The sequence below is a fragment of the Mesorhizobium sp. M1A.T.Ca.IN.004.03.1.1 genome (genome assembly GCF_003997555.1).
Lineage (GTDB): Bacteria > Pseudomonadota > Alphaproteobacteria > Rhizobiales > Rhizobiaceae > Mesorhizobium.
Window position 1 is genome coordinate 56,999 of sequence record NZ_RZTV01000006.1, and the last position, 56,853, is coordinate 113,851.

The 56,853-nt window shown below is 64.3% G+C and carries 52 protein-coding genes and 2 pseudogenes (2 of these 54 only partly in view); 21 read left to right on the forward strand and 33 right to left on the reverse strand.

All coding sequences use genetic code 11. The annotated features are described in order from the left end of the window. The 6 genes from EOD29_RS20055 to EOD29_RS20080 all read left to right on the forward strand — a co-directional run. Positions 1-255 carry the 3' end of an ABC transporter substrate-binding protein gene (locus EOD29_RS20055; RefSeq protein ID WP_095777615.1) on the forward strand. The gene continues 900 nt to the left of window position 1, outside the view, so 255 of the gene's 1,155 nt are visible here — the last part of the coding sequence; the start codon falls outside the window, past its left edge; its stop codon occupies positions 253-255. 188 nt (positions 256-443) lie between these two features. Continuing rightward, positions 444-1,442, forward strand: a complete 999-nt coding sequence (locus tag EOD29_RS20060; protein ID WP_127247570.1) for an ABC transporter ATP-binding protein — start codon at positions 444-446, stop codon at positions 1,440-1,442. Positions 1,443-1,504: 62 nt separating this feature from the next. Further along, a complete protein-coding gene (locus tag EOD29_RS20065) occupies positions 1,505-1,666 on the forward strand; it encodes a hypothetical protein (RefSeq protein ID WP_245475373.1) in 162 nt (53 codons plus the stop codon). Between the two features lie 56 nt (positions 1,667-1,722). Next, a complete protein-coding gene (locus EOD29_RS20070; RefSeq protein WP_206516972.1) occupies positions 1,723-2,628 on the forward strand; it encodes an ABC transporter permease in 906 nt (301 codons plus the stop codon). After that, complete coding sequence (locus EOD29_RS20075; protein WP_067003601.1) at positions 2,618-3,433, forward strand: ABC transporter permease; 816 nt, start codon at positions 2,618-2,620, stop codon at positions 3,431-3,433. The genes EOD29_RS20070 and EOD29_RS20075 overlap by 11 nt, the downstream gene beginning before the upstream one ends. A gap of 118 nt (positions 3,434-3,551) precedes the next feature. Beyond that, positions 3,552-4,979, forward strand: coding sequence for a gamma-aminobutyraldehyde dehydrogenase (locus EOD29_RS20080; protein ID WP_127247573.1), 1,428 nt, complete (start codon positions 3,552-3,554; stop codon positions 4,977-4,979). A gap of 45 nt (positions 4,980-5,024) precedes the next feature. Here the strand turns inward: EOD29_RS20080 and EOD29_RS20085 are convergent, their stop codons facing one another. The 9 genes from EOD29_RS20085 to EOD29_RS20125 form a co-directional block, all read right to left on the reverse strand. Beyond that, complete coding sequence (locus EOD29_RS20085) at positions 5,025-5,339, reverse strand: hypothetical protein (protein WP_067003605.1); 315 nt, start codon at positions 5,337-5,339, stop codon at positions 5,025-5,027. A gap of 42 nt (positions 5,340-5,381) precedes the next feature. Continuing rightward, positions 5,382-5,738: a nuclear transport factor 2 family protein gene (locus tag EOD29_RS20090; protein WP_127247574.1), complete on the reverse strand. Its 357-nt coding sequence runs from the start codon at positions 5,736-5,738 to the stop codon at positions 5,382-5,384. Positions 5,739-5,963: 225 nt separating this feature from the next. Continuing rightward, positions 5,964-7,517: an alpha/beta fold hydrolase gene (locus tag EOD29_RS20095; RefSeq protein ID WP_127247575.1), complete on the reverse strand. Its 1,554-nt coding sequence runs from the start codon at positions 7,515-7,517 to the stop codon at positions 5,964-5,966. Between the two features lie 125 nt (positions 7,518-7,642). Continuing rightward, positions 7,643-7,957, reverse strand: a complete 315-nt coding sequence (locus EOD29_RS20100; RefSeq protein WP_127247576.1) for a formate dehydrogenase subunit delta — start codon at positions 7,955-7,957, stop codon at positions 7,643-7,645. Then, positions 7,947-8,777, reverse strand: a complete 831-nt coding sequence (fdhD, locus tag EOD29_RS20105; protein WP_127247577.1) for a formate dehydrogenase accessory sulfurtransferase FdhD — start codon at positions 8,775-8,777, stop codon at positions 7,947-7,949. Before fdhD ends, EOD29_RS20100 begins: the two co-directional genes overlap by 11 nt. A gap of 2 nt (positions 8,778-8,779) precedes the next feature. After that, the gene (fdhF, locus tag EOD29_RS20110) at positions 8,780-11,692 is read right to left on the reverse strand and encodes a formate dehydrogenase subunit alpha (RefSeq protein ID WP_127247578.1); all 2,913 of its coding nucleotides are present in this window, start codon (positions 11,690-11,692) and stop codon (positions 8,780-8,782) included. Between the two features lie 10 nt (positions 11,693-11,702). Then, positions 11,703-13,259: an NADH-quinone oxidoreductase subunit NuoF gene (locus EOD29_RS20115; protein ID WP_127247579.1), complete on the reverse strand. Its 1,557-nt coding sequence runs from the start codon at positions 13,257-13,259 to the stop codon at positions 11,703-11,705. Then, positions 13,256-13,735, reverse strand: coding sequence for a formate dehydrogenase subunit gamma (locus tag EOD29_RS20120; RefSeq protein WP_127247580.1), 480 nt, complete (start codon positions 13,733-13,735; stop codon positions 13,256-13,258). The genes EOD29_RS20115 and EOD29_RS20120 overlap by 4 nt, the downstream gene beginning before the upstream one ends. A gap of 194 nt (positions 13,736-13,929) precedes the next feature. Continuing rightward, on the reverse strand, positions 13,930-14,829 hold the full coding sequence (locus EOD29_RS20125; RefSeq protein ID WP_127247581.1) for a LysR family transcriptional regulator: 900 nt from the start codon (positions 14,827-14,829) through the stop codon (positions 13,930-13,932). A gap of 156 nt (positions 14,830-14,985) precedes the next feature. Here EOD29_RS20125 and EOD29_RS20130 point away from each other — a divergent pair, with 156 nt between their 5' ends. Both EOD29_RS20130 and EOD29_RS20135 read left to right on the forward strand, forming a co-directional pair. Beyond that, on the forward strand, positions 14,986-15,627 hold the full coding sequence (locus tag EOD29_RS20130) for a DUF47 domain-containing protein (RefSeq protein WP_127247582.1): 642 nt from the start codon (positions 14,986-14,988) through the stop codon (positions 15,625-15,627). Between the two features lie 3 nt (positions 15,628-15,630). Then, positions 15,631-16,635: an inorganic phosphate transporter gene (locus EOD29_RS20135; RefSeq protein ID WP_067324384.1), complete on the forward strand. Its 1,005-nt coding sequence runs from the start codon at positions 15,631-15,633 to the stop codon at positions 16,633-16,635. 20 nt (positions 16,636-16,655) lie between these two features. On the opposite strand, the gene EOD29_RS20140 is transcribed toward EOD29_RS20135, so the two are convergent. Next, complete coding sequence (locus EOD29_RS20140) at positions 16,656-17,033, reverse strand: VOC family protein (RefSeq protein ID WP_095799271.1); 378 nt, start codon at positions 17,031-17,033, stop codon at positions 16,656-16,658. 210 nt (positions 17,034-17,243) lie between these two features. Here EOD29_RS20140 and EOD29_RS20145 point away from each other — a divergent pair, with 210 nt between their 5' ends. Beyond that, positions 17,244-18,422: an Mrp/NBP35 family ATP-binding protein gene (locus tag EOD29_RS20145; RefSeq protein WP_127247583.1), complete on the forward strand. Its 1,179-nt coding sequence runs from the start codon at positions 17,244-17,246 to the stop codon at positions 18,420-18,422. A gap of 32 nt (positions 18,423-18,454) precedes the next feature. Here the strand turns inward: EOD29_RS20145 and EOD29_RS37885 are convergent. Then, positions 18,455-18,586, reverse strand: a pseudogene (locus tag EOD29_RS37885) (SRPBCC domain-containing protein); the annotation flags it as partial. 126 nt (positions 18,587-18,712) lie between these two features. Between EOD29_RS37885 and EOD29_RS20155 the strand changes: the two are divergent. Further along, positions 18,713-20,518, forward strand: coding sequence for an IlvD/Edd family dehydratase (locus EOD29_RS20155; protein ID WP_095782337.1), 1,806 nt, complete (start codon positions 18,713-18,715; stop codon positions 20,516-20,518). A gap of 131 nt (positions 20,519-20,649) precedes the next feature. Next, positions 20,650-21,048, forward strand: coding sequence for a hypothetical protein (locus EOD29_RS20160; RefSeq protein WP_127247584.1), 399 nt, complete (start codon positions 20,650-20,652; stop codon positions 21,046-21,048). Positions 21,049-21,066: 18 nt separating this feature from the next. Here EOD29_RS20160 and EOD29_RS20165 read toward each other — a convergent pair whose 3' ends face one another. Together EOD29_RS20165 and EOD29_RS20170 are read right to left on the reverse strand one after the other, a co-directional pair. Beyond that, positions 21,067-22,656, reverse strand: coding sequence for a trimethylamine methyltransferase family protein (locus tag EOD29_RS20165; RefSeq protein WP_127247585.1), 1,590 nt, complete (start codon positions 22,654-22,656; stop codon positions 21,067-21,069). A gap of 221 nt (positions 22,657-22,877) precedes the next feature. Then, positions 22,878-24,371, reverse strand: coding sequence for a PLP-dependent aminotransferase family protein (locus EOD29_RS20170; protein WP_040974759.1), 1,494 nt, complete (start codon positions 24,369-24,371; stop codon positions 22,878-22,880). A 304-nt stretch (positions 24,372-24,675) separates the two neighbouring features. On the opposite strand from EOD29_RS20170, the gene pgi reads away from it, so the two are divergent. Together pgi and EOD29_RS20180 are read left to right on the forward strand one after the other, a co-directional pair. Further along, positions 24,676-26,319 carry a glucose-6-phosphate isomerase gene (pgi, locus tag EOD29_RS20175; RefSeq protein ID WP_127247586.1) on the forward strand — a complete coding sequence of 548 codons (1,644 nt, stop codon included), beginning with the start codon at positions 24,676-24,678 and terminating at the stop codon, positions 26,317-26,319. Between the two features lie 5 nt (positions 26,320-26,324). Continuing rightward, on the forward strand, positions 26,325-27,050 hold the full coding sequence (locus tag EOD29_RS20180; RefSeq protein ID WP_067003634.1) for an HAD family hydrolase: 726 nt from the start codon (positions 26,325-26,327) through the stop codon (positions 27,048-27,050). On the opposite strand, the gene EOD29_RS20185 is transcribed toward EOD29_RS20180, so the two are convergent. Both EOD29_RS20185 and EOD29_RS20190 read right to left on the reverse strand, forming a co-directional pair. Then, the gene (locus EOD29_RS20185) at positions 27,051-27,686 is read right to left on the reverse strand and encodes a 50S ribosomal protein L11 methyltransferase (protein ID WP_095824410.1); all 636 of its coding nucleotides are present in this window, start codon (positions 27,684-27,686) and stop codon (positions 27,051-27,053) included. A 71-nt stretch (positions 27,687-27,757) separates the two neighbouring features. Next, positions 27,758-29,467, reverse strand: a complete 1,710-nt coding sequence (locus EOD29_RS20190; protein WP_281059221.1) for a long-chain fatty acid--CoA ligase — start codon at positions 29,465-29,467, stop codon at positions 27,758-27,760. Between EOD29_RS20190 and EOD29_RS37180 the strand changes: the two genes are divergently transcribed. From EOD29_RS37180 to EOD29_RS20215, 6 genes are all read left to right on the forward strand, one after another. After that, the gene (locus EOD29_RS37180; protein WP_245475374.1) at positions 29,451-30,044 is read left to right on the forward strand and encodes a hypothetical protein; all 594 of its coding nucleotides are present in this window, start codon (positions 29,451-29,453) and stop codon (positions 30,042-30,044) included. The two genes, EOD29_RS20190 and EOD29_RS37180, sit on opposite strands and share 17 nt — an antisense overlap. 167 nt (positions 30,045-30,211) lie before the next feature. Beyond that, positions 30,212-31,810: an ABC transporter substrate-binding protein gene (locus EOD29_RS20195; protein WP_067003638.1), complete on the forward strand. Its 1,599-nt coding sequence runs from the start codon at positions 30,212-30,214 to the stop codon at positions 31,808-31,810. A gap of 50 nt (positions 31,811-31,860) precedes the next feature. Next, positions 31,861-32,868: an ABC transporter permease subunit gene (locus EOD29_RS20200; protein WP_067003640.1), complete on the forward strand. Its 1,008-nt coding sequence runs from the start codon at positions 31,861-31,863 to the stop codon at positions 32,866-32,868. Between the two features lie 26 nt (positions 32,869-32,894). Beyond that, on the forward strand, positions 32,895-33,779 hold the full coding sequence (locus EOD29_RS20205; protein ID WP_067003755.1) for an ABC transporter permease subunit: 885 nt from the start codon (positions 32,895-32,897) through the stop codon (positions 33,777-33,779). Further along, complete coding sequence (locus tag EOD29_RS20210) at positions 33,779-34,630, forward strand: ABC transporter ATP-binding protein (RefSeq protein WP_127247588.1); 852 nt, start codon at positions 33,779-33,781, stop codon at positions 34,628-34,630. Before EOD29_RS20205 ends, EOD29_RS20210 begins: the two co-directional genes overlap by 1 nt. Positions 34,631-34,643: 13 nt before the next feature. After that, positions 34,644-35,468, forward strand: a complete 825-nt coding sequence (locus EOD29_RS20215; protein ID WP_067003757.1) for a dipeptide ABC transporter ATP-binding protein — start codon at positions 34,644-34,646, stop codon at positions 35,466-35,468. A 23-nt stretch (positions 35,469-35,491) separates the two neighbouring features. Here the strand turns inward: EOD29_RS20215 and EOD29_RS20220 are convergent, their stop codons facing one another. The 18 genes and pseudogenes from EOD29_RS20220 to EOD29_RS20310 all read right to left on the reverse strand — a co-directional run bounded on the left by EOD29_RS20220 (position 35,492) and on the right by EOD29_RS20310 (position 54,765). Further along, on the reverse strand, positions 35,492-36,772 hold the full coding sequence (locus tag EOD29_RS20220; RefSeq protein WP_095799280.1) for a cysteine desulfurase-like protein: 1,281 nt from the start codon (positions 36,770-36,772) through the stop codon (positions 35,492-35,494). A 39-nt stretch (positions 36,773-36,811) separates the two neighbouring features. After that, positions 36,812-37,486, reverse strand: a complete 675-nt coding sequence (locus EOD29_RS20225; protein WP_067324409.1) for an amino acid ABC transporter permease — start codon at positions 37,484-37,486, stop codon at positions 36,812-36,814. A gap of 108 nt (positions 37,487-37,594) precedes the next feature. Continuing rightward, the gene (locus EOD29_RS20230) at positions 37,595-38,380 is read right to left on the reverse strand and encodes an ABC transporter substrate-binding protein (RefSeq protein ID WP_127247589.1); all 786 of its coding nucleotides are present in this window, start codon (positions 38,378-38,380) and stop codon (positions 37,595-37,597) included. An 84-nt stretch (positions 38,381-38,464) separates the two neighbouring features. Then, positions 38,465-39,604, reverse strand: a complete 1,140-nt coding sequence (locus tag EOD29_RS20235; protein WP_067324411.1) for an aminotransferase class V-fold PLP-dependent enzyme — start codon at positions 39,602-39,604, stop codon at positions 38,465-38,467. A 159-nt stretch (positions 39,605-39,763) separates the two neighbouring features. After that, positions 39,764-40,492: a GntR family transcriptional regulator gene (locus EOD29_RS20240; RefSeq protein WP_127247590.1), complete on the reverse strand. Its 729-nt coding sequence runs from the start codon at positions 40,490-40,492 to the stop codon at positions 39,764-39,766. Between the two features lie 229 nt (positions 40,493-40,721). Next, entirely contained in the window at positions 40,722-41,117 is a 396-nt protein-coding gene (locus EOD29_RS20245) for a RidA family protein (RefSeq protein ID WP_127247591.1), read from the reverse strand. 42 nt (positions 41,118-41,159) lie between these two features. Continuing rightward, positions 41,160-42,308 carry an acyl-CoA dehydrogenase family protein gene (locus tag EOD29_RS20250; protein ID WP_127247592.1) on the reverse strand — a complete coding sequence of 383 codons (1,149 nt, stop codon included), beginning with the start codon at positions 42,306-42,308 and terminating at the stop codon, positions 41,160-41,162. Between the two features lie 231 nt (positions 42,309-42,539). Beyond that, positions 42,540-43,352, reverse strand: coding sequence for an enoyl-CoA hydratase family protein (locus EOD29_RS20255; RefSeq protein WP_067324417.1), 813 nt, complete (start codon positions 43,350-43,352; stop codon positions 42,540-42,542). Continuing rightward, positions 43,349-43,813: a MarR family transcriptional regulator gene (locus EOD29_RS20260; RefSeq protein WP_067324419.1), complete on the reverse strand. Its 465-nt coding sequence runs from the start codon at positions 43,811-43,813 to the stop codon at positions 43,349-43,351. The genes EOD29_RS20255 and EOD29_RS20260 overlap by 4 nt, the downstream gene beginning before the upstream one ends. Then, positions 43,807-44,565 carry an SDR family NAD(P)-dependent oxidoreductase gene (locus EOD29_RS20265; RefSeq protein ID WP_127247593.1) on the reverse strand — a complete coding sequence of 253 codons (759 nt, stop codon included), beginning with the start codon at positions 44,563-44,565 and terminating at the stop codon, positions 43,807-43,809. Before EOD29_RS20265 ends, EOD29_RS20260 begins: the two co-directional genes overlap by 7 nt. Before the next feature lie 169 nt (positions 44,566-44,734). Next, positions 44,735-47,029, reverse strand: a complete 2,295-nt coding sequence (locus tag EOD29_RS20275) for a bifunctional salicylyl-CoA 5-hydroxylase/oxidoreductase (protein ID WP_127247595.1) — start codon at positions 47,027-47,029, stop codon at positions 44,735-44,737. Positions 47,030-47,215: 186 nt separating this feature from the next. Beyond that, positions 47,216-47,814 (reverse strand): annotated as a pseudogene (locus tag EOD29_RS20280) (VOC family protein). A gap of 82 nt (positions 47,815-47,896) precedes the next feature. Beyond that, on the reverse strand, positions 47,897-48,727 hold the full coding sequence (locus tag EOD29_RS20285; protein ID WP_127247596.1) for an ATP-binding cassette domain-containing protein: 831 nt from the start codon (positions 48,725-48,727) through the stop codon (positions 47,897-47,899). After that, positions 48,720-49,598 carry an ABC transporter ATP-binding protein gene (locus tag EOD29_RS20290; protein WP_067324747.1) on the reverse strand — a complete coding sequence of 293 codons (879 nt, stop codon included), beginning with the start codon at positions 49,596-49,598 and terminating at the stop codon, positions 48,720-48,722. Before EOD29_RS20290 ends, EOD29_RS20285 begins: the two co-directional genes overlap by 8 nt. A gap of 8 nt (positions 49,599-49,606) precedes the next feature. After that, the gene (locus EOD29_RS20295; RefSeq protein ID WP_067324429.1) at positions 49,607-50,455 is read right to left on the reverse strand and encodes an ABC transporter permease; all 849 of its coding nucleotides are present in this window, start codon (positions 50,453-50,455) and stop codon (positions 49,607-49,609) included. Beyond that, the gene (locus tag EOD29_RS20300) at positions 50,448-51,455 is read right to left on the reverse strand and encodes an ABC transporter permease (RefSeq protein ID WP_067324431.1); all 1,008 of its coding nucleotides are present in this window, start codon (positions 51,453-51,455) and stop codon (positions 50,448-50,450) included. Before EOD29_RS20300 ends, EOD29_RS20295 begins: the two co-directional genes overlap by 8 nt. Before the next feature lie 99 nt (positions 51,456-51,554). After that, entirely contained in the window at positions 51,555-53,081 is a 1,527-nt protein-coding gene (locus EOD29_RS20305; RefSeq protein ID WP_067324433.1) for an ABC transporter substrate-binding protein, read from the reverse strand. Between the two features lie 109 nt (positions 53,082-53,190). Next, the gene (locus EOD29_RS20310; RefSeq protein WP_127247597.1) at positions 53,191-54,765 is read right to left on the reverse strand and encodes an NAD(P)/FAD-dependent oxidoreductase; all 1,575 of its coding nucleotides are present in this window, start codon (positions 54,763-54,765) and stop codon (positions 53,191-53,193) included. Between the two features lie 118 nt (positions 54,766-54,883). On the opposite strand from EOD29_RS20310, the gene EOD29_RS20315 reads away from it, so the two are divergent. Then, on the forward strand, positions 54,884-55,675 hold the full coding sequence (locus tag EOD29_RS20315) for a cyclase family protein (protein WP_127247598.1): 792 nt from the start codon (positions 54,884-54,886) through the stop codon (positions 55,673-55,675). Positions 55,676-55,975: 300 nt separating this feature from the next. Beyond that, positions 55,976-56,853, forward strand: partial view of an NAD(P)/FAD-dependent oxidoreductase gene (locus EOD29_RS20325; RefSeq protein ID WP_127247599.1) — the 5' portion only. 694 nt of this gene lie beyond the right edge of the window; only the first 878 of its 1,572 coding nucleotides appear in the window; its start codon is at positions 55,976-55,978; the stop codon falls past the right edge of the window.

The window sequence follows — 56,853 nt, forward strand, 5'->3', positions numbered from 1 at the left end:
TGGCTCGAGCACTCGCTCTCGCCCAAGGTCCAGGGCGATGTGTCGTCCTGGTTCGGCTCGCTGCCGGTCGTGCCCGCCGCCTGCAAGGGCAATGAACTGCTCGGCGACGAGGGCTGCAAGACCAACGGTTACGACAATTTCGAGAAGATCAAGTTCTGGAAGACGCCGATATCGAAATGCGCCAGCCAGAATGACAAATGCGTGCCCTATTACCGCTGGGTGTCGGACTATATCGGCGTCATCGGCGGGCGGTGAGTTCGCCTAGCTTTTAGAAGTTGGCGCTGCCCCTCACCCTTACCCTCTCCCCATGAAGAACGGGGAGAGGGGGTCGCCAGCGCTGGAGTTTGTCCCTTCTCCCCGTCTCACGCGGAGAAGGTGCCGGCAGGCGGACGAGGGGCAGCACAGACGCCCGAATTCGAGAGCCTGAACCTTCAGGACAGATCATGACCTCCGCCGTTTCCTTCAAACAAGTCTCGCGCCATTTCGGCAGCGTGCGCGCCGTCGATGCGGTCGATCTCGACATCGCGCCGGGCGAGTTCTTCGCCATGCTCGGGCCGTCCGGCTCCGGCAAGACGACCTGCCTCAGGCTGATCGCCGGCTTCGAGCAGCCGACGGCCGGCTCGATCTTCATCTTCGGCGAGCGGGCCGAAGGCGTTCCGCCCTATCGCCGCAACGTCAACACCGTATTCCAGGACTATGCGCTGTTCCCGCATCTGAACGTGCTCGACAACGTCGCTTACGGGCTGATGGTCAAGGGCGTCGGCAAGGTCGAACGGCTGAAGGCGGCGGAAGAGGCGCTCTCGCTGGTGCGCCTGCCGGGCTATGGGGCCCGGCGCCCGGGCCAACTCTCCGGCGGCCAACGCCAGCGCGTCGCGCTTGCCCGGGCGCTCGTCAACCAGCCCAAAGTGCTGCTGCTCGACGAGCCGCTCGGCGCGCTTGACCTCAAGCTGCGCGAGAACATGCAGGAGGAACTGAAGTCGCTGCAGAAGGTGCTCGGCATCACCTTCGTCTTCGTCACTCACGACCAAGGCGAAGCGCTTTCCATGGCCGACCATGTTGCCGTCTTCAACGACGGCAGAATCATGCAGGTCGGCACGCCGGAGGACATTTACCAGCGGCCGAGGACGCGCTTCGTCGCCGATTTCGTCGGCTCGTCCAACGTGCTGCCGCCGGATTTCGTGCAGCGCTATTCCGGCCAGCATCGCTGGGGCAGCCTCAGGCCTGAATCCATCCGCGTATCGGGCGCCACGAGCGGCGATGGCGTTGCCGCGCGTCTGGTCGGGACCAACTATCTCGGCGCCACCACAAGGCTGGCGCTCGATGCCGATGGGCTGAGGCTGCATGCCATGGTGCCGGCGGGGATCGCGCTCCCTGCCGAAGGCGAGGCGGTGATGCTCACCTTCAATCGCGAGCACCTGCATCTGATGGATGAGTCGGCATGATTGAGGTTTGTGCAAAGCACCCTCCTCTGTCCTGCCGGACATCTCCCGCGCAAGGGGGGAGATTGGCTGTCGCCACTCGCTTCGCCAATCTTCGGCGCTGCAGAGTTGGCGGGGCAGACGACCTGCTGATCTCCCTCCTCGCGGGGGAGATGGCCGGGTCAGAGCTGGGTGTGAAGGATCTCGGCTTTGCCGCCGTCGATCTGATCGTCGGTGCGGCTCGATGACAATCGCCGCTCTTCAATCCAAGCCCGTGCCCGCCATCCTGCCCGGCAACGGCGGCATGCGCGGGGCGCTCTCCGACCTCTTATGGCGCCGGCCGATACTTCTCTTGCTGCTCATGCTGCTGCCGCCGCTTCTGTGGCTGGGCATCGTCTATATAGGCTCGCTTTTCGCGCTGCTTTTGCAGAGCTTTTTCTCGATCGACGAGTTCTCCGGCCTGATCAACCGCGAGTTCACGCTGAAGACCTATGGCGACCTGTTCCAGGCCGCCAATCTCGACATCATCCTGCGCACGGTGACGATGGCGGCGCTCGTGACGCTCGCCTCCGCGGTCATCGCGTTCCCCATCGCCTATTACGCGGCGCGCTATGCGCGCGGCCGCTGGAAGGCGCTGTTCTATCTCGGCGTCATGCTGCCGCTCTGGTCGAGCTATCTGGTCAAGATCTACGCCTGGAAGCTGATCCTCGCCAAGGAAGGCATTCTCACTTGGCTGTTAGGCAAGCTCGGCCTGCTGTGGCTGCTCGAGGCCTGGCTGTCGTTGCCGATCGTCGGCGGCAACTCGCTGTCGGTCTCCTTCACCGGCACCTTCATCGTCTTCGTCTATGTCTGGCTGCCGTTCATGATCCTGCCTGTGCAGGCGGCGCTGGAGCGCGTCCCCGGCAATCTCGTCGAGGCCTCGTCCGATCTCGGCGCCTCGCCCGGCCAGACCTTCCGTAACGTGCTCTTCCCGCTGGCGCTGCCGGGCATCGTCGCCGGCTCGATCTTCACCTTCTCGCTGACATTGGGCGACTACATCATCCCGCAGATCATCGGCACCTCGCGCCTGTTCATCGGCCAGGCCGTCTATTCGCAGCAAGGCACCGCCGGCAACATTCCTTTAGCCGCCGCCTTCACCGTGGTGCCCATCGTCATCATGGGCTTCTATCTGTGGGGCGCCAAGCGCATGGGAGCTTTCGATGCGCTCTGATCGCGGCCAATCCGCTCCGCTCGGGCTGAAGATCGCCGCCGCCTGCGGCCTGCTCTTCCTGCACCTGCCGATCCTTTTGATCTTCGTCTATGCCTTCACCACCGAAGAGAAGAGTTTTGTGTGGCCGCCACCGGGTTTGACCACGCAATGGTTCGCCGTCACCTGGAACAGGCCGGATGTCTGGGAGGCGCTGTCGCTGTCGATCCGCGTCGCTGCCATTTCGACCGCGATCGCGCTGGTTCTTGGCACGCTCTGCGCCGCTGCGGTTTCGCGCACGCGCTTCTTCGGCCGCGAGGCGATTTCATTGCTCGTCATCCTGCCGATCGCGCTGCCCGGCATCATCACCGGCATCGCGCTGCGCTCGGCTTTTGCGCTCGCCGACATCCCGTTCTCGTTCTGGACGATCGTGCTCGGCCACGCCACTTTCTGCGTGGTCGTCGTCTACAACAATGCCGTCGCCCGTTTCCGCCGCACCTCAGGCTCGATGATCGAGGCCTCGATGGATCTCGGCGCCGACGGTTTTCAGACGTTTAGGCATGTCGTGCTGCCCAACATTGCAACCGCGCTGCTTGCCGGCGGCATGTTGGCCTTCGCGCTGTCCTTCGACGAGGTCATCGTCACCACCTTCACCGCCGGCCAGCAGCAGACCGTGCCGATCTGGATGCTGGAGGAGCTGATCAGACCGCGGCAGCGTCCGGTCACCAATGTCGTCGCCATGGTCGTCGTGCTGGTGACGCTGCTGCCGATCCTCTTTGCCTATTACCTGACCCGCGACGGCGACCAGATCGCCGGCTCGGGCAAATGAAAACAGCGAATAGGGATTAGCCAATAGCGAATAGGGAAAATCGATCGCGAACCCTGCCCGCCATTCGCAACTCGCTGCACGCAACTCGCTACTCGCTACTGCGAAGGGAGAAACCCCCATGGACACCCAGATGCTGATCGGCTCGAAATTCGACAAGGGCACCGAAATCGAGGAGCCGATCCTCAATCCGAAGACCGGCGCGACCATCCTCAACCTGCCGGAAGCAAGTCCGGCGCAGATCGAGGCGGCTGTCAGTGCCGCCGAACGAGCGTTCGTCAGTTGGTCGCGCACCACGCCGGCGCAGCGCTCCGGCTATCTGTTGAAAATCGCCGACCGCATCGAGGCCGAAGCGAAGGAGTTCGCCGCGCTCGAGGCGCTGAATTGCGGCAAGCCGATCAACGCCGTGCTCAATGACGAGATCCCGGCGATCGTCGATTGCTACCGCTTCTTCGCCGGCGCGGTGCGCTCGATGCCCGGCCAGGTCGCGGGCGAGTATCTGCCCGGCCACACCTCGATGGTGCGGCGCGATCCGATCGGCATTGTCGCCTCCATCGCGCCCTGGAACTATCCGCTGATGATGATGGCCTGGAAGCTGGCGCCGGCGATCGGCGGCGGCAACACCGTCGTCTTCAAGCCATCGGAGCAGACGCCGCTGACGGCGCTGAAGCTGGCGAGGATCCTGTCGGAAATCCTGCCCGAGGGCGTCGTCAATGTCGTCCTCGGCCGCGGCGACAGCGTCGGCAACACGCTGATCAATCATCCCAAGGTCAACATGATCTCGATCACCGGCGACGTCGCCACCGGCAAGAAAGTGCTGCAGGCGGCCGCCAAGTCGGTCAAGCGAACCCATCTCGAGCTCGGCGGCAAGGCGCCGGTCGTCGTCTTCGACGATGCCGATCTCGGCGCGGTGGTCAACGGTCTGCGCGCCTTCGGCTACTACAATGCCGGCCAGGACTGCACCGCCGCCTGCCGCATCTATGCCGGCAAGAAGATCTACGACAAGCTCGTCGCCGACCTCTCCTCGGCGGCGTCGACCATCAAATACAATCTGCCCGACGACACCGAGAACGAGATCGGGCCGCTGATCTCGCGCCGCCAGCGCGACCGCGTGTCGAGCTTCGTCGAGCGCGCTTCGGAATTGAAGCACATCGAGATCACCACCGGCGGCAAGCCGGGCGCGGGCTCCGGCTTCTACTACCAGCCGACGGTCGTCGCCGGAGCGTTGCAGGAAGACGAGATCGTGCGCCGCGAGGTGTTCGGCCCGGTCGTCTCGGTCACCCGGTTCTCCGAGGTCGACGAGGCGGTGAACTGGGCGAATGACAGCGACTACGGCCTCGCATCGTCGGTGTGGACCAGGGACGTCTCGCGCGCCATGACGACCGCGGCCCGGCTGCAATATGGCTGCACCTGGATCAACACCCACTTCATGCTCACCAACGAGATGCCGCATGGCGGCCTGAAGCAGTCCGGTTACGGCAAGGACATGTCGCTCTACGCGCTGGAGGACTACACCGCCGTCCGCCATGTGATGGTGGCGCACGGGTAAGCCCTCTACCTCTCCCACAACGGGCGAGGTCGGCCACGCAGGCCGCTACTCGACGATGCGGTAGATGTTCCACAGGCTGGTGCCCGACACCACATAGGGCTCCAGCTCCTTGCCCCATTTGGCGTGCGCCTCGATCTTGGCGATCTTGGCGAAGAACTCCTCCAACTGGGCCAGGCTCTCGACCTGGTGGTGGGTCTCGATCGTCGCTTCGCGTGCGCCGACTGAACCGGTCATGAGCTGGAATTTCAGGTCGGCGAGCCCGACCTGCGAGCCGATCTCGCGCTCCCATTTCCGCATCAGCTCGAGCGCGGTCTGCTTGTGACCGAACTTGGCGTCGATCTGCCATCTGGCGCTGAACATCTTGGTTCTCCTCCCTGTCTTGCAGATGAATCCGTTCTTGAGCTACTCGTCCCAGGCCTGCACGACCGTCTGCCGCGCGATGCGGCCGTTCTTCAATTCGAGCATCGCGGCGCAGAACACCTTGGTGCCGTCGGGATAGGCGCAGGCCTGGGTGAAGGCGAGTTTGTCGCCCTCGGCGATCGTGGCGTCGACCTTGTGGGTCATCGCTCGGCTGCAGATGTCGTCCCAGAAGGTGCTGATCGCCGCGCGGCCGCGGATTTCGCGCGGCTTGCTCGGCGGGTTGTTGCGGTCGATCACCCGCACCAGCGCATCGTCATTGTAGAAGCTCGCCAGCATCTTGCCGTCACGGGCCTCGATCGCTTTCTTGATCGCCGCGCCGTCCACTGTCTTGGTCAGCATTTTATCCTCCATGTGCCCATCGTCTTGGGCGGTAGATGTGCGAAGCGCTCCCCGACAATTACTGCCGGGCCGGGAATTTCTCATTGCGAATTGGCCGTGGCGGCCGCGAACAGGTCGTCGGTCTGCTTCTTGAAGGTGACGAGTCCTCCCGGCGCTTGGCCTGCATGGGACGAATTCATAGTCCTAGAGACACCCCTTTCGCTTCGCCCGAAAGCGCCATGGCACTCATGGCCCGTCCGGGCCAGTGTGCCTTGCCGAGAAGGCCGCCGCAGCAGCGCGCGACGGCAGGTCCAGCTTGAGCAATATGTTGGCGACGTGCCGCTTGACCGTATGCTCGCTGAGCCTCAGCTCGGCGGCGATCGCCGCATTGCTCATGCCGTCGGCAATCAGGTTCACCACCTCGCTTTCCCGCGCCGTCAGTGTAGCTGGCTGCAGGGCCCTGGGCCTGGGGCGGCAGGCCGGTTCCAAATGTTGTTCAGACGTGGCCTGGACCACCGGCAGCGGCTCGCTCAGCTCGTCGAGACTGACACGTCCGGCGTCGATGAAACGCAGGCCGGAGCCTATCGCCAGTTCGGCGACCAACCGCGAAGCGAGGATGTCGCCGGGTCCGGCATGGGTGGCGAGCTGCATGGTCACCCGCGCCGTGAGGCCGACCGGCTGGCCGCGCATTTCGATCTCGCCGACATGCACGCCTTGCCCGCTTGCCACGCCGATCTGCTGCGCCGCATCGCGCAGCGCCGCTGCGCAGCGTATGGCGCGCGCCGGCCCGTCGAAACGAGAGATCATCAATTCGCCATGCGTGCCGGCAATCCGCCCACCATGGCGGCCCACCAGCAGCCGCCATGTTTCCTGGAAGCGTTGGCTGCGCTCGCTCCACATGCGGTCGCCCAGCTTGGCGGTGTCGAAGATGCGCGTCACCAGCAGCGCGGCAAGCACCCGCTCGGTGTCGGCCACCGCCGGCTGGCCGGTCAGGCACTCCTCGATCAGGTCGGCCACCCGGTCGACGTCCCCGGTCCAGATCGGATGGTCGCGGCCGGGTATCTCAGCAAGCCGGGCGCCGCGAATCTTCCTGGCAAGGAAGCGGCTGGCCTCCGGATCGACGCGCGCGTCATTGCGGCGATGGATCAGCAGCGTCGGCGCGCTGATCGCGGACAGAATGCCGCGCACGTCGATGTCTGCATTCATGCGGGCAAGGGCTGCCGCGGCCGTCGGGCCGGCCGACAGCCGTTCGAACCGTGCCCACCACCGGGCGAAATGCGTGTCATCCACGCGGCCTGGCGCGAAATTGGGCAAGGTCGCGCCGGTGCCCCAGCAAGTCTCGGCAATCTCGATGAAGGCTTCCAGGCGCTCCTGCGGCATTACCCATTTGTGGAAATGCGCATAACCGCCATAGAGCACGAGTGCCCGCGTCCGCTCCGGATAGGTCGCGGCAAACAGCATCGCCATCGGTGCGCCTTCCGAAGTGCCGAGGATCGCCGCGCGGCCGCTGCCGGTGGCGTCCATTACCGCGCGCACGTCATCCATGCGGGTTTCCAGGCCGGGCAGATGACGGTTGTCCACTCGGTCCGAAAGCCCGGTGCCGCGTTTGTCGAACAGAATCAGCCGTGAGAAAGCCGAAAGCCGCTTCAGCAGGCGGCTGTAACCCTCGTCTTCCCATTGCAGGTCGAGATTGGAGATAAAGCCGGGGACGAAGACGAGATCGAACGAGCCTTGGCCGACCACCTGATAGGCGATCCGCACGTCCCCGCTACGGGCATATCTGGTCTCGATCGGCCTCACGCAACTACCCCGCCCGGCCAGACGATCTCCTGTCGTCAACCATAGCAGAGGCAGCCGGCTTGCGGCAGCGAAACTTTAGAGAGCGGAAATACTAAGACCTTTGGCGCCGATGCGGCCCCGAGGCCCTACTTAGGCGGAATGGCGCCCTCGGCCTCCGCAGGCTTGCTGTAACCGAGGCTCTTGTCGGCCTGCTCCGCCGTTAGCGGACGCTTGATCTTGGCGGAGGCGGCGATCACCAGCTCGTCGAAATCTTCCGGGTCGCCGTCCAGCAGCTCGAAGAACTGCCGCCGCATCCTGGGCTCCCAGAATTTGTTGATGTGCTCGGCAACGCCGGTAATGCCTTCCTCGCGCGGCTTCGAATGGAAGAAGGTGGCGATCTGATTGGCCATGCGCACCAGCTTTTCCTTGGTGCTGGCGATGTGATCCTCGTCATGCGACATGCTTTGCAACTCCGGAAGCCACCCGTTCGGGGTGGGTGAAAATATCGAAATCGTCGCCGCGCACCAGCGCTACCAGCGTCATGCCGGCGGACTCGGCGGTCCGGATGGCAAGCGCGGTCGGCGCCGAAACCGCCATGATGACCGGGGCACCGATGGCTGCGGTTTTCTGCACCATCTCAACCGACACGCGCGAGGTGACCACGACGGCGCCGCTCGCGCCGTCGATGCCGGCTTTGGCCAGCGCGCCGGCGAGCTTGTCCAGCGCATTGTGGCGGCCGACATCCTCGCGCGCCATCACGATACCTTTGCCGGGAACGTAGAAGCCGGCAGCATGCACCGCCCCGGTCTCGGTGTGCAGCGGCTGCTGCTTCGACAGCAGCTTGACCGAACGCGTGACGTCCTCGGCGTCGAGCGTAAGCTTCGACGAACCGACCGCGTCGACCGACCGCATCGCTTCCTCGATGGATTCGATGCCGCACAGGCCGCAGCCGACCGGCCCGGCAAGCCGGCGCCGTCGCGCCTGGAAGCGCGTGTTGGCCCGGTCCTTCAGCTTGATCTGGATGTCGATGCCGGCGCCGAGATCCTCGACTTCGATCGCCTCGATCTCTGCCGGGTCGGCAACGATGCCTTCGGTGAGCGAGAAGCCGAGCGCGAAATCCTCGAAATCGGCCGGGCTCGCCATCATCACCGCATGGGTGGTGCCCGCATAGGAGAACGCGACCGGCGTCTCCTCCGGCACCATGCGGTTCGCAGCCGCCGTGCCGCCGGCACGACGCGCCAGCCGCGAGATTTGCGTCGTGGCTTTGCGGCGCGCGGCCAAGACTACTCCGCCGCTTCCAGCGGGGCGATGCGGCGGCTCTGCTTGGCCTGCTCATTATAGTCCCTCTGCCACTCGGTCGGGCCGTTGGATGGCGCCACCTGCACGGCGGTGACCTTGTATTCCGGACAATTGGTCGCCCAGTCCGAGAAGTCGGTCGTGATCACATTGGCTTGCGTGTCCGGGTGGTGGAAGGTCGTGTAGACGACGCCGGGCGACACGCGGTCGGTGATCAGCGCGCGCAGCGTGGTCTCGCCCGAACGGCTCGCCAGCCTCACCCAGTCGCCCTCGCGGATGCCGCGGTTCTCGGCGTCGTGCGGATGGATCTCCAGCCGATCTTCGGCATGCCAGGCGACGTTTTCGGTACGCCTGGTCTGCGCACCGACATTGTACTGCGACAGGATACGCCCGGTGGTGAGCAGCAGCGGGTAGCGCGGGCCGGTCCGTTCGTCCGTCGCGACATATTCGGTGCGGATGAACTTGCCCTTGCCGCGCACGAAGCCGTCGACATGCATGATCGGCGTGCCGAGCGGTGCCTTCTCGTTGCAGGGCCACTGCACCGATCCGACACGGTCGAGCAGCTCGAAGGAGACGCCGGAGAAGCTCGGCGTGGTCTTGGCGATCTCGTCCATGATCTCAGACGGGTGCGTGTAGTTCCAGTCGAGCCCAATGGCGCGGGCGAGCTCCTGCGTCGCCTCCCAGTCGGCGTAGCGCGCCTTCGGCTCCAGCACCTTGCGCACCATGTTGATGCGGCGCTCGGCATTGGTGAAGGTGCCGTCCTTCTCCAGGAAGGTCGAGCCCGGCAGGAAGACATGGGCGTAGTTCGCCGTCTCGTTGAGGAAGAGGTCGTGGACGACGACGCACTCCATCGCGGCCAGCCCTGCGGCGACATGCTTGGTGTCGGGGTCGGACTGCAAGATGTCCTCGCCCTGGATGTAGATACCCTTGAACGAGCCGTCGACGGCGGCATCCAGCATGTTGGGGATGCGCAGGCCGGGCTCCTCGTCCAGCTTCACGCCCCACAGGCTCTCATAGATGTCGCGCACGGCTTCGCCGGAGATATGGCGATAGCCCGGCAACTCATGCGGGAAGGAACCCATGTCGCAGGAGCCCTGGACATTGTTCTGGCCGCGCAGCGGGTTCACGCCGACGCCCGGACGGCCGATATTGCCGGTGGCCATGGCGAGGTTGGCGATCGCCATCACCGTGGTCGAGCCCTGGCTGTGCTCGGTGACGCCGAGGCCGTAATAGATCGCGCCGTTGCCGCCCCTGGCGTACAGGCGCGCGGCACCCCGGATCGCTTCAGGATCGACGCCGGACAGCTTGCCGACCGTCTCGGGGCTGTTTTCCGGCAGGGCGACGAAGGACGCCCAGTCCTGGAACTCGGCCCAGTCGCAGCGCTCGCGGATGAAGGCTTCGTCGAACAGGCCCTCGGTGACGATGACATGGGCCAGCGCCGTCAGCACCGCGACGTTGGTGCCGGGCTTCAGCGGCAGGTGATAGTCCGCCTCGACATGCGCCGACTTCACCATCTCGGTGCGGCGCGGGTCGAGCACGATCAGCTTGGCGCCCTCGCGCAGCCGCTTCTTCAGCCGCGAGGCGAACACCGGATGCGCCGTAGCGGGATTGGCGCCGATGATGACGGCGACGTCGGTGAATTCGACCGAGTCGAAATCCTGCGTGCCGGCCGAGGTACCGTAGGTTTGGCCGAGGCCGTAGCCGGTCGGCGAATGGCAGACGCGCGCGCAGGTGTCGACATTGTTGTTGCGGAAGCCTTGCCGCACCAGCTTCTGGACAAGATAGGTCTCCTCGTTCGTGCAACGCGAGGAGGTGATGCCGCCGATCGAGCCGCGTCCGTACTGGTACTGGATGCGGCGGAATTCCTTTGCCGTATGGGCGATCGCCTCTTCCCAACTCACCTCGCGCCACGGATTGGTGATCTTCTCCCGGATCATCGGCGACAGGATCCGATCCTTGTGGGTGGCATAGCCATAGGCAAAACGGCCTTTGACGCAGGAATGGCCGTGGTTCGCCTTGCCGTCCTTGTAAGGCATCATGCGGATGACTTCGTCACCCTTCACTTCCGCCTTGAACGAGCAGCCGACGCCGCAATAGGCGCAGGTCGTGACGGCCGAGCGCTCCGGCATGCCCTTCTCGAGCACGGTCTTCTCGCGCAATGCGTCGGTCGGGCAGGCCTGCACGCAGGCGCCGCAGGACACGCATTCGGAAGCGATGAAATCCTCATGCATGCCGGCGACCATGCGGGACTCGAAGCCGCGGCCCTCGATGGTTAGCGCGAAGGTGCCCTGCACCTCTTCGCAGGCGCGCACGCAGCGTGAGCAGACGATGCACTGCGCCGGATCATAGGTGAAGTAGGGGTTGGACTCATCGCGGGCGATGTAGTCGACCGCCAGCGAGCCATGGCCGGGCGCCACGCCGCCTTTTTCCTTGACGTGGTTGCGGCCTTCGACGCCGTAGCGGTTCTCGGTCAGACCGACCGACTCCGCGACCGCGTCGAACTCGCTGGCGCCGGTTCCGGCCTTCTCGTTCCAGCCGGTCGGATGGTCGGAGACGTAGAGTTCCATGACGCCGCGGCGGATGGCATCGAGCCGCTCGGACTGCGTGCGCACCACCATGCCCTCGCCGACCGGCGTCGTGCAGGATGCGGGCGTGCCGCCGCGGCCGTCGATCTCGACCAGGCAGACGCGGCACGAGCCGAAAGAGTCCAGCATGTCGGTGGCGCAGAGCTTCGGGATCTCGACCCCGCCTTCCATCGCCGCGCGCATGATCGAGGTGCCTTCCGGCACGGTGATGCTTTGCCCGTCGACGGTCAGCGTCACCTGCTTCGCCGCTCTCGACTCCGGCGTTCCGTAGTCGATCTCTTCGATGAGTGTCGGGAAGTCGGCTTTGATGTTCATCTGCCAGCTCCTATTCGGCAGCCACGCGCGTCGGCGCCGGCTTGAAATCCTCGGGGAAATGCGTGATCGAGCTCATCACCGGGTAGGGCGTGAAGCCGCCCAGGGCGCAGAGCGATCCGAACTTCATCGTGTTGCAGAGGTCGGTGACCAGAGCGAGGTTCTTCTCCGCCTCGATGCCCGCGGCGACCTTGTCCAGAACCTCCATGCCGCGCGTCGAGCCGATGCGGCAGGGCGTGCACTTGCCGCAGCTTTCGACGGCGCAGAACTCCATGGCAAAGCGCGCCTGCTTCATCATGTCGGCGCTGTCGTCGAACACGGTTATGCCGGCATGCCCGATCAGCCCGTCCTTGGCAGCAAAAGCCTCGTAATCGAACGGCGTGTCGAAAAGCGCGCGTGGGAAATAGGCGCCGAGCGGGCCGCCGACCTGCACCGCCTTCACCGGCCGCCCCGAAGCCGTGCCGCCGCCGATCTCGTCGACGATTTCGCCCAGCGTCAGGCCGAAGGCCGTCTCGAACAGGCCGCCATGCTTGACGTTGCCGGCGATCTGGATCGGGATCGTGCCGCGCGAACGGCCCATGCCGAAATCCTTGTAGTAGGCGGCGCCCTTGTCCATGATGATCGGCACGGAGGCCAGGCTGATCACGTTGTTGATCACCGTCGGCTTGCCGAACAATCCCTGGATCGCCGGCAGCGGCGGCTTGGCGCGAACCACGCCGCGCTTGCCTTCCAAGCTGTTGAGCAACGAGGTTTCCTCGCCGCAGACATAGGCGCCGGCGCCGACGCGGATTTCCATGTCGAATGCGTTGGGCGAGCCCAGCACATTGACGCCCAGCACGCCCGCCTTGCGGGCGATCGCGACCGCCTTGTTCATCGTCGCCGCCGCATGCGGATATTCCGAGCGGATATAGACGAAGCCTTTGGTCGCGCCGGTGGCGATGCCGGCGATCGCCATGCCCTCGATCAGCACGAAGGGATCGCCCTCCATGATCATGCGGTCGGCGAAGGTGGCGCTGTCGCCCTCGTCGGCGTTGCAGACGATATATTTGCGTTCGGAATTCGTATCGAGAACCGTCTTCCACTTGATGCCGGTCGGGAAGCCGGCGCCGCCGCGGCCGCGCAGGCCGGACTCGGTCACCTGGTTCACGACGTCCGCCGGCGCCATGGCGACCGCGTTCTGCAGGCCTCTCAGACCGCCATGCGACTTATAGCTGTCGAGCGACAGCGGGTCGATCACGCCACAGCGCGCGAAGGTCAGCCGCGTCTGCTTGGCTAGGAAGGGGATCTTGTCTGGCGCGCCCAGCCAGCGTTTGTGATGGCCACCCTTGAGGAAGCCGCTGTCGAACAGGCTCTTGACGTCAGACGGCTTGACCGGCCCGTAGGCGACGCGGCCCTCGGCGGTCGCAACCTCGACCATCGGCTCCAGGAAATAGGCGCCGCGCGAGCCGTTGCGCACGATCTTGGCCTCGACGCCGCGCTCCTTGAGCTCCTTCTCGATCGCCCTGGCGACCTTTTCGGCGCCGAGCGCCAGAGCACCGGAATCGGCAGGGATGTAGATGCGCGGGATCATGAACGCACCTCCGCGACGATCTCTTCGATCTTCTCGTCGTCGAGCCGGCCGATCACTTCGCCGTCGAGCATCGCCGACGGCGAGCAGGCGCAAAGCCCGAGGCAATAGACCGGCTCCAGTGTAACCGATCCGTCGCGTGCGGTCTCGTGAAAATCGATGCCGAGCAGTTGCTTGACCTTGGTGGCGACGGCTTCCGAACCCATCGACTGGCAGGCTTCCGCCTGGCAGAGCTTCAGCACATGCCGGCCGGCCGGCTTTGCGCGGAAATCGTGATAGAAGGTGACGACGCCATGCACCTCCGCTCGCGAGAGGTTCAGCCCGTCGGCGATGACCGGAAGCGCCGCCTGCGGCACATGGCCGAATTCTTCCTGGATGCCGTGGAGAATCGGCAGCAACGGACCTTCGAGGTCCTTCAACTCCTCGATGATCGCCGCTATGCGCGACGCGATCCCGGTACTTGCAGGCTGCATCGGCATGCAGCGCCCTCCCTGGCCGTGGCGCCAACACATATGTCACCCCAAAATATAGAGCGGTTTTGGGGCAACGACATGCACAGGGCGCGATATCGCTAAGTCCTTATGAAATCAGAGGAAACCTCCGAGATCAATAAAGCAGTCTCGTCGCTTGATAGAAATTTTCTATCAGAAACGCTGAGCCCGCATTGTCTAGCCTAGCGGTGGGAACGGAAATCGTCTGCCAGCGCCATTGCCTCGTCCAGCAGCGCCTGCACCAGCGGCGTGTGCGGCTCGCGCGGCGCCGCCACCAGCCCGACCGTGTGGCTGGCATCCGGATCGACTATCGGAATGGCCCGGATCGGTTCGGAAAAGCCGAATGTTTCCGCAAGGTTGAGCGGCATGATCGATGACCACTTGCCGGTCCGGATATGCGAGAACAGCACGATCATCGAGTTGGATTCCAGTGTCGGCCGCACCTGCACGCCGGCTTCCGCCAGATGCTGGTCGATGATGCGGCGGTTCTGCATGTCCGGCGTCAGCAGGCAGAGCGGCAACTGGCTGATCTCTGCCCACGTCACTTTGTCGCGGTCGGAAAAGGGGTTACCGACCGCCGTGATCAGCTGGTAGCGCTCGTCATAGAGCGGCACGCTGGTTACCCGCCCCAGCGGCTCGTTGTCGAGATAGGTGATGCCGGCATCGACATCGAGATTGCCGAGCAGCGTCAGCACCTCGATCGAGGTCCGTGACAGCACCGAAAAGGTGACGCCGGGATGCTTGTCGCGGAATGGCGTCGTCAGCCGCGCTACCATGGCGAGCGCCGTCGGAACGGCGGCGATGCGGATGCGGCCGGACAGGCCGTGGCGCGCCGCCCGCATCTCCTCGCGCATGGTTCTTGAATCGCCGACGATGCGGCGCGCCCAAACCAGCACCTGCTTGCCTTCCGGCGTCAGACCCTGGAAACGCGAGCCGCGCAGCACCAGCATGACGCCGAGCTGCTCCTCGAGCTGCTTGATGCCGGCCGACAGCGTCGGCTGGGTGACGCCGCACACCTCGGCGGCGCGGCCGAAATGCTCTTCCCTGGCTAAAGCGATGAAGAATTCCAGCTTGTCGATCATGTCATCCGATCCACGGTCTGCCCAAGGTCGGGGAAATCGCTTTGCTTCGCAAGGCGGATGAACGATAGGATCTCATCCACATTTTTGAGCCGGCTTATCTGTTTTCCCGCGCCGCGCATGGCGCTATGTGGGGTAGGCGGAAGCAGGGAGGAGCAGATGCTGGGTTGGTTTCGCAGACTGTTGCCGCGCGAGGATCGCTTCTTCGAACTGTTCGAACGGCATTCGCGCACGGTGGTCGGCGGCGCCGAGGCGCTTGAGCAGCTTCTCCAGGGCCGGGACATCGACCGCTGGTGCCAGACGATCGTCGATCTGGAGGACAAAGCGGACGGGATCACCGCGGAGGTGCTGCTTGCCGTCAGGCGCTCCTTCATCACGCCCTTCGACCGCGGCGACATCAAGGATCTGATCCAGTCGATGGATGATGCCATCGATACGATGCACAAGGCCGTCAAGACGGTGAAATTGTTCGAGATGACGGAATTCGATCCGCTGATGCGGGAAATGGGCAGCGTCATCGTCGAGGCCGCCCGGCTGGTAGCAGAGGCCATCCCACTGCTCGGCAAGGTTGGCGCCAACGCCGCGCGGCTGAACGCCATCGCCGAAGAAGTCATGCGCGTTGAGGGCCGCGCCGACGACCTGCACGAGCAGGGCCTGAAGGACCTGTTCAAGCGGCACGGCCGCAGCGACCCTATGGCCTACCTGATCGGCTCGGAGATTTACGGCCAGCTGGAAAAGGTGGTCGACCGTTTCGAGGACGTCGCTAACGAGATCAGCGGCATCGCGATCGAGAACGTCTAACAGATGGACGCCGCGATCGCCTTTCCCCTGCTGGTCGGCCTCGTCGCCGTGGCGCTGTTCTTCGATTTCCTCAACGGCCTGCACGATGCCGCCAACTCGATCGCGACTATCGTCTCCACCCGCGTGCTGAGGCCGCACTATGCCGTGTTCTGGGCGGCTTTCTTCAATTTCATCGCCTTCCTGTTCTTCGGTCTGCATGTCGCCGAGACGGTGGGAAAGGGCATCGTCGACGCCGAGATCGTGACTCCGGCAGTTATCTTCGCCGCGCTCATCGGAGCCATCGTCTGGAACATCGTCACTTGGATCGCCGGCATTCCGTCGAGCAGCTCGCATGCGCTGATCGGCGGGTTGGTCGGCGCCGGCGTCGCCAAGGCCGGCCCGGGGGCCATCGTCTGGTCCGGGCTCGGCAAGACGGCCGCGGCGATCGTGCTCTCGCCGGCGACCGGATTCGTGCTGGCGCTTGTCCTTATCCTCATCGTCTCATGGCTGTTCGTTCGGCAGACGCCGTTCGCGGTCGATAACAGCTTTCGCGTCCTGCAGTTCTTCTCTGCCTCGCTCTATTCGCTGGGGCACGGCGGCAATGACGCGCAGAAGACCATGGGCATCATCGCCGTGCTGCTCTATTCGCAAGGCATGCTCGGCCAGAGCTTCCACGTGCCGTTCTGGGTGGTCATCACCTGCCAGTCGGCATTGGCGCTGGGCACGCTCTTCGGCGGCTGGCGCATCGTGCACACGATGGGATCGAAGATCACTCGGCTGAACCCGATGCAGGGTTTTTGCGCCGAGACCGGCGGGGCGATAACGTTGTTCGCCGCCACCTGGCTCGGTGTCCCGGTCTCGACCACGCATACAATCACCGGCGCCATCATCGGCGTGGGTGCTGCCCGCCGCGTCTCGGCGGTGCGCTGGGGCATTGCCGGCAACATTGTCGTGGCGTGGGTGATCACCCTGCCGGCGACGGCGGCGATTTCGGCGTTGACCTATTTTGTCACGCGCCTGGCGGTCTGAGGCAAAGCTGGTGCTGAAATCTACTCGCCCGCAAGACACAGTATGTTGCCGTCCGGGTCCTTGAACCAGGCGACCTTCATGCCGTAGCCGACATGGACATCGCCCTCGACCGTCAGCCCGGGCATCTCATAGCGCTCGAAGGTGACGCCCTTCGATTTCAGCGCCTGGACAATGGCGCCGATCTGGTCGCCGACCGTCCAGGTCAACGCCGTCGCCTTGTTGGTACCGGCGAATTCTGAACGATAGACGTTGATGACCGTGTCTCCGCTTTTGTAGACGATCAGTTCTCCGGCCATGTCGTCGACAGGCTTGAGGCCCAGCGTTCCTTCGTAAAAGCCCTGCGCTCTCGAAAGGTCTTTCACCGCCACATTGGCCGCTGCGTTGCTGTTTGCGAGCATGACAGTCTCCTTTTCCGGTTGCCGTCGCTCATGGCAACCGAGATAGGGCCCCTGGATCGATTGGCCATGGCAATCGGCGGATCGGGACGCGCTCGGCCAAATCCGACACCACCAGTCGTTTTCCGGAGCACGCCGGACGAGCCATTGCGCCACGGCTTGGTTCTGCCGGGAAACTGCACTATCTGGAACGCCAAACTCCGAGGAAAGACCATGACTGTAACCAAGGAAACCGTCATCGAACGCCTAAGGACGGTCAATGGACCGGACTTTACCGGCAACATCGTCGACCTCGGCCTGGTGTCTGAGATTTTCATCGCCGACTCCAAGGTGTTTTTCTCGATTACCGTTCCCGCCGCCCGCGCCCAGGAGATGGAGCCGCTGCGCGCCGCCGCCGAGCGTGTCGTCAAGGCGATCCCCGGCGTCGCCAACGCCGTCGTCGCGCTGACGGCGGAGAAGAAGGGCGGCGGCATGGAGGCGCCGGTTCGGCCGGCTCCCCAGGCAGCGCCGCCACGACCTGCTCCCCAGGCAGCGCCGCAGCGTCCTGGCCCGCAGGCGCCGGCTTCTCACAGTCACGGCAAACGCGGCGTGCCCGGCATCGATGCGATCATCGCTGTGGCGTCCGGCAAGGGCGGCGTCGGCAAATCGACCACCGCCGTCAACCTGGCGCTCGGCCTTGCCGCCAATGGGCTGAGCGTCGGCGTGCTCGATGCCGATATCTACGGGCCGTCGATGCCGAGGCTGCTCAACATTCACGGCCGCCCGCAGACGGTCGACGGCAAGATCCTGAAGCCGATGCAGAATTACGGCCTCAAGGTGATGTCGATGGGCTTCCTGGTCGACGAGGAGACGCCGATGATCTGGCGCGGCCCCATGGTGATGTCGGCGCTCACCCAGATGCTGCGCGAGGTCGAATGGGGACCGCTCGACGTGCTGGTCGTCGATATGCCGCCCGGAACCGGCGATGCCCAGCTCACCATGGCCCAGCAGGTGCCGCTGGCCGGCGCCGTCATCGTCTCGACGCCGCAGGACCTGGCGCTCATCGATGCCCGCAAGGGCCTCAACATGTTCAAGAAGGTCGACGTGCCGCTGCTCGGCATCGTCGAGAACATGAGCTATTTCCTCGCGCCCGACACCGGCAAGCGCTACGACATCTTCGGCCATGGCGGCGCGCGCCGCGAGGCCGAACGGCTCGGCGTCACCTTCCTTGGCGAGGTGCCGCTGGAGATGGGCATCCGCGAAAGCTCGGACGCCGGCGCCCCGGTGGTCGCATCCAAGCCGGACGGCGCGGAGGCGAAGATCTATCGCGATATCGCCGCGAGGGTATGGGACAGGGTGCAAGAGGAACGCGGCGCCGCCGAGGCGGCAGTGCCCAGCATCGTGTTCGAGTAATTCGCCGGGCCGGCGCTAGGTGTCCGATTTCCCCGGCAGCCGGGAATCGCCTCCTTCAGGATTTCCGGGTCGTTGAGGGCTTCCCACACTTTCTCGACGGGTGCGGCGATCCGCTCCTCGCCCTCGATCACCAAAGCCCCCAAGATCTCCCGGATTGAGGACATCGACTGGTCCTAGGCCGCGGCCCTCTCTATGTCTATCGCACCAAAGTGCGGGTCTGCGGCGTGTCTGCCTCTTGCCTGCATGAGCGCGTTGTCATATCGATTTGTCATACAAATACGGAGACCACGATGGCAGGCGCCCCCACCAAGAAGAAGAAATTTCGCTCGCAGGAGTGGTTCGACAATCCCGACAACCCGGGCATGACGGCGCTCTATCTCGAGCGCTACCTCAATTACGGGTTGACCCGCGCCGAGCTGATGTCGGGCAAGCCGCTGATCGGCATCGCGCAGACGGGTTCTGATCTCTCGCCCTGCAACCGGCACCATCTCGAGCTCGCCAAGCGCGTGCGCGAAGGCATTGTCTCGATGGGCGGCATCCCCTTCGAGTTCCCGTGCCACCCGATCCAGGAGACCGGCAAGCGGCCGACGGCGGCGCTCGACCGCAACCTCGCCTATCTCAGCCTCGTCGAGGTGCTCTACGGCTATCCGCTCGACGGCGTCGTGCTGACCATCGGCTGCGACAAGACTACGCCCGCGCTCTTGATGGCGGCGGCGACCGTCAACATTCCGGCGATCGCGCTTTCGGTCGGCCCGATGCTCAATGGCTGGCATAAGGGCAAGCGCACCGGCTCCGGCACCATTGTCTGGGAATCGCGCCAGCGGCTGTCGGCCGGCGAGATCAATTATGACGAGTTCATGGACATCGTCGCCTCCTCGGCGCCGTCGACCGGCTATTGCAACACCATGGGTACCGCCACCACCATGAACTCGCTGGCCGAAGCGCTCGGCATGCAGCTGCCGGGCTCGGCCGCGATCCCCGCGCCCTATCGCGAGCGCGGCCAGATTGCCTACGAGACCGGCAAGCGCATCGTCGATATGGTGCATGAGGACCTGAAGCCGTCGGACATCATGACCCGCCAGGCGTTCGAGAATGCCATCGTCGTCAATTCGGCCATCGGCGGCTCGACCAACGCGCCGATCCACCTCAATGCCATCGCCCGCCATCTCGGCGTGCCGCTCGACAATGACGACTGGCAGAACATCGGCCTTAACGTGCCGCTGATCGTCAACCTGCAGCCGACGGGCGAGTATCTCGGCGAGGACTATCACCATGCCGGCGGCGTGCCGGCCGTCGTGGCCGAACTGCTGAAGGGCGGACTATTGCCGCACCCCGACGCGATCACCGCCAACGGCAAGTCGATCGGCGACAATTGCCGCGGCGCGGTCAACGAAAATCACGATGTCATCCGCGGCGTCGACAAGCCGCTCAAGAGCAATGCCGGCTTCATCAACCTCAAGGGCAACCTGTTCGATTCCGCCATCATGAAGACCAGCGGCATCTCGCCCGAATTCCGCGAGCGCTATCTCTCGAACCCGAACGATCCGGAGGCTTTCGAAGGCAACGCCATGGTCTTCGACGGCCCGGAGGATTACCACGCCCGCATCGACGATCCGGCGCAGGGCATCGACGAGCACACGATCCTGTTCATGCGCGGCGCCGGTCCGGTCGGCTATCCGGGCGGCGCCGAGGTGGTCAACATGCAGCCGCCGGCCCATCTCATCAAGAAGGGCATCCATTCGCTGGCCTGCATCGGCGATGGCCGCCAGTCCGGCACGTCGGGTTCGCCATCGATCCTCAACGCATCGCCGGAGGCAGCGGTCGGTGGCGGGCTGGCGCTGCTCAAGACTGGCGACCGCGTCCGCATCGACCTGAGGAAGGGCACCGCCAATATCCTTGTCGGCGACGAGGAGATCGCCAGGCGGCGGGCAGCCCTGCAGGGCAATGGCGGCTATGACTATCCCGAGCACCAGACGCCCTGGCAGGAGATCCAGCGCGGCATGGTCGACCAGTTCTCCGCCGGCATGGTGCTGAAGCCGGCGGTGAAATATCAGGATGTCGCGCACACCAGGGGCGTCCCGCGCGACAACCACTGAATTCAGAGCACGGCGAAAATCGAAGGGCGGACCGCTTTCCGGCGGACCGCCCTTTCTCATGGCCCTTGTTTCGGCCGCGGGGCGTCTACAGATTAGCCCGATCCCGGCGGCCCTACGAAGGGAGGCTATATATGGCGAAACGGCGCTCTTCCCTCGGCTTCGTCGGCATGTTCGGCCGTTCGGGCGACTTGCGCCAGCTCGACGACGCCTTGCGTAAGGCCGACTTGCATCCGGCACTGGTGCCTGAGGGCGTCAAGCTCACCATCGTCAACCTGATGAAGGATCATTGGCCCGAGGAGCCGCCGCCCCAGGCTTATCAATCGGTGGCGCAACTCTGCGGCTATTGCGTCGCCGGACCGGAAACCTTCGAGCGGGCCAATGGCAGGGAGCACACTTTGGAAGCCGAGCGCCGCATCGAGGCCGTGCTCGATGCCGGCGACAGCCTCGATGCGCAGATCGTGCTGTTGACGCTGCATGCGAAGCTGATCAACGCCGAAGTCGTCGAGCGCTATCGGCTGCGTGCGGAGTGATCTGCGAGAGCGGAAAGATCAGCCGCCCATCTTGTTGCGCGGCAGCTTGATCATCTCGCCGAAGCGCGCGCGCAGCTTGTCGTCGACGAGCCGCGACACATGGCGCGGAAAGCGCTCGGCCAGCACGCGCTTTTTCTCGGCGATCGCCCGCTGCAAAATGTCGGGCCGGCCCTTCTCATTCCATTCCTTGGGCGAGAAGCGATCGCCGACTGCGGGATAAAAATATTCGGTCTGCATCAGCTTCAAAGTCTGCTCGTTGCCGAGATAATGGCCCGGGCCCTTGAGGCAGACATCGGCGATCGTGTCGATCGACAGCGCCTCATCCGTCACCTCGATGCCGCGCACGCATCGCAGGCAGTGGCCGAGCATGTCGTTGTCGATGATCAGGCTTTCGAGACAGAAGCCGAGCAGCGAGGCATGCATGCCGGCCGATTCATAGATGAGGTTGAGGCCGGCAAGACCGGCCATCACATCGGTGATGCCTTTTTCATAGCCGGATTGGATGTCGGGCAGCTTCGAATCCGTCATGCCCGCGGCCGAGCCGCCCGGCAGGTCGTAATATTGCGCCATCTGCGCGCAGGCCGCGGTCAACACGGCCTGCTCGGCCGAACCGCCGGACATGGCGCCGGTCCGGAGGTCGGAGACGAACGGCCAGGTGCCGAAAATCGCCGGATGGCCGGGCTTGATCGCGTTGACATAGACCAGGCCCATCAGCACTTCGGCCACCGCCTGCACGACGGCGCCGGCAATCGCAGCGGGAGCTGTGGCGCCGGCTTGGCCGGCCGACAAGAGCAGGATCGGAATGCCGCCCTCGACGCAGGCTTCGAGCACGCCGCAGGCGTCCTCGGCGAATTTCATCGGCGGCACCACGAAGCAGTTCGAGTTCGACACGAAAGGCCGCGCCCGGAAATTCTCCTCGCCGCCGGCGATCGCATAGAGCATTTCCAGCGCCGGCTTGACGTTCTCTCGCACGGTGAACGAGGTGCCGACATGCTTGGATGTCCCCAGTACGCAGGCATAGAGCGTGTTGAAGTCCATCTCGAGCGGATCGGGAATATCGCGCGGCACCATGGTGCGCTGGAAGAAATGGATGTTGTCGAGCCCGTCGACGAGACGGGCGGCGTCATAGATGTCCTGCAGCTGCGATTCGCGATATTCGCGCTTCTCGACATCGACCAGATGCACCGCCGCGCCCGCCGTGCCGTAGTGCACGCGTTTGCCCTGGATCACCATGTCGTGCTTGGGATCCTGGCCGTGGAGCGTGAAATGGCGCGCCGCCTTCTTGATCGTGTCGAGGACCAGCGCGCGCGGCAGGCGGATGCGGCCGTCGTCGCCGTAGCTCGCCCCGACCCGGGTCAGCGCCTCGATGCAGGAGGGGATGGCGTTGGCGAAGCCCACCGTCTCCAGAAGCGTCAACACCGCTTCATGGATGCGTTCCTTGTCGTTCTGGCTCAATGGTCCGTAGCTGCCGCCTTCGAGGCCGGGTCGCACCGGACGGATATCGTCTGCGAGCGGTGCTGCCCGCATCGCGCGGCGCGCTTCGCGCCCGCCGGACCGCCGCGAACGCTGGTCCGACGTCGTTTCCTGCTTCTCAAGAGCCACTGACATGGAAAGCACTCCACCTTTGCTTTTTCAGGGGCAGGATGCGCGGCGGTTGGTCCACCATCGGCCTGCCTCGTCCCCTTTGTGCCTCGACTATGCCGTCGGCATTGGCACAGCCTATGAGCCAGTCAATCCCGTCGAATATGCCAGGATGCTAAAGCGTTGAGGCGCGCCAAAATAAAAGAGCCGGCAAAAACGCCGGCTCTTGATGTGGCAGTCCGTGGTGATCAGGCGGCAGCGGGCCTGCGGCCGGCGGCTGTGGCGAGCTCCCGAATCCCGGGCTCGATGTGCTGCAGCGAGATCGAGGAGATGCCCAAACGCATGAAACGCGAGGGCTTTTCGCTGCGGTCGAAGAACCGGTCGCCGGGTTCGATGATGACGCTGCGGGAAGCGGCCGCTTCGGCGAGCCCTCGTGAATCGGTACCGCGCGGGCCCTCCAGCCACAACGATGTGCCTCCCGCCGAGTCGGTCGAGCGCCATTCTGGCAGGAAAGCGGAAATCGCATGGACCAGACGCTTGCGCCGCTCGTCGAAGGCGGCGGAGAGCCTGCGCACCAGCGCCTCGTGATGGCCGAGCGACAAAAACAGCGCAACGGCGCGCTGGTTGTTTGCTGGCGGATGCCTGAGCATGAAGCGACGCAACGCGCGAAGCTCGGCAATCAGTCCTGCCGAAGCGACGATGTAGCCGAGCCTCAGACCCGGAGCCAGCGTCTTCGACATCGAGCCGACATAGATGACGCGGCCCGAGCGATCGAGGCTCTTCAGCGCCTGCTGCGGCGCCTCGTCGAGAAGCTGGCTGTCATAGCCGTCCTCGATGATGATCTGGTTGTTGCGGTTGGCGCGCGCCAGCAAATCCTGCCGCCGCTCGGCGGACAACGGCACCATCGTCGGGCAATGATGGCTGGGCGTGACGAAGACAAAGCCGGAATCGCTGGGAATCGCCGAGGTCACGATGCCCGACTGGTCGACCGGGACCGGCTGGATATCTGCGCCGGCGAGCCGGAAGATCGAGCGGGCATCCGGATAGCCGGGGTCTTCCATTGCCACCTTCGAGCCCTTGGTCATCAACAGCGAGGCGAGCATATAGAGCGCGTTCTGCGCGCCCAGGGTCACGATGATCTCGTCCGGATTGGCGAAGATGCCGCGGCGCGGCAAAAGCCGGGCCTGGATCTGCTCGATGAGCAGCGGATCGTCCCGGTCGACCATGTCGGATGCCCAGTTGCGGATCTCCAGCACCGCGAGCGCCATGCGGTTGCACTCGCGCCATTCCGCGGTCGGAAACAGCGCCGGATCGAACTGGCCGTAGACGAACGGGTAGGAGGACTTGATCCAGTTGTCGTGCTTGGCCGGCGGCGGCATGTCGCTGGCGGCGATCTGCCGACGCGCCTTCCAGTCGATCTCATTCTGCTGGTCGGGCGCCTTCTGGTGCGGCTTGGCGGGGGTGGCCAGCACTTCAGGGTTGACGAAGTGGCCGCGCCGCTCGCGCGCCACAAGAAAACCTTGGTCGACCAGCTGCTGGAAGGCAAGCACCACCGTGCCGCGGGCAACGCCCAGTTTTTCCGCCAGAATCCGACAGGATGGCAGCGGCATCGAAGCGGCGATCTGCCGGTCGAGGATGGCTGCGACGATCGCCTGGCGGATCTGTGCCTGGAGAGTTTGTCCGGATTCGGCCGAAATCCGGAACAGGCCGGACCATATGGCCGTGTCATTGCGCTGTGGCATGGGAGATCATCCTCGGATGGCCAGCTGTTTTCACTTGGCTGGACCAGTCGAGTGTAGGGGTGGCACAAGGGGTTGCGCCAATCAATTTTTCTGATCGCTGGGATTTATGCCAGTGATCCATTGGTCACGAAAGGGGCGCGTCCGCCAGGGAAGCGGATGTTGCGGGGCATCATAAAAGCGTGATGCAGTGCGTCACTGCCGCGCTTGAACGAAACGGAAATCCGGCTCAATACATTGTCGCGACGACACGCGCCGGAAACATCGGGCCTGTTAAAATGGTCTAAAAACCCGCCAGGAGCCACCATTGGATCAGTCAGCCTTCGACAAGCAGGTCACCGCCCTGCGTGAGCAGCGCGCGGCAGCCAAGGGCACGATGAGCGAAGCCTTCGCCGCCGATCCCAAGCGCTTCGAGAAATTCTCCGCGACCGATGGCGATCTTCTGCTCGACTGGTCGAAATGCGCGGTCGACGCCGACACGATGGCAATGCTGGAGAAGCTCGCCGGCGCCGCCGACATCGAAGGCCGACGCGCCGCGATGTTCGAAGGCAAGAAGATCAACATCACCGAAAACCGCGCCGTGCTGCACACGGCGCTGCGCAATCTGACCGGCAAGAGCGTCGTGGCCGATGGCCAGGACACCAAGGCCGATGTGATCGCCGTGCTCGACGCAATGGGCGCCTTCGCTGATGCGATCCGCTCCGGCGAGGCGGCCGGCGCCACCGGCAAGAAGATCACCGACATCGTCAATATCGGCATTGGCGGCTCGGATCTTGGCCCGGCGATGGCGACGTTGGCGCTCGCTCCCTACCATGACGGCCCGCGTGCGCATTATGTCTCCAATGTCGACGGCGCCCATATCCACGACACGCTGAAGGGCCTGTCTCCCGAGACGACTTTGTTCATCATCGCCTCCAAGACTTTCACCACTGTCGAGACGATGACCAATGCCGAGACGGCGCGCAGATGGGTGGAAAAGGCGCTGGGCAATCAAGCGATCGGCAAGCATTTCGCCGCCGTCTCGACCGCGCTCGACCTAGTGGCCAAGTTCGGCATCGCCTCCGACCGCGTCTTCGGTTTCTGGGACTGGGTCGGCGGCCGCTACTCGGTCTGGAGCGCCATCGGCCTGCCGGTGATGATCGCCATTGGCCCGCGCAATTTCCGCGCCTTCCTCGACGGCGCGCATGAGATGGACGAGCATTTCCGCTCGGCCCCCCTGCAAAAGAACCTGCCTGTTTTGCTGGGGCTGATCGGCTGGTGGCACCGCGTCGTCTGCAAATACCCGGCCCGCGCCGTCATTCCATACGATCAGCGCCTGTCGCGCCTGCCGGCCTATCTGCAGCAGCTCGATATGGAATCGAACGGCAAGAGCGTGACACTGGACGGCGGCGCGGTGGCTACGCCGACCGGCCCGCTGGTCTGGGGCGAGCCCGGTACCAACGGCCAGCACGCCTTCTTCCAGCTTTTGCACCAGGGCACCGATTTCATCCCGGTCGAGTTTCTTGCCGCAGCCGTCAGCCACGAGCCCGAGCTGAAGACCCACCACGATCTCTTGCTTGCCAATTGCCTGGCGCAGTCCGAGGCCTTCATGAAGGGCCGCACGCTGGAAGAGGCGCGCGCGCAGATGCTGGCCAAGGGCATGAAGCCCGCCGATGTCGACCGCATCGCGCCGCATCGCGTCTTTTCGGGCAACCGTCCGTCGCTCACCATCCTCTACCGGAAGCTTGATCCGCGCACGTTCGGTCGCCTGATCGCGCTCTATGAGCATCGCGTCTTCGTCGAAGGCACGCTGTTCAACATCAACTCGTTCGACCAGTGGGGTGTCGAACTCGGCAAGGAACTGGCGACAGGCCTGCTGCCTGTCGTGGAAGGCAAGGAGACTGCCGCAAAACGCGACGCCTCGACTGCCGGATTGGTGGCTCATATCCACCAATTGCGCGGCGCGGAGTAAAAGGATTGGCGGATATCAAGGGAATTCTGTTCGACAAGGACGGCACGCTTGTCGACTTCAACGCTACCTGGCTCGGCATTGCCGATTTCATGGCCATGGACGCCGCCGAAGGCGATCGCTGGAAAGCCGACAGGTTGCTCGCCGCCGCTGGCTTCGATTTCGTCAGCAAGCGCTTCAAGCCCGATTCGATCTTTGCCTCGGGCTCGAACATGGACGTCGTCGAGCTCTGGTTCCCGCGCCTGTCGGAGGAGGACCAGATGCTGGCCGTCGCACGCTTCAACGAGATCACCTCGGTTCAGGGCTCGTCGATGGCTGTCGCGCTACCCGGTATCGTCGAATCGCTGCGGGCGCTGCACAAGCGATCCTTCCGGCTGGGCGTCGCCACCAACGATTCCACCAGCGGCGCCGAGAAGACGCTCGCCACGCTCGGCGTCGCGCAGCTCTTCGACGCCGCCTTCGGCTATGATGCGGTCGCGAACCCGAAGCCCGCGCCCGACACGGTCATCGCGTTCTGCGATCTGACGGGGCTGAAGCCGGGCGAGATCGCCATGGTCGGCGACAATCGCCACGATCTCGAAATGGCGCGCGCCGGCGGCTGCGGCCTGGCGATCGGCGTGCTTTCCGGCACGGGTACGCGCGACTCGCTGTCGCCGATGGCCGACGTCATCCTGGATTCGGTCGCCGACCTGCCGGATTTTCTCGCCGCGCGGATGAGTGTGCCGGCGGGCTGATCAGGGCTCGCTGGGAAGGAACGCAAATATCCCGCTCGGTTTCGGCGCGCTACCGCCGTTTCCGCCGACATCAGGCACCTGATACTCGCCAAGCAGGCGAAGCCGCCGCCTGGGCAGCCAGGCGCGGCCCGGGTCGCCGACCAGCACCTCGATGCCCGCGGCAAGGCAGCGGTCGAGGAAGGGGACGATCCGCCGCGCGACCGCTTGCCCGTAGAAAACGTCGCCGGCGAGCACAATGTCGACCGACGGCGGCGGACAGGCGCTGATGTCCTCGCCGATTATGATGATGGCGACGCCGTTGGCCTCCGCGTTGAGGCGGAGCGCGACGATGCCGTTGCGGTCGATCTCCGCCGCGGTCACTTTCCTAGCCCCGGCTCGCGCCGCGGCGATACCGACAAGGCCGGAACCGGCGCCGAGGTCGAGCACGCGCCGGCCCGCAACGGTTGACGGCCGGTCGAGAACATAGCGCGCCAGCACTGCGCCGCCCGCCCAGGCATAGGCCCAGTAGGGCGGCTGCGGCTCGGCCGCGTGCTCATGCGACCCGTCCTCCGGTTCCAGCAGCCGCCTCAGCCCGCTGCCGGGATGGGCCGTATAGAGCCGGATTTCAGGCAGCGACGGCACCGGCTGAAGCCGCATGTTCGCCTTGATGAATTCGGCGGGGTCGAGGTCGGCGCGATGTATTGGCGTCAGGCCGGCAACATTTTCGTTCAAATCTGCTCCCGCAACGCGCGCCGCAGGATCTTGCCGACCGGCGTCTTCGGCAGTTCGGCGCGGAATTCGATGTATCTCGGCCGCTTGTAGCCGGTCAGGTTCTCGCGGCAATAGACAGTCAGCGTCTCGATGGTGAGCGCTGGATCCTTCCTGACCACAAACAGCTTCGGCACCTCGCCGGAGTGCTCGTCCGGCACGCCGATCGCCGCCACTTCGAGCACGCCCGGGTGCTGCGCCACGACTTCTTCCAGCTCGTTCGGATAGACGTTGAAACCGGAGACCAGGATCATGTCCTTCTTGCGGTCGACGATCTTGGTGTAGCCGCGCTCATCCATGAAGCCCATGTCGCCCGACTTGAAGAACCCGTCCTTGGTCATCACCTTGGCGGTCTCGTCCGGCCGGTTCCAGTAGCCGGCCATAACCTGCGGACCCCGGATGCAGATCTCTCCGACTTCGCCGAGCGGCACGTTGTTGCCGTCGTCGTCGCGGATGGCGATCTCGGTCGATGGCAGCGGCAGGCCGATCGTGCCGGTAAAGTCGCTGGAGCTGAACTTGTTGGCGGTCGCCACCGGCGAGGTTTCGGAAAGTCCGTAGCCTTCGCTCACCGGACAGCCCGTCAGCGCCTTCCAGCGCTCGGCCACGCCTTTCTGCACCGCCATGCCGCCGCCGAGAGTGAGGATCAGCGGCTTGAAGTCGAGCTTGCGGAAATCCTCATTGTTGAGCAACGCGTTGAACAGCGTATTGAGGCCGGGAAAGATGTGGACCGGGTATTTCTGCAGTTCTTTCACGAAGCCCGGAATGTCGCGCGGGTTCGGAATGAGCACGTTCTGCGCGCCTTGCTGCATGCCCATCAGCGCGTTCACCGTCAGCGCGAAGATGTGGTAGAGCGGCAGCGCGCAGACGAAGTTGAGATGCGCCGGCTTCGGCTTGACCGTATAGGCGTCCTCCACCCAGAGCGAATTCTGCGCCACGTTGGACAAGACGTTGCGGTGCAGCAGCGTCGCGCCTTTCGACACGCCGGTCGTGCCGCCGGTATATTGCAGGAAGGCGATATCGTCGCCCGATACCGCCGCCGGCTTGAAGGCGCTTGCCGAGCCCGCCTTGAGCGCGGCGTTGAATTTGACGTGGCCGGGCAGCGACCAGGCGGGAACCATCTTCTTCACCCGCCGCACGACGAGATTGACGATCGCGCCTTTCAGCCCGCCCAACATGTCGCCCATCGCCGCGATCACGACATGCTTGACCGGCGTCCTGGCGATCACCGCCTGCAGCGTGTTGGCGAAGTTCTCCAGAATGACGATGGCCTGCGCGCCGGAATCTTTGAGCTGATGCTCCAGCTCGCGCGGCGTGTAGAGCGGGTTGACGTTCACCACCGTGAAGCCGGCGCGAAGCACGGCCATCATCGCTACCGGGTATTGCAAAACGTTCGGCATCATCAGCGCCACGCGCGCGCCCTTCTCCAGTCCCTTCGACTGCAGATAGGCGCCGAAGGCCGCCGAAAGCCGCTCGAGCTCGGCATAGGAGATCGACTTGCCCATGCACACGAACGCCGGCCGGCTGGCGAACTGCTTGCAGGCGCCGACGAGGAAGTCGCCGATGGAATCGTAAGGCAGCGGACCGATCTCCGCCGGCATCTTCTTCGGGTAGTTTTTCAGCCAAGGCTTTTCCGGCAACCCTGCCGCGAGTTCCGTGATCGCCTTGGGCAGCCGCCTGGCCGATCCCGAGGCCGTCTTTGCGGCCGCAGGCCTGGCGGTCTTTGCGGTTGCAGCCTTGGCGGCGGATTTGGGGTTCGTCTTCTTTGCAGCGGCAGCCGGTTTCACAGTGGTCTTCGGCTTGGAGCCGGCCTTCGCAGGTGACGGCGTTTTGGCTGGCGAAGCGGTCTTGGAAGATGAAGCCTTGGCCGCGCCCGCATTGACGGGCGCGGCCTTGGCTGTTGCCTTCGCCGGGGGCGTTGTCTTTGCTGCTTTTGCCACCAAATCCCTCCCTGGTGTCCTGGTCTTGCTGCTGCGCCGCATCTCTTTCCGATTTCGGAAGCGTTCCTCCGCTGCGGCCGATTGCGGATTCCAAGAAATCCGGCCTGGCGTCTATGTATTGCCTCTATCGGCGGCCGTGCAAGTCTTGCCCCAGCGGCAGCGGCGGAAAGATTTGCCGCCGAAATCCTGTCCCTCGACGCCTCCCGCAGGCGTGTCCCCACGAGGACTTGGGATCGCAGGCAGGAGCTTCTTGTTCCATTTCGGCAGAGGCTCAATCAATAAAAAAATGCGGTTGTTAACATTAGCGTGAGCGAAAAATTCTGCTCATTTTTTTCTGCTATTTGAGGAAAATGCGGATTCTTTTCCTGCTTACCGTGGGGTACGCAAACGGGGTGTTCCAAAGCCCCAAAAACGGTGCTTATATGCGCGCTTCGCGAGCCTGATAGAGGGGCTTGGAAGAACATCAGGGAGTGCTCAATGAAAAAGACAATGACTTTTGCAGCCGCGTTGCTGGCTGCAAGCGTCCTCGGCGGGATGGCCAATGCAAAGACGCTTGTTTATTGCTCGGAAGCGTCGCCGGCCAATTTCGATCCGGGTACGACGACGGGCGGCAACGACTTCGACGCTTCGTCGCGCACGGTCTATTCGCGCCTGGTCGAGTTCAAGCATGGCGGCACCGAGATCGAGCCCGGCCTCGCCGACAAATGGGAAATCTCCGACGACGGCTTGGTTTATACTTTCCACCTGCACCCTGGCGTGAAGTTCCAGACCACCGACTATTTCAAGCCGACCCGCGACCTCAACGCCGATGACGTCGTCTTCTCGTTCGACCGTCAGTTCAACAAGCAGAATCCGTGGAACGGCGAGAAGTATCTGCCGAACCTGACCTGGGATTACTACACCGGCATGGACATGCCGAAATACGTCGCCAAGTGGGAAAAGGTCGACGACCTCACCGTCAAGCTGACGCTGACCGAGCCGAACGCGCCGATGCTGGCCAATCTCGGCATGGACTTCGCCTCGATCGTGTCGAAGGAATATGCCGACCAGCTCGAGAAGGAAGGCAAGATGGCCGACTTCTCGACCAAGCCGATCGGCACCGGGCCGTTCCAGTTCGTCGACTATCAGCTCGATTCGGTCATCCGCTATGCGGCGAACCCAGACTACTTCAAGGGCAAGGAAAAGATCGACGATCTGGTCTTCGCCATCACGCCTGACGCGACCGCCCGCATCCAGAAGGTGCTGGCCGGTGAATGCGATGTCGCTCCCTATCCGAACCCGGCCGACATCGCCACCATCAAGGCCAACAAGGACGTGACCCTGATGGATCAGGCCGGCCTCAACATCGGCTACATGAGCTACAACACCACGATCCCGCCGCTCGACAAGCCGGAGGTTCGTCACGCGCTCAACCAGGCGATCGACCGGGAAGCGCTGATCAAGTCGCTGTTCCAGGACGCTGGCGCGACGCCGGCGCAGAACCTGATCCCGCCGACCATGTGGTCGTGGAACAAGGATGTGAAGTTCGATTCCTATGATCCGGAAGCGGCCAAGAAGGTGCTGGCCGACGCCGGGCTGAAGGAAATCCAGCTCTGGGCTTCCGACCGCGTTCGTCCTTACAACCCGAACTTCCAGCGCGCGGCTGAGCTGATCCAGGCCGACTGGGCCAAGGTCGGCGTCAAGGCCGAGATCGTCAACTACGAGTGGACCAAGTATCGAGAGGAAGGCAAGAAGAAGGAGCGTCCCGGCGCCTTCCAGATCGGCTGGACCGGCGACAATGGCGATCCGGACAATTTCTTCGCCACCCTGTTCGCGTGCTCGGCCATCGGCGTCTCGAACTACTCCAGCTGGTGCGACAAGGACTTCGAGGACCTGATCCAGAAGGCCAAGAAGACCAGCGACCAGGGCGAGCGCACCAAGCTCTATGAGCAGGCCCAGGAAATCTTCGCCAAGCAGGCGCCGGCCTTCCTGCTGGCTCACAGCCAGGTCTATGCCGTTGTCCGCAACAACGTCAGCGGCTTCAAGATGGACCCGCTCGGCATTCATCGCTTCGACGGCGTTGACAAGGCCGAGTAATATTTGCGAACGGGGCGGCGCGAATTGTCGCCGCCCCATTCCATTTCACGATGCTCAGATATCTCCTCAACAAAATCGCACTTCTGATCCCGACGCTAGTCGGCATCACCATCTGCGCCTTCGCCTTTGTCCGGCTGCTGCCCGGCGATCCGATCCTGGCCATGGCCGGCGAGCATGGCGTCACCCCCGCCCGCTACGAAGAGCTCAAGGAACAGTTCGGCTACAATCTTCCGGTCTGGGAGCAGTATGCGCGCTATGTCGGCGAGGTCGCGACCGGCGATTTCGGCGTCTCGATTTCCTCCAAGCGCCCGGTGCTCCAGGAGTTCAAGACGCTCTTCCCGGCGACGCTGGAATTGTCCTTCTTCGCCATGATCTTCGCCATGGCGATCGGCATCCCGGCCGGCATATTCGCGGCCGTCAAACGCGGCTCATGGTTCGATCAGTCGTTGATGGGCACCGCGCTGGTCGGCTATTCCATGCCGATCTTCTGGTGGGGCCTGCTGCTCATCATCTTCTTTTCCGGCTATCTCGGCTGGACGCCGGTGTCGGGCCGCATGGGTCTGCAGTTCTTCCTGAAGCCGATCACCGGTTTCATGACCATCGACAGCATTCTCTACGGCAAATGGGACGCGCTGCGCTCGGCGCTCAGCCATCTCATCCTGCCGGCGATCGTGCTCGGCACGATTCCGCTGGCGGTGATCGCGCGCCAGACCCGTTCGGCCATGCTCGAGGTGCTCGGTGAAGACTATGTCCGCACCGCCCGCGCCAAGGGCCTTTCCGCCGCCCGCGTCATCGGTGCGCACGCACTTCGCAACGCCCTGATCCCGGTCGTCACCACGATCGGCCTGCAGGTCGGCACGCTGCTTGCCGGCGCTATCCTCACCGAAACCATCTTCGCCTGGCCGGGCATCGGTAAGTGGATGGTCGATTCCATTTTCAAGCGCGACTATGTCGTCGTGCAGTCAGGTCTGCTTTTGATCGCACTCATCGTCATGGCCGTTAACCTCATCGTCGACGTGCTTTATGCCGTCATCAACCCGCGCATCAGGGCGGCGTGATGAGCCAATCGACCGAAATCGCCCCGATGGCCGCCGGCAGCCCGGACCGGCTGACCGGCTTCAAGACCTTCTGGCACTATTTCTCGGTGAACCGCGGCGCCGTCATCGGCCTGGTCGTCTTCATCCTGCTGGTGCTGGCGGCGCTCTTTGCGCCGTTGCTCGCGCCCTATGCGCCCGACGTGCAGGACAAGACCGCCTTCCTCAGGCCGCCGGCCTGGCAGGCGGGCGGCAGTTCGCAATATATCCTCGGCACCGATCCGGTCGGTCGCGACATCCTCTCGCGCCTGCTCTATGGCGCGCGTTTCTCGCTGCTCATCGGCGCCGTCGTCGTTACGCTGGCCCTCGTCGGCGGCATCACGCTCGGCTTGCTGGCAGGCTATTTCCGCGGCTGGGTCGACGTCGCGATCATGCGCGTCATGGACCTGATCCTGGCCTTCCCGTCGCTGCTTCTGGCGCTGGTGCTGGTCACCATTCTCGGGCCCGGCCTGTTCAATGCGATGCTGGCGATCTCGCTTGTCCTGCAGCCGCATTTCGCCCGCCTGGTGCGCGCTGCGGTGATGGCGGAAAAGAGCCGCGAATATGTCGTGGCTGCCAAGGTCGCCGGCGCCGGGCACCTGAGGCTGATGCTCAGGACCATCCTGCCGAACTGCCTGGCGCCGCTGATCGTCCAGGGCACGCTGTCTTTCTCGAACGCCATCCTGGAAGCCGCAGCGCTTGGCTTCCTTGGTCTCGGCGCGCAGCCGCCGACGCCGGAATGGGGCACCATGCTCGCCTCGGCGCGCGAATTCATCCTGCGCGCCTGGTGGGTGGTGACTTTCCCCGGCCTTGCCATCCTTATCACGGTGCTCGCCATCAACCTGATCGGCGACGGCCTGCGCGACGCGCTCGATCCGAAGCTCAGGAGGTCGTGATGGCATTGCTCGATATCCAGAACCTCGTCGTCGAGTTCCAGACCGCCTCCGGCCCGTTCCGCGCCGTCGACGGCGTCTCGCTCCGTGTCGACGAGCGCGAGGTGCTCGCCATCGTCGGCGAATCCGGCTCCGGCAAGTCGGTGTCGATGCTGGCGGTTATGGGCTTGTTGCCCTGGACCGCCACTGTCACCGCCGACCGCATGACGTTCGGCGGCCGCGATCTCCTCAAGATGGGTCCGGCCGAGCGCCGCAAGATCATCGGCAAGGACATTGCCATGATCTTCCAGGAGCCGATCGCCAGTCTCAACCCTTGCTTCACCGTCAGCTTTCAGATCGAGGAAGTGCTGCGCTTCCATCTCGGCATGGATCGCGCACAGCGCCGGGCGCGCGCCATCGAGTTGTTGAAGCAGGTCGGCATTCCGGAGCCGGCCGAGCGGCTCAACTCCTTCCCGCACCAGATGTCGGGCGGCCAATGCCAGCGCGTCATGATCGCCATGGCCATTGCCTGCAATCCGAAGCTGCTGATCGCCGACGAGCCGACCACCGCGCTCGACGTCACCATCCAGAAGCAGATTCTCGATCTGCTTGTGTCGCTGCAGGCCAAATACGGCATGGGGCTGATCATGATCACCCACAATATGGGCGTGGTCGCCGAGACCGCCGATCGCGTCATCGTCCAATACAAGGGCCGCAAGATGGAAGAGGCCGACGTGCTGTCGCTGTTCGAGAACCCCAAGAGCAACTATACGCGCGCGCTGCTGTCTGCGCTGCCGGAGAACGCCGTCGGCGACCGGCTGCCGACCGTCTCCGACATGCTGTTCGAGCCGGCGCCCCCAGAAGCCAGTGCATGACCGGAGCCGGCGCATGACCAAGGTTGTCGAAGGCAAGAACATCAAACGCGACTACCATGTCGGCGGCGGCCTGTTCCGCCCCGCGCGCACGGTGCATGCGGTGAAGGGCGTCTCCTTCAGCGTCGATAAGGGCAAGACGCTCGCCATCGTCGGCGAAAGCGGCTGCGGCAAGTCCACGCTCGCCCGCATCATCACGCTGATCGATCCCGCGACCGCCGGCGATTTGTTCATCGACGGCAACAAGGTCGACATCGCCAAGGACGGGTTGACCAAGGAAATGCGCCGCAAGGTGCAGATCGTCTTCCAGAATCCCTACGGGTCGCTCAACCCGCGCCAAAAGATCGGCGACGTGCTCGGCGAGCCGCTGCTGATCAATACCGACAAGCCGGCCGAGGAACGCCGCGACCTGGCGATGAAGATGCTGAAGAAGGTCGGTCTCGGCCCCGAGCACTACAACCGCTATCCGCATATGTTCTCCGGCGGTCAGCGCCAGCGCATCGCCATTGCCCGCGCACTGATGCTGAACCCGAGCCTGCTGGTGCTGGACGAGCCGGTCTCGGCGCTCGATCTTTCGGTGCAGGCGCAGGTGCTCAACCTGCTCGCCGACCTGCAGGACGAGTTCAAGCTGACCTATGTCTTCATCAGCCACGATCTGTCGGTGGTGCGTTATATCGCCGACGACGTGATGGTGATGTATTTCGGCGAGGCGGTCGAATACGGCTCGCGCGACGAGGTCTTCTCGGACCCCAAGCACAGCTACACCAAGACGCTCTTCGCCGCGACGCCGCGCGCCGACGTGGCAAGCATCAAGGCAAGGCTGGCGAAGAAGGCGGCGTAAGGCTCGAACCAGACGTCCGGGCGTCACGCCAGCTTCGCAATGATCGCCCGCAGCGCTTCACCGAAGCGGTGCACTTCCTCGACCGTGTTGTAGTGCACCAGCGAGGCGCGGATCGCGCCGCTGTCCATCGACAGGTTCAGCCGCTTCATCAGCCGTGGCGCGTACATATGGCCGTCGCGGATGCCGATCTGCAAGGCCGCCATCTCCTCGACGATCCTTTGCGGCGACAGTGTGCCGATGTTGAAGCAGAAGGTCGGCACGCGCTCATGGATACACGCCTCGTCGGCGACGCCGTAAATTGTCGCGCCGCAGGCCTTCAGCACCTTCATCATCTCGCGCGCCAGCGTCAGCTCGTACTCGCGGATGGCGTTCATGCCGGCGGCGATGTTGTCGCGGCGCGAGCGGTTGTTCTCGGCCAAGAAATTGCGGCCGATCGACTCCAGGTAGCGCACCGCTGCGTCGATGCCGGAGACATTCTCGTAGATGAAGGTGCCGGCCTCGACCTTGTAGGGCGGCTCATCCGGGATGAAGTCCTCGCGGAAGGTCGGCAGCCGCTTCAGCGTTTCGAAGCGGCCCCAGAGAAAACCCATATGCGGCGAGAAATTCTTGTAGCCTGAGCAGACGAGATAGTCGCAGTCCCAGGCCTGCACGTCGATCAGCCCGTGCGGCCCGTAGTGCACGCAGTCGAGGAACACTTCCGCGCCTGCCGCATGCGCGATCTTGGCGACCGAAGCGACATCGACAATCGAGCCGATCGAGTGCGCGGTCACCGTGCAGGCGACGAGCCGGGTGCGGTCCGACATCAGCGGCTTGAGGTCGTCGACATGCAGATTGCCGTCCTCGCGCATGCGCCACCATTTGAACCTGGCGCCGGCCTGCTCCAGCGCCAACCACGTGGCGATGTTGGCGTCATGGTCCATGTCGGTGACGACGATCTCGTCGCGTTCCGAAAGCATCTGGCCGATGCCGAGGCTGACAAGGCGGATGAACGAGGTGGCGTTCATGCCGAAGCAGATTTCGGACGGGCTGTAGGCGTTGATCAGGAGCGCCACACTCTCACGCGCTTCGGCGACGGACTGGTCGACGGTGACGCTGCGGCCGTAGCGGCCGCCGCGCTGCACGTTGTGCGCCACCAGATGGCTGGTCACCGCGTCGAGCACGCTTTGCGGGATCTGCGCACCGGCGGCGTTGTCCATGAAGATGAAGTCGCCGGCCTGCCGGAGCGCCGGGAACATGGCGCGGATCTTCTCGACCGGGAACGAAGCGGCGCTCTCCTGCGCCTTCGAAACATGGTGCTGGTTCACGGGAGTCTCCTTCAGCTAATCGAGGTCATTCTAAGGGGATCAGTGCGCGGACCGAGCTTTGCCGCGCTCTTCGAGGTAGCCGACCAGCCGCACCAGCGGCCACAGGAAGGCGAGATAGATGATCGCCGCGCCGATCAGCGGCGTCGGATTGGCCATCAGCGCCTGCGCGTCGGTCGCCTGCTTCAAGAGGTCCGGCATCGCCACCACGGAGGCGAGCGCGGTGTCCTTGAACACCGAGACGCAGTTGCTGGTGAGCGGCGGAATGACGACGCGGATCGCTTGCGGCAGGATCACCTTGCGCATGGCGACCCAAAAGGGCAGGCCGAGCGCCGACGCCGCCTCGAACTGGCCCTTCGGAATGTTCTCGATGCCGGCGCGGCAGACTTCCGCCGTGAAGGCCGCCAACACCAGTGACAGCGCAAGTGCTGCCGAGACGAAGGACGACAGGCGGATGCCGATGAAGGGCAGGGCGTAGTAGATCAGGATCAGCACCACCAGGATCGGAAGCGCGCGGAACATGTCGATATAGAGCGTCGCCAGCCGCCTGAGCGGCTTCGGCGCGTAGAGCCGCACCAGGCAGATCGCCAGCCCGCCGATCGTGCCGAAGATGATCGCCGCGCAGCCGAGCAGAATGGTGTTGCCAAGACCGCGGATCAGGATCGGAAACGATCGGACCAGGATGCCCCAGTTGAAGAAGGTGTCGATCAGTTCCATCGGCGCTCACCGTGAGACAAGGTTCGCCGTGTTGGGCGAGACCCAAATGGTCGAAGCGAGAGCGCCAACTCTTGCTGCCGCTCTCGTCGGAATTTCTGATTAGCCGGCTTATTGCGGGATCGGGCCAGGCGTCACCGTGCTGGTGCCGGCTTCCGGATCGACGCCGAACCACTTCTTGTGGATCGCGGCCATGGTGCCATCCTTCTTCATTTCGCTGATGGCGTCGTTGACTTTTTCAAGCAGCGGATGGCCCTTCTTGGTCATCATGGCGAAGCGCTCGCCGGTCGGGATGCGCATCAGGATCTTTAGCGCTGGCATCTGCTTGATGGCGAACAGGAAGCCGGCGAGCTCGCCCGCGCCGCCGTCGATGCGGCCGTTCTGCACGTCGAGCAGAAGGTCCTGCTGGGCGTTGTAGCTCTTGGTCTCTGCAACGCCGAGCTTGGCGGCGTTCTCCTTCATGTAGGCTTCGCCTGTCGAGCCGGCGATGACCCCGATGGTCTTGCCCTTCAGATCGTCGAGCGATTTGATGGCGGAATCCGCCTTGCCGACGATGGTACCGTCGCTGTCGTAATAGGCTTGCGTGAAGCCCTGGTTCTGCAGCCGCTCCTTGGTGACCGAGATCGAGGACACGGCAAAGTCGATGCGGCCCGAAGCGGTCGCTGCGAACAGCGCCTGGAAGCCGAGGTCCTGGAACTCGACCTCTGCGCCGATGCGCTTGGCGACATCATTGGCGACGTCGATCTCAAACCCCTCGAAGGCACCGGAATCGGTCTTGTATTCCCATGGCGGGTTGGCCGGATAGGCGCCCACCATGATCTTGTCGGCGAAGGCGGGCGCCGCAAAGGCAAGGCCGGCAGCGACGGCCATCCCAATCAGTCCTAGACGTTTCAACATCTTGCTTCCCTCTGGTTCGGTTCCTGATCCGCCCCTTTCCGGCGCCAAACTCCCGGGCGCCGCAGGCGAGGCGGTACCTGAATTTCACGACGCGCGGCGTCGCCGCGAACCGATATGCTTCGTGAGTTGCGCGATCAGCGCGTCGACCGCCGTCTCTGTGGTGACCATGCCGGGAGACAGCCGCAGCGTCGTGCCGCGCGCATCGCAGTAAAGCCGCTCGTCGCGAAGCGCAGCTATGATCTTCGCCGGCTCGGTACCTTGCGGCAGGCCGAGCATCACGCTGCCGCCACGTTCACTGGCATCGAGCGGCGAGCGGATCTCCCAGCCATTCTCCAGCGCGGCGCCGATGATACGCTCGACGAGCCCGGCATTCTGCGCGCGGATGATGTCGATGCCGGTCTGTTCCACCCACTCCAGCCCGGGCAGCGAGGCGACGCTTGCCAGGATCGCCGGCGTGCCATGATCGAAGCGGCGCGCATCGTCGGCGTAAGTGAAAGCGTCGAGGTCCCAGGAGAACGGGTTCGGCTGACTGAACCAGCCCCGCAACTCCGGCCGGCAGGACGCCAGAAGGTCAGGCGCGACCTGCAAAAGGCCGGCGCCGGAGGATCCACACAGCCATTTGAGCGAAGTCGAGACGACGAAATCGACCGGCGTCGCGGCAACCGAAAACGGCGCCACGCCGATGCCTTGTGTGACATCAACGCCGACTATGCTGCCCACGGCGCGGCCATGCGCGGCGAGGCGGCCGACATCGCAGCGGTGCGAGGCCGTCGAGGTGACGAAGGTAATGAGCGCGAGCCCGACATCCGCCTGCCAGCGGTCGATGAAATCCTGGTCGCGAACCCAGGTCTCGCCAGGCCGCAATGGGACGGTGTCGAGGGTGAAGCCGAAACGCTCTCCCAAGCCCGCCAGCAGGAAATGCAGGCTAGGAAAACAGTCGGCGGCGACCAGCAGCCGCTTTCCCGCCAGCCGCTCCGTCGGCAAGCCACCGATCAGGCTATAGAGCGCGGCGGTGACATTCTCGGCCGTGGTCAGCGTGCCTTGCGGCGCCTCAATCAGCCGCCTCCAGGCATCGATGAAGCGTTGCCGCGCCGCAAGCGCGGCAGGCCACTGACCGTCGTCTTCCGCCGACCAGATGTTCGAGAAATCCGTCAGCGAGGCGGCCATTCGCTCGGCCTTGCCGGGGAAGGTGCCGATCGAATGATAGAGAAAATAGCCGGACATTCGCTGTCTCGCTCCCTGTGATCATGTGATCACAAATACGGACAGGGATCAATGCGCCGCGGCTGAAGAAATGCGGGTCAGCGCCTCAATATCCGGCTGTTCTCTTGGTCCAGGAGCTTGGCCCAGGCGGCTTCAAAGCCACTCTGCGGCGGCCGCCTATCAAGGCGCCCTTCCGAAAGCGGCAACATCGACCGGTCTGGGCTCCGGCACGTCAGGACAGATCGCCCGCAAAGTCGCTTGTGTCGTCGTGATATCGGCCACCACCTCGTCGCGCGCGCGGGTGAAATCCTTGTCCTTGATGGCCGCTATGATCGCGGCGTGCCGGCCCGAAGGCTCCATGGTGCCGGCGCGCATCAGCGGCGCGACATGGTTGGACAACAGCCGCATGTACGGACCGAAGCGCAGCCACAGCGTCTCGATCAGCTGAAACAGCACATCGGAGCCGGAGGCGCGGTATATGGTGAAGTGGAACTGCTGGTTCTTGGCGATCAGCTCGTAGATGCTGCCGTCGCGGCCGATCGCCCGCTGGTCGTCAGTAACCCTTTGCAGCAAGCCGATCTCGGCTGCGGTCAGGCGCGGCGCGCCAAGCTCGGCGGCCAGCCCCTCGACGGCGAGCCGGGCCCGGCAGAGGTCGTCGAGCCGCGCTCGAGTCACCGCGGGCACGCAGGCTGAGCCGTTCTGCGAGATTTCCAGCGCGTTCTCCGCCGCCAGCCGCCGCAACGCCTCGCGCACCGGCATATTTGAGGTGCCGAAAGCCTCCGCCAGCGAGGCGATGGTCAGCACCTGCCCGGGATCGAAGCTGCCGACCATGAGGGCATGGCGAAGCTGCTGGTAGACGCCATCCTGGACCGTGATGCGTCCCGATATTGGTTCGAAGCCCAGAGCCACGCTTTTGCTTCCTTGGGAGCCGGCAAAGTTTATGTGCGAATATCCGCCAACGCGGGTATGATCATCTGATCACAAATTGTGCCGGCAGCCAAGCGGCCGTTGCCGTACTGTCACGGCAATGCTGACGGACGGAAGGCAGATACGATCCCTCGAGCGTCAGCGCCGAGTTGGCGTAGCCGCCTTCGCCGCTTCAGGCCATTGCGAAATAGAAGCCAGTAGCGCCTCCGGCTCACCCCGGAATAATTGCGATTGCCTGTATCTCCACCTTCGCCCGGTCCTCAACCAGCGCCACCACCTGCATGGCGGCCATCGCCGGAAAATGCCGGCCGATGACGGCGCGGTAGGCTTCGCCAATCCCTTTGAGGTTGGCGAGGTACTCGGCCTTGTCGGTAAAATACCAGGTCATCGAGGTGATGTGTTGCGGCTCCCCGTCGGCCTCGGCGAGAACGGCGACGACATTGGTGAGGGTCTGGCGCACCTGATCGACGAAATCGTCAGTCTCGAACCGGCACTCGGCATTCCAGCCGACCTGGCCGCCGATGAAGACCAGCCGGCCACGCGCGGCAACGCCGTTGGCATAGCCGATCGGTTTGGCCCAGCCTTCCGGCTGCAGGATCGTGTGCATGTCTAGCCTCCCTTAAGTGAAATGCGGTCCGCAAGCATGATCTCACGCCGCTCCCATCACTTGCCTGGCGATCACCACTTTCTGCACGTCGGAAGCGCCCTCATAGATGCGCAGCGCGCGTATCTCGCGATAGAGGCTCTCGACGATGTGGCCCTTGCGCACGCCGTCGCCGCCATGCAGTTGCACCGCCTTGTCGATCACTTCCTGCGCCTTGTCCGTGGAGAACAGCTTGGCCATTGCCGCCTCGCGAGTGACGCGGGCGGCGCCCATATCCTTGGTCCAGGCGGCGCGATAGACGAGCAGGGCGGCGGCGTCGACATCCAGCGCCATGTCGGCGATGTGGCCCTGCACCATCTGCAGTTCGGCCATCGGCGCGCCGAACAGTTTTCGCTCGGACACCCTTTTGATGCTTTCGTCCAACGCTCTTCGAGCAAAGCCGAGCGCCGCGGCACCCACCGTCGAGCGGAAGACGTCGAGCACCGACATGGCGATCCGAAAACCGTCGCCGGGTTTGCCGATCAGGGCGGAAGCCGGAACGCGCACATTGTCGAAGGAGAGCCGCGCGAGTGGATGCGGGGCGATAACTTCCAATCGTTCGGCGATGCCAACGCTTTTGGTGTCCGCAGGCACGATCAAAGCGGAAATTCCCTTGGCGCCGGGCGCCTCGCCGGTGCGGGCGAAAACAATGTATACGTCGGCAATGCCGCCATTGGAGATCCAGGTCTTCTCGCCCGAGAGCAAGTAGAAATCGCCGTCGCGGACAGCCGCCATTTCCATGTTGGCGACATCCGATCCCGAGCGCGGCTCCGACAGCGCAAAGGCTGCGATCGCCTGGCCCGCCCGCGTCTTTTGCAGCCAGCGCTGCTGCTCCGGTGTGCCGAACAGCGAGATCGCGCCGGTGCCAAGTCCCTGCATGGCGAAGGCGAAGTCGGCGAGCCCGTCATGGCGCGCCAGCGTCTCGCGCGTGATGCAGAGCGTACGCACGTCGAGCGGCTCCGGCTTGTCGGGATCGAGCGCCGTCGGCTTCAGCCAGCCGTCGCGGCCGAGCATGGAGACGAGATTGCGGCAGGCCGCGTCGACATCGTGGTGATCGACGGGCAGGTTCTTGGCGCACCAGGCGTCGAGATTTTCGGCAAGTTCGCGATGGCGGCTTTCAAAGAAGGGCCAGTTAAGGAAGGAACGGTCAGGCATCGGTGCCTCCGCTACTCTTCAAGGCCTCTGCTCTATGGCGCCCCCCTCTGTCCTGCCGGACATCTCCCCCACAAAGGGGGAGATTGGCAGTTTTGGCGCCCCGCTCATTCTTGCGACCTTGGCGATTGGCGAAGGCAGAGACGACAGCTGATCTCCCCCCTTGTGGGGGAGATGTCCGGCAGGACAGAGGGGGGCGCTGTCCCGCAAACGTCTCCGTTAAAAGAGCCATCCTCATTTCCCCTCGAACACCGGCTTTTCCTTGGCCACGAACGCCTTGTAGGCGCGCTCGAAATCGCCGGTCTGCATGCAGATCGCCTGTGCCTGCGCTTCCGCCTCGATCGCCTGGTCGAGACCCATCGACCATTCCTGGTTCAACTGCGTCTTGGTGATGCAATGCGCGAAGGTCGGGCCGGAGACGATCCGCGCTGCCATCTCGAGCGCGTCGGCCTCGAGCGCCGCTGCATCGACCAGCCGATTGTAGAAGCCCCAACGCTCGCCTTCGGCCGCGCTCATGGTGCGGCCGGTGTAAAGCAGCTCGGCGGCGCGGCCCTGGCCGATGATGCGGGGCAAGATCGCGCAGGCGCCCATGTCGCACCCGGCGAGGCCGACGCGGGTAAACAGGAAGGCGGTCTTTGCTTCCGGCGTCGCGATGCGGATGTCGGAGGCCATGGCGATGATCGCGCCGGCGCCGACGGCGACGCCATCCACCGCCGCGATGATCGGCTTGCCGCAATTCAGCATGGCCTTGACGAAGTCGCCGGTCATGCGCGTGAAGGAGAGCAGCGCCTTCATGTCCATCTTGACCAGGGGTCCGATGATGTCGTGGACATCGCCGCCCGAGCAGAAATTGCCGCCGTTGGGCAGGAACGCCACGGCATCGACATCATCGGCGTAAGCGAGATCGCGAAAAGTGTCGCGCAGCTCCGCATAACTGTCGAAGGTCAGCGGGTTCTTGCGCTCCGGCCGGTCGAGCCGGACCTTCGCGACCCTGCCTTCCACCTCCCAGAGGAAGTGCTTCGGCTTGAGCTTGGCCATGGCGCTCATTCGCGTCCCTCCCAATTGCTGCGGAACGATTTCAGCATGCCGGTCAGCCGGCGCGCTTCGTCCTCGCTGACAGTGCCGAGGAGCTCGCCGACCCAGTTCTCATGCGCCGCGGCGATTGCCGCGAAAGACTTCGAACCTTCTTCGGTCAGCCGCACCATCGAGGTGCGGCGGTCGCCGTTGCGGCGCGCGCGCGTCACCAGCCCTTCGGAGACCAGCCGGTCGACGATGCCGGTGATATTGCCGTTCGACACCAGCAGGAATCGCGACAGGTCGCTCATCAGCATGCCCTCCGGCGAGCGGTAGAGCGCCGCCATGACGTCGAAGCGCGGCAGCGTGGTGTCGAACTCCTTCTTCAGCCGCTCGCGCAGCTCGGCCTCGATCGTGCGCGAAGCACGCAGCAGGCGGATCCACAGCCGCAGCCTGTCCTTGCCCGGCCCGATAGACGTCGGTCCCGCTACCATGTCTCGCCTCCCGAGACCGAGATCGCCTGTCCTGTGATCGACCGCGCCGCATCGCCGCAGAGCCAGAGCACCGCCGCGGCGACCTCTTCCGGCTGGATGAAACGCGCCTGCGGGTTCGCAGCCGAAAGGCTCGCGCGTGCCTCATCGGCGGAACGGCCGGTCTTCTCGACGATGCGCTGGATGGATTCCTCCAGCATGTCGGTTTCGACGAAGCCCGGGCAGATGGCGTTGACGGTGATGCCGGACTTGGCGGTCTCGGCTGCGAGCGCCCGCATCAGCCCGACGACGCCATGCTTGGCCGCTACGTAGGGCGCGACATACGCGTAGCCCTTCAGTCCGGCGGTCGAGGCAATGAAAACGATACGGCCTGTCTTCCGCGCCAGCATGCCGCCAAGCGCCGGCTGCACCGCCAGGAAGGCGCCGGTGAGGTTGACGTCGAGCGAGCGCTGCCAGTCGGCGAGCGAGGTCTTGTGCGCCGGCGCACTGACAGCCATCCCGGCATTGGCGACGACGATCTCGAAGGGACCGCGCGCCGCCTCGGCCTTCTCGTACAGCGCCGTCATGTCGGCTTCGTCGGTGACATCGGCGCCGATGCCGAAGATGCGGTCGTTTGCCTTCGCGACTTCATTCAGCGCGGCCTTGCGGCGGCCACAGATGGTGACGGCGACGCCGGCTTCCGCCAGCGACAGTGCGATCGCACGGCCGACGCCGGAGCCGCCGCCGGTGACCAGCGCATGCTTGCCGGCAATCATGCGCCAGTCCTCCAGGCAAGGCGCTGCGCCTCATCCTTACCCTCTCCCCGTGAAGGACGGGGAGAGCGGGCCGCCAGCGTTTGAGCTTGTGCCTTCTCCCCGTCCTTCACGGGGAGAAGGTGCCGGCAGGCGGATGAGGGGCGGCGCCGACGTGAAAACATAAATGCGCTCATACCTTCAGCCCTGCCGCCGCTTCGCGTTCGGCCAGCCGGTAGATCTGGTCGCGTCCGCGCAGATAAGGATCCGGCCATTTGACGCCGCGGTCGCCGAGGGTGACGGCCGCATGCAGCGTCCAATAGGGATCGCTGAGATGCGGCCGGGCCAGCGCCACCAGATCGGCGCGTCCTGCCATCAGGATCGAGTTGGCGTGGTCCGGCTCGTAGATGTTGCCGACCGCCATCGTCGCCATGCCGACCTCGTTGCGGATGCGGTCGGAGAACGGCGTCTGGAACATGCGGCCATAGACCGGCTTCGCGGCGATCGTGGTCTGGCCGGCCGAGACGTCGCAGAGATCGACGCCGGTTTGATGCAGAAGCTTGGCGATCTCGACCGCATCGGCCGGCGTGACGCCTTCGATGCCCACCCAGTCATTGGCCGAGATGCGCACCGAGATAGGCTTTTCGGCCGGCCACACGGCGCGCACCGCGTGGAAGATCTCCAGCGGATAGCGCATGCGGTTCTCCAGCGAGCCGCCATAGTCGTCGGTGCGCCTGTTGGTCAGCGGCGTGATGAAGGCGGAGAGCAGATAGCCATGCGCGGCATGGATCTCCAGCATGTCGAAGCCGCAGCGCTCGGCCATCTCCGCCGAGGCGACGAACTGGTCGCGCACAAGGTCCATGTCGGCGCGGTTCATCGCCTTCGGCACCTGATTCTGCGGCGACCACGGCACGGCTGAAGGCGCCATCACCGGCCAGTTGCCGGACGGCAGCGGCTCGTCCGTTCCTTCCCAGCCGAGGCGGGTCGAGCCCTTCGGGCCTGAATGGCCGATCTGGGCGCAGATCTTGGCTTCGGTCTCGGCGTGGACGAAATCGACCAGCCGCTTCCAGGCGACCTCATGCTCGGGCTGGTAGAAGCCGGTGCAGCCAGGGGTGATGCGTCCCTCCGGGCTGACGCAAGTCATCTCGATATAAACGAGCCCGGCCCCGCCCTTGGCGCGCTCGGCATAGTGGGCGAAATGCCAGTCGGTCGGGCAGCCGTCGACCGCCTTGTACTGGGCCATCGGCGAGACGACGATGCGGTTCGTGAGCGCCATCTCGCGCAGTCTGAATGGCGCGAACATCGGCGCGCGGCGCAGCATGTTGCCGCCGGCGCCGGCCTTGCGCTGGAACCATTCCTCCGCGCCCGCCAGCCATTCGGCATCGCGCAGACGAAGGTTCTCGTGGCTGATGCGCTGCGAGCGGGTGAGCAGCGAATAGTTGAATTGAACTGGATCCAACCCGAGATAACGTTCGACTTCCTCGAACCATTTGAGCGAGTTGCGCGCCGCCGATTGCAGTTTCAGCACCTCGGTGCGGCGAGCATCTTCGTATTTGCGGAAGGCCGCTTCGAGGTCGGACTCGGACTCGACATAGTCGGCGAGCGCGACTGCGCTTTCCAGGGCCAGCTTCGTGCCGGAGCCGATCGAGAAATGCGCCGATGCCGCCGCGTCGCCCATCAGCGCCAGATTCTTGTAAGACCAGCGCTCGCAAAGCACGCGCGGGAAGTTGATCCAGGCCGAACCTCTGATGTGGTTGGCATTGGTCATCAGCGGATGGCCGCCCAGATGCTTTTCGAAAATGCGCTCGCAGACCGCGATCGATTCCTGCTGCGTCATCGCGCCGAAACCGAAGGCAGCCCAGGTCTGTTCGCTGCATTCGACGATGAAGGTCGCGGTCTCGCTGTCGAACTGGTAGGCATGCGCCCACACCCAGCCATGCTGCGTCCTTTCGAAGATGAAGGTGAACGCGTCGTCGAATTTCTGCGTGGTGCCGAGCCACACGAACTTGCATTTGCGCGTGTCGATGTCGGGCTTGAAAACGTTGGCGAAGGTGGCGCGCGACTTCGAGTTCAATCCGTCAGCCGCAACGACAAGGTCGTGCGTTTCCATGAACGGCCTGGGATCGGAAATCTCGGTCTCGAACATCATCTTGATGCCGAGCTCGCGCGCTCTGCGCTGGAGCAGAATTAAAAGCCGCTTGCGGCCGATGCCGCAGAAGCCGTGGCCGGTCGACACCGTGCGCACGCCGTCATGAATGACGGCGATGTCGTCCCAGTAGGCAAAATGCTTCCTGATCCAGACCGCGCTGACAGGGTCGTTCCTGGTCAGGTTCTCCAGCGTTTCGGCCGACAGCACCACACCCCAGCCGAACGTATCGTCGGGGCGGTTGCGCTCGTAGACCGTCACGTCATGCGCGGCGTCTCGCAGCTTCAGCGAAATGGCAAAATAGAGGCCGGCCGGTCCGCCGCCGAGAACCGCAACCTTCATGTCTTGCGATCTCCTCTAGAGCAATTCCAGGAAAAGTGCGTAGCGGTTTCCGTCCGGAATTGCGTCAAACGCTCAAAGGGCACCCGGGACCGCCGAGGGGCCGGCGATTCCAACATCAGTATCGCGCCTGCCGGCAATTATTTCAAGCTTAAAGTTTCATAATTGAACAATTGCGGCGCGATCAGCTCACTTGGCTGGATCTTTGGGACTCCACAGCACCGTCTCGGCGCCTTTCTCGTAAGCCATGCCGTCGGGATAGCTGATCGCTTCCAGCTGCAGTCCCCAGGGCGCCTGGAAATAGAGGATGGTTTGGCCGGCGGCCGGTCCTTCTTTGACCGGCAGAGGACCCATCCTGGTCTTCACGCCCTTGGCGTCGAGATAGGCCTTCGCGGCGGCGACATCGTCGACATAGAAGGCGATATGGAAGCCGCCGATGTCGCTGTTCTTCGGCGTCAGGTCCTTCTGGTCGGGCGCGGTGTATTTGAACAATTCGATGTTCGATCCATAGCCGCAGCGCACCAGGGTGATCTCCTCGATTACCGCTTTTGGATCGACGCCGAGCAGGTCCTGCATGAAGGTGCCCTTGTCGTCGGCGACTGGCCGAAGGACATCGCCTTCTTGCAACCGACCACATTGGTGAAGAAGTCGACGGCCTGCTTCATGTCGGGCACGGTGACGCCGGTATGGTCGTGGCCGCGCATGCCGGGGATCGAGTCGGCCGAAGCCGTTCCCATTGAGCCGAACAGGATTGCGCCGACCATTGCGCCGCTTGTGGCGTATTTCATGTCACCCTCCTTTGGCGGGCTGACTTTGCTCCCATGCACATCCGAGGCCCGCTGTTCGGTGTGCGGACAAGGTTTGCCTTTCTCATGCCGGTGCCTTTGCAGGCGGCTGCAGCCAGTCCGCATCGATCTCAGGCAGCGGGATGGCAGCGAGCAGGTCGCGCGTGTAAGTCTCCTTCGGATTGTCGAAGAGCGCGTCGGTTGCGCCGGCTTCGACGATCCCTCCCTCGCGCATGACGATGACTTGCCGGCAGAGCCGCCGGATCACCGACAGATCATGGCTGATGAAGGCGACCGTCAGCCCCATCTCGGCCGCGAGCTTTTCCAGCAGCGTCAGGATCTGTGCCTGCGTCGAGACGTCGAGGCCCGAGACGATCTCGTCGGCCAAAACGAATTTCGGCGACAGCGCCAGCGCCCGTGCGATGCCGACGCGCTGGCGTTGCCCGCCGGACAGCTCGTGGCGGTAGCGGCCGGCAAAACTCTGCGGCAGGCCGACGCGTTGCAGGGCTTCCGCCACGCGCTCCTTCAGCCGGTCGCCAAGCCCGTTCTGCCTCAAGGGTGCCGCGATGATGTTGAAGATGGTGTGCCGCGGGTTGAGCGAGGACATCGGGTCCTGGAAGATCATCTGCAGGTCGCGACGCAGCGGTCTGAGCTCCGCTTCCGAAAGATGGCCGATGTCTCGCCCTTCGAAGCTGATCGAGCCGGCGCTCGGCTCGATCAGCCGCACCAGCGCGCGGCCGAGCGTCGACTTGCCGGAACCGGATTCGCCGACGATGCCGGTCACCGATCCCTTGGGCAGGTCGAAGTCCAGTCCTTTGAGGATCTCGGCCAGTGGCGCCCGGCCGATCAGCGGCTTGCGCGTCATGTCGGGCAGCGCCACCTTCAGCCCGCGGACGGAAAACAGTGGCTCAGCCATGGCTTGGCCTCCACGCCCTGTCGGCGCCCGCGATCTCGTCCGCGAGCCCGGCCAGCACGGTTTCGTTCACCGGCTTCAGCGATGCGTAGGGATCGGTATAGCGCGGCGTCGCCGCGATCAGCGCCCGCGTGTAGGGGTGCTGCGGCGATGCGAAGAGGTCAGCGGTCGCGGCTTCTTCGACCACCTTGCCGGCATAGAGCACCGACACTTTCTGGCTGATCTTGGCGACGACACCGAGATCGTGCGTGACGAACAGAAGCGCCGTGCCGTGGTTGCGCTGCAATTGCGCGATGAGGCGCAGGATCTGCTTCTGCACGGTCACGTCCAGCGCCGTCGTCGGCTCGTCGGCGACCATCAGCCTGGGCTCGGCGGCGAAGGCGGCCGCGATCAGCACGCGCTGGCGCATGCCGCCGGAGAGCTCGTGCGGATAGCATTTCAGAACACGTTCGGGCTCGCGGATCTGCACCTCGTCGAGCAACTGCCGGATACGCTTGTCTGCCTTCTCACCGCTCCAGCCGAGGATGCGCACCAGCCGGTCGGTCATCTGCGGGCCGATGCGGCGCGACGGGTTGAGCGCGGTGAGCGGGTCCTGTGGGATCAGCGCGGTACGCGCGCCGATCAGCGTCCGCCGCGCCTTCGCATCGAGGCGGCCGAGATCCTCGCCCTCGATCAGCATCTCGCCCTCGACGATGCGCACGCTCTTCGGCAGCACGCCGAGCACCGCCTTGCCAATCATCGTCTTGCCGGCGCCGCTCTCGCCGACCAGCGCGCGGACTTCGCCCGGCTGCACGGTGAGCGACACCGAGCGCAGCACGCGCTGGCCGTTGGACAGCACGGCGCTCAAGGAGCGGATTTCGAGGCATGGTTCCATATTGGCGCTCATCGCAGCACCGGATCGAATCGCGCCTTCAATCCTTCGCCGAACTGGCTGAAGGACAGCACGGTGAGGATCAATGTAATCAGCGGGAACACCAGCACCCACCAGGCCTGGTGGATCGACAGCCGGCCCTCGGCGATGATGCCGCCCCAGGTCGGATCGTCGCTCGAGATCGACAGATTGACGAAGGAGAGGATCGCCTCGACGATGACGGCGATGCCCATCTCAAGCGACAAGAGCGCCACCACCGACGGCAGCACATTGGGCAGGACTTCGCGCAGCATGATGCCGATGCGGCCATAGCCGGCGATGCGCGCGCTCTCGACATAGTCCATGCGCGCCTGACTCATCGCCTCGGCGCGGATCACGCGGCAGAAGCGCGTCCAGTCGATGACGGCGATGGCGATGATGACGGAGCTCAAGCCGGTGCCCAGCACCGCGACCAGGAGGATCGCGAACAGCACCGGCGGGAACGCCATCCAGACATCGACGATGCGCGAGATGACGCGGTCGGCCCAACCGCCGAAATAGCCGGCAATGAGCCCGAGCGCCGAGCCGATGATGCAGGCGGACGCCGCCGCGGCGAAGGCGACGATGAAGGCGATGCGGCCGCCGAAGATCAGCCGTGACAGGAGATCCCTGCCGAGGCTGTCGGTGCCCAGCCAATAGCCGGGCTCGGCGCCATCGAGCCAGAAGGGCGGCAGACGCTCGAGCATCAGGTCCTGCGCCAGCGGATCTTGCGGTACGATCAGCGGCGCCAAGATGGCCGCAAGCAGCGCCAGCAGAAGCCAGCCGCCGGCCAGCCATAGCCGCGGGCTGAAGCGCCGTCGCGAAATGCGCGCCTCATCCATGACGCAGCCTCGGATTGAGCAGCGCATACATCATGTCGACGGCAAGGTTGATCAGCACGAAGAGCAGCGCGAAGACCAGCACGATGCCCTGGATCAGCGGCAGGTCGCGGTTGATGACGGCATCGATCGCCATATTGCCGAGACCCTCATAGGAGAACAGCCGCTCGACGATGACCGTGCCGCCGATCAGGAAGGTGAACTGCACGCCCACCAGCGTCAGCGTTGGCAGCGCCGCGTTCTTCAACGCCTCGCGCAGGATAACCTGCGTTTCGGAAAAGCCTTTGACCCGCGCGAGCACGACATAGTCGAGGTCGAGCACTTCCTTCAGCGACTGTTTCAGGAGTTGCGCGATGATCGCCGCCAGCGGCAACGCCAGCGCGATCGCCGGCATCAGCATGTGCTTGAGCAGGTCCCAGGTGAGGTCGAAGCGGAGCCTGAGAATGCTCTCGGCGAGATAGAACTGGGTGACGAAGGGCAGGTCGAGTTGCGGTGACACTCGACCGGAAATGTCGAACACCGGGATGAGCACGCCGAACAGCAGGATCAGCACCAAGCCCCACAGGAAATCGGGGATGGAGAGCGTCGCGCCGCTGGCGATGTCGATGCCGGCTTCGACGGCCGTGCCACGCGAACGCGCACCGAGGATCGCAGCGGAGACGCCGATCGCCACCGCCATCAACAGCGCGACGGTGGCCAATTCCAACGTCGCCGGCAGCCGGTTGAAGACGAGGCCGAGCACATCCTGGCGCAGCGAGATCGAAGTGCCGAAATCGCCATGCAGCACGCCGGCGAGCCAGATGAAGAACTGCTGCGCAATACTCTTGTCCAGCCCATAGAGCGCGCGCAGACGCGCTATGTCGTCATTGCTGGCGCCGGGTGGCAGCATCATCGCGATCGGGTCGCCGGGCGCCACGCGGATGACGACGAAGACGACGACGGCGACGCCGAACAGTGTGACCAGCATCGTCATCAGACGAACAAGAAATCTCTGCAGCAGCATGCTCGCTGAGCCTAATGCATTCGGCCCCTCACCGGCCGGACGAGGGGGCCTGCGTCGTTGGAGAAGGTGCGCTGCGCCAGCGCAGCTTCTCAGATGTCATCAGGCCGGGGTCATCAGCGCCGGCAGCAGCGCGCCCGATACATGCTGCACGACATTGACCTTCTTCGAGTGCACGATCGGCTGAGCATACTGCATCAGCGGCAGCACATAGGCCTGCTCGGCGATGTATTTGTCGACGGCCTTCCAGCCGGCGATGCGCTTGGCCTCGTCCTTCTCGCCCCACAGCGGATTGATCATGTCGATCAGGTCCTGGCTGTCCCACACCGAATGCGGGCTAGGTCCATACATGGCAAAGCCGGTCGAGGTGGTCGGATCGCCGATCGCATTCCCCCAGTTGTAGAAGGCGGCCGGCGCCAGCTTGTCGGCGGCCCGCAGCTCGTAATGCTTGGCGATCTCGTAGACCTCGATATTGGCCTCGATGCCGACCTTGCGCCACATGCCGACGATCGCCTGGATCATCTCATAATCCTTGGGCTTGAAGCCCTTGGTCGTTTGGATGGTGAACTTGACCGGCTTCTTGGGCGAATACCCTGAAGCGGCGAGCAGTTCCTTGGCCTTTTCCGGATTGTGCTCGACTTTGATCGACGCGTCGAAGGCCGTGTATTCCGGCGTCTCCAGCGTGGCGATCGGCTGGCCGTAGCCGCGCAGCAGCCGCTTGACCAAGAGCTCCTTGTCCACCGCCATCACAGCCGCCTGGCGGACGTTCTTGTCGAGCATCGCCTCGATGTCGTTGAAGAAGATCATGCCGATGTCGGAGACATTCTTGATCGAGCCGGCGAGTCCGTCCTTGGCGATCAGCCGGTCATATTCTTCATAGGGGATTTCGAGCGTCACCTGCGAGGAGCCGGACTCGACCTCGGCGACGCGGCTTGCCGCGTCGGTGACGAACTTGATCGTCACGTTCTCGAAGGCTGGCTTGGCACCCCAGTAATTCGGATTTGCCTTCAGCCGCAGGAAGGCGTTGCGCTCGAATTTGTCGACCATATAGGGCCCGGTGCCGATCGGCGCCTTCTCGAAGCCTTCCGCGCCTACCTTCTCGTAATAGGCCTTCGGCATGATGTAGCCGGTCAGGAAAGACATCCATTTGAAATAGACCGGATCGAACTGCACGACGTCGGCGGTGATCTTGTTGCCGTCGATCTTGAAGTTGTTGACGTTCTTCCAGACGAACTGGATCGGATTGCCGGTCTTCTCGTCGCCCGCCCGCTGCAGCGACCAGACAACGTCCTCGGCGGTGAAGGGCGAGCCGTCATGCCATTTCACGCCGTCGCGGACCGTCATCGTCACCTTGCTGCGATCGTCGTTCCAACCCCATTCGGTGAGCAGGCCGGGTGTGAAGGAAAGGTCCGGCTTCTGCGGGATGAACTGGTCGAACACCGACTGGTAGAGGCCTTGGATGGTCGGGTTCACCGCCGAAGGCCCGGTCGTCGGGTCCCAGGATGGCAGGTTCACGTTGTAGGCGATGGTGAGCTCGTCCGCCGCCTTGGCTGCCTTCGGCAGTCCGAGTGTCGCCGCGCCAAGCGCTGCTGCGCCAAACCCAAGCAAATCGCGTCTGTTGATGGTCATGGTCGTTCCCCTTGTTGGTTGTCGGTTTTTGACTTTCATTGTCGCGCGGCGTTGTTCATTCGCAAGGTCTGGTGGGCAACCGCGCCTTGTCCATCCTGGAATTCTGCTGCTAGTGCCCTCCCAGCTGTTGCGCCAGCATGAAGCCGGATCCGGCACCGGTGCCGGCGCCGGGCCATGTCGCGGCGCCGGTGAGGTAGAGGTTTGACACCGGCGTGTTCCAGCGCGCGAAGCCGCGCGCCGGACGGAAGAGAAAGTTCTGCGCCAAATGGTGGCTGCCGCAAATCTGGTCGCCGCCGACGAGGTTCGGATTCTCGCGCTCGAGGTCGAGCGGCGAGAAAATCGCGCGGCCGAGGATCTTCTGGCGCAAACCAGCCGCATAGCTCTCGATGATGTCGAGCACGCGCTCGGCATAGGCGTCCTTGACCGCGTCCCAGGAACCGCGCGCGATCTTGCCGGCGGCATCGCCAAGGATTTCTGCCGGCAGCACGCGCACCTGGACCCAGAGAACGTGCTTGCCTTCTGGCGCCCGCGACGGATCGACGGCAGTCGGCTGTCCGACGACGAGCACCGGCTGGTCGGGCAAGGTGCCCGCCATCGCCTGCTGGTAGGTCCGCGACATGGCATCGAGCGACGGCGCCAGATGCACATAGGCGAAGTGGCGAAGCTCGGCGCCGCCGCTCCAGTCCGGCAGATCGTCCAGTGCCAGATGGATCATCATCGTGCCCGGCGCATGGCGGAACTTTTTCATCGCCGCGTCAAAGCCGGCATCGCCGGATCCGTCCAGCAGCAGCTTGCCAGTCAGCGCCTTGGGCGCGACGCCGGCAATGACGGCCTTACTGGCGACATGGAAATCGCCGGAGGCGAGCCGCACGCCGGTCGCGCGGCCGCCGGCGACGGTGATCTCCGCCACCTCCGCGCCGGCCATGATCTTGCCACCGGCCGCTTTGACCATGCCGACAAGCGCGCGGATGATGGTGTCGGCGCCGCCCTTGCCGAGCACCATGCCAAAACTCTGGTTGGCCATTGATTCCAGATAGGGGAACACGGCGCCGCCGGCGATGTCGGGCGCGAAGTCGAGATGCATGCCCCAGGCGGCGAGCGTGGCTTGCACATGCGGCGTCTCGAAATTGTCCTCGAGCCACGCGCGGGGTGAGGACAGCAAGAAGCGGCCGGTATCGAGCGCGCCGCCAATGCCTTTCTTGCGCCAAAGATTCCAGGCCGTGCCGGCGAGCGCCCGCGGGTTCATCGGCGATCCGAGCAGCCGGAACAGGTGCTCCGCCTCGCCCGGGAAGGCGCCGACCAGCCGACGCCATGTAGCGGCATCGGCCGCGGAGAAGGCGGCGAGCCGCGCCGCGGTCTTTTCGAGATCGTTGCTGACGCCGAACCAATTCCCATCCGGGAAGGCGCTGGCGAAACAATCGGTGACGGGCGCGAATTCCAGCCCGTGGCTTTTCAATTCATTTGCATATTTCCGGTGGAAGGCCGAGCCAGCGAACAGGCTCAGGTTCATCGCGCCGAAGTCGTGCCTGAAACCGGGAAGCGTGTATTCCGCGGTCCGGACCGCGCCGCCGATAGTTGTGTTGCGCTCGAAAACTGCGGTTTTCCAGCCTTTGAGCGACAGATGCGCGGCGCAGGCCAGACTGTTGTGGCCCGCCCCGACAAAGATGGCGTCGAACTCGCTCACGCCCTGCCCCAAAATGCTTTATGCTTAAAGATAATTGCAGATGCATATGTTTTCGTCTAGTAGGATATTAAGGGCCGCAACGAGCCTTGATGAGCACGAACAAGAGGGAACGAAGACAATGGACACGCAGAAACTCCTCGGCGAGGTCGCCGGCCAGCTGCTTTCGGGCGCCATCAAGGTGGTCGACCTGTCGGCGCCGCTCGGGCCCAACACGCCGCTAATCAAGCTGCCGCCGGAACTCGCCGTCGACACGCCGAAGGTCGAGATCCACCCCATTTCAAAGTATGACAAGAATGGTCCGTGGTGGGCCTGGAACTGGCTGAAGCTCGGCGAGCATTCGGGCACGCATTTCGACGCGCCGCAGCACTGGATCACCGGCAAGGACTATCCGGACGGCGCCACCGACACCATCCCGGCGCAGAATTTCGTCGGTCCGGTCAATGTCATCGACTGCTCAGTGGAAGCCGCCGCCGATCACGATTTCCTTCTCACCGTCGACCACATCAAGACGTGGGAGGCCAAGCATGGCACCATCAATGCCGGCGAATGGGTGGTGATGCGCACCGACTGGTACAAGCGCAACGGTTCGGAAGCCGACTTCCTCAACGCCAACGAGACCGGCCCGCACACGCCCGGACCCACAGCGGAAGCCATCCAGTTCCTGATCAGCAAGGACATCAAGGGCTGGGGCTCGGAGACGATCGGCACCGATGCCGGCAAGGCCGGCGGCATGGAGCCGCCTTTCCCGGCGCACACGCTGATGCACAAAGCCAATCGCTATGGGCTGGCCAGCCTCTGCAACCTCGACCAGCTGCCGCCGAAAGGCGCGATCCTGATCGCCGCCCCGCTCAAGATCGAGCACGGCACCGGCAGCCCGATCCGCGCCCTGGCGCTGGTGCCGGGCCAATAGGCGAGGTGGCGGTCTTCGGGAGAAGATCATGCTCGCGCGCAATGGAGTAGTGGAGAGGTGGGATCGGAGCGACGCTGGCGCTCTACGGCGCCCCCCTCTGTCCTGCCGGACATCTCCCCCACAAGGGGGGAGATTGCACGTCACCTCCGCTTTCGCCAATCTCCGACGTCGTAGGATTGAGCAGGGCGCCGAAACTGCCAATCTCCCCCCAAGTGGGGGAGATGTCCGGCAGGACAGAGGGGGGCGCGAAGGAACTCGCCTTAGTGCGATTGACGTTCACTTCTCGATTGCGAGTGCGCAATGACCGCTGCCGATCACATCATCGTGGGCAGCGGCATCAACGCCCTGGTCTGCGCGGCGATGCTTGGCGCCAAGGGCGCCAAGGTGCTCGTGCTCGAACGCAACGACCGCATCGGCGGCTGCATGCGCACCGATGAGATCACGGCGCCCGGCTTCGTCCATGACGTGATGGCGACGACCTTCGTCCTGTTCATCACCTCGCCGGCCTATGCCGCGCTCGGCAAGGATCTTGCGCGGCACGGCCTGGAATTCTGTCACACGACCACACCCACCGGCGTGCTTCGGCCCGATGGCAGCCATGCCGTGCTCACCACCGACCGGGCCGCCAATATCGCGGCGCTGAACGCATTTGCCTCCGGCGATGGCGACCGTCATGGCGGCGATGTCGGCGACATCGAACGCAATGCCGGACTGCTCTTCGGCCTGCTCGGTGGCGCGCTCTGGTCCTATCCGACGACGAAGCTCATGGCCGGCGAGGCGTGGCGGCGCGGTCCGCGCGAGCTTGCCGCCGTCCTGGGCGAGGCGCTGGTGCCGGCGCGGGGCTGGCTGGAGACCGCGTACAAGTCCGACACCGTCCGCGCGCTCTGGGCGCCCTGGGTGCTGCATGCCGGGCTTGGGCCGGAAGACGCCTTCTCCGGGCAGATCGCCAAGGTCATCGCCTTCGCGCTGGAGGCGGCCGGCGCACCGATCGTCAAGGGCGGGGCGAGGACCCTGCTCGCCGCCTTCGAGGCATTGATCAAGGAGCGCGGCGGCGAAGTCCGCGTCAACGCCGACGTCGCCTCGATCGTCCAGGCCGGTGGCCGTGCCACCGGCGTCCGGCTCGCCTCCGGCGAGGCGCTGACGGCGGCAAAGGGCATCATCTGCTCGCTCACGCCGAC

What these genes read in the sequence shown, in the direction of transcription:
- EOD29_RS20060 (WP_127247570.1), top strand. Translation starts at nt 444, where the DNA reads ATGACCTCCGCCGTTTCCTTCAAACAAGTCTCGCGCCATTTCGGCAGC.
- EOD29_RS20070 (WP_206516972.1), top strand. Translation starts at nt 1,723, where the DNA reads ATGCGCGGGGCGCTCTCCGACCTCTTATGGCGCCGGCCGATACTTCTC.
- EOD29_RS20075 (WP_067003601.1), top strand. Translation starts at nt 2,618, where the DNA reads ATGCGCTCTGATCGCGGCCAATCCGCTCCGCTCGGGCTGAAGATCGCC.
- EOD29_RS20080 (WP_127247573.1), top strand. Translation starts at nt 3,552, where the DNA reads ATGGACACCCAGATGCTGATCGGCTCGAAATTCGACAAGGGCACCGAA.
- EOD29_RS20085 (WP_067003605.1), bottom strand. Translation starts at nt 5,339, where the DNA reads ATGTTCAGCGCCAGATGGCAGATCGACGCCAAGTTCGGTCACAAGCAG.
- EOD29_RS20090 (WP_127247574.1), bottom strand. Translation starts at nt 5,738, where the DNA reads ATGCTGACCAAGACAGTGGACGGCGCGGCGATCAAGAAAGCGATCGAG.
- EOD29_RS20100 (WP_127247576.1), bottom strand. Translation starts at nt 7,957, where the DNA reads ATGTCGCATGACGAGGATCACATCGCCAGCACCAAGGAAAAGCTGGTG.
- fdhF (WP_127247578.1), bottom strand. Translation starts at nt 11,692, where the DNA reads ATGAACATCAAAGCCGACTTCCCGACACTCATCGAAGAGATCGACTAC.
- EOD29_RS20115 (WP_127247579.1), bottom strand. Translation starts at nt 13,259, where the DNA reads ATGATCCCGCGCATCTACATCCCTGCCGATTCCGGTGCTCTGGCGCTC.
- EOD29_RS20120 (WP_127247580.1), bottom strand. Translation starts at nt 13,735, where the DNA reads ATGCCGATGCAGCCTGCAAGTACCGGGATCGCGTCGCGCATAGCGGCG.
- EOD29_RS20125 (WP_127247581.1), bottom strand. Translation starts at nt 14,829, where the DNA reads ATGATCGACAAGCTGGAATTCTTCATCGCTTTAGCCAGGGAAGAGCAT.
- EOD29_RS20130 (WP_127247582.1), top strand. Translation starts at nt 14,986, where the DNA reads ATGCTGGGTTGGTTTCGCAGACTGTTGCCGCGCGAGGATCGCTTCTTC.
- EOD29_RS20135 (WP_067324384.1), top strand. Translation starts at nt 15,631, where the DNA reads ATGGACGCCGCGATCGCCTTTCCCCTGCTGGTCGGCCTCGTCGCCGTG.
- EOD29_RS20140 (WP_095799271.1), bottom strand. Translation starts at nt 17,033, where the DNA reads ATGCTCGCAAACAGCAACGCAGCGGCCAATGTGGCGGTGAAAGACCTT.
- EOD29_RS20145 (WP_127247583.1), top strand. Translation starts at nt 17,244, where the DNA reads ATGACTGTAACCAAGGAAACCGTCATCGAACGCCTAAGGACGGTCAAT.
- EOD29_RS20155 (WP_095782337.1), top strand. Translation starts at nt 18,713, where the DNA reads ATGGCAGGCGCCCCCACCAAGAAGAAGAAATTTCGCTCGCAGGAGTGG.
- EOD29_RS20160 (WP_127247584.1), top strand. Translation starts at nt 20,650, where the DNA reads ATGGCGAAACGGCGCTCTTCCCTCGGCTTCGTCGGCATGTTCGGCCGT.
- EOD29_RS20165 (WP_127247585.1), bottom strand. Translation starts at nt 22,656, where the DNA reads ATGTCAGTGGCTCTTGAGAAGCAGGAAACGACGTCGGACCAGCGTTCG.
- EOD29_RS20170 (WP_040974759.1), bottom strand. Translation starts at nt 24,371, where the DNA reads ATGCCACAGCGCAATGACACGGCCATATGGTCCGGCCTGTTCCGGATT.
- EOD29_RS20185 (WP_095824410.1), bottom strand. Translation starts at nt 27,686, where the DNA reads ATGCGGCTTCAGCCGGTGCCGTCGCTGCCTGAAATCCGGCTCTATACG.
- EOD29_RS20195 (WP_067003638.1), top strand. Translation starts at nt 30,212, where the DNA reads ATGAAAAAGACAATGACTTTTGCAGCCGCGTTGCTGGCTGCAAGCGTC.
- EOD29_RS20200 (WP_067003640.1), top strand. Translation starts at nt 31,861, where the DNA reads ATGCTCAGATATCTCCTCAACAAAATCGCACTTCTGATCCCGACGCTA.
- EOD29_RS20205 (WP_067003755.1), top strand. Translation starts at nt 32,895, where the DNA reads ATGGCCGCCGGCAGCCCGGACCGGCTGACCGGCTTCAAGACCTTCTGG.
- EOD29_RS20210 (WP_127247588.1), top strand. Translation starts at nt 33,779, where the DNA reads ATGGCATTGCTCGATATCCAGAACCTCGTCGTCGAGTTCCAGACCGCC.
- EOD29_RS20215 (WP_067003757.1), top strand. Translation starts at nt 34,644, where the DNA reads ATGACCAAGGTTGTCGAAGGCAAGAACATCAAACGCGACTACCATGTC.
- EOD29_RS20225 (WP_067324409.1), bottom strand. Translation starts at nt 37,486, where the DNA reads ATGGAACTGATCGACACCTTCTTCAACTGGGGCATCCTGGTCCGATCG.
- EOD29_RS20230 (WP_127247589.1), bottom strand. Translation starts at nt 38,380, where the DNA reads ATGTTGAAACGTCTAGGACTGATTGGGATGGCCGTCGCTGCCGGCCTT.
- EOD29_RS20235 (WP_067324411.1), bottom strand. Translation starts at nt 39,604, where the DNA reads ATGTCCGGCTATTTTCTCTATCATTCGATCGGCACCTTCCCCGGCAAG.
- EOD29_RS20245 (WP_127247591.1), bottom strand. Translation starts at nt 41,117, where the DNA reads ATGCACACGATCCTGCAGCCGGAAGGCTGGGCCAAACCGATCGGCTAT.
- EOD29_RS20250 (WP_127247592.1), bottom strand. Translation starts at nt 42,308, where the DNA reads ATGCCTGACCGTTCCTTCCTTAACTGGCCCTTCTTTGAAAGCCGCCAT.
- EOD29_RS20255 (WP_067324417.1), bottom strand. Translation starts at nt 43,352, where the DNA reads ATGAGCGCCATGGCCAAGCTCAAGCCGAAGCACTTCCTCTGGGAGGTG.
- EOD29_RS20260 (WP_067324419.1), bottom strand. Translation starts at nt 43,813, where the DNA reads ATGGTAGCGGGACCGACGTCTATCGGGCCGGGCAAGGACAGGCTGCGG.
- EOD29_RS20265 (WP_127247593.1), bottom strand. Translation starts at nt 44,565, where the DNA reads ATGATTGCCGGCAAGCATGCGCTGGTCACCGGCGGCGGCTCCGGCGTC.
- EOD29_RS20275 (WP_127247595.1), bottom strand. Translation starts at nt 47,029, where the DNA reads ATGAAGGTTGCGGTTCTCGGCGGCGGACCGGCCGGCCTCTATTTTGCC.
- EOD29_RS20285 (WP_127247596.1), bottom strand. Translation starts at nt 48,727, where the DNA reads ATGGCTGAGCCACTGTTTTCCGTCCGCGGGCTGAAGGTGGCGCTGCCC.
- EOD29_RS20290 (WP_067324747.1), bottom strand. Translation starts at nt 49,598, where the DNA reads ATGGAACCATGCCTCGAAATCCGCTCCTTGAGCGCCGTGCTGTCCAAC.
- EOD29_RS20295 (WP_067324429.1), bottom strand. Translation starts at nt 50,455, where the DNA reads ATGGATGAGGCGCGCATTTCGCGACGGCGCTTCAGCCCGCGGCTATGG.
- EOD29_RS20300 (WP_067324431.1), bottom strand. Translation starts at nt 51,455, where the DNA reads ATGCTGCTGCAGAGATTTCTTGTTCGTCTGATGACGATGCTGGTCACA.
- EOD29_RS20305 (WP_067324433.1), bottom strand. Translation starts at nt 53,081, where the DNA reads ATGACCATCAACAGACGCGATTTGCTTGGGTTTGGCGCAGCAGCGCTT.
- EOD29_RS20315 (WP_127247598.1), top strand. Translation starts at nt 54,884, where the DNA reads ATGGACACGCAGAAACTCCTCGGCGAGGTCGCCGGCCAGCTGCTTTCG.